Origin of the sequence: Streptomyces sp. NPDC005962 (assembly GCF_040629205.1) — a bacterium.
In the GTDB taxonomy this organism is placed as follows: Bacteria; Actinomycetota; Actinomycetes; order Streptomycetales; family Streptomycetaceae; genus Streptomyces.
This window is the reverse complement of record NZ_JBEXVE010000003.1, coordinates 461374-516889: the sequence shown is the minus strand read 5'-3', so window position 1 is coordinate 516889 and position 55516 is coordinate 461374. Positions and strand designations below refer to the sequence as shown.

Sequence of the window (55516 nt, the reverse complement as noted above, 5' to 3'; positions counted from 1 at the left end):
ACGATCCTGACGACCCCGCTGGCGTGGGCTTCCAGTGCCTGTGATCGGCGCGGTACCGGAGGGTAGGGCACCGGAGCCGCGCTGGCCTGCTCATTTAGTCCTTGGGGCAGTCGTCTCAGCGCGCGCCAGTCGTTCAGCCTGACTTACTGGCAATGGCGAACAGGCTTGTGGCCGACTCCGCTGCCGATGGCGCCGTGGATGGCGTCGCCAGGTCGTCTTCTTGGGCGGCGGTCAGGGCCTGCCGGAGCGTGAGGCATGCAGGAGGGATCTATACGCCAAGCAGGACACTGATGCCGTGCTGCCGTTGAGAAGTGCGTTCGGCAGCTACCGGGGGATGATCAAATCAGTCAGCTCTCTGGGGGTGGGGACCTTACCCCGGTGAATCACGATAACGGCGGTCAGGACCACCACAGGGAGAAGTGCGCCAAGAGCTGCCTCGGGGAGCCCGGCCAGGGAAGCCCCCGCCATGATCGCGACTACCAGGATTCCAACCACCACCATCCTGAGTCGCTCGTGGCGAACAATGGGCACAGCACCACCCATTTGCTCCTCATCGAGCAGTCGGCCAACGCCCCCCTCGGCATACCGCTCGGCGATCGTCAGCAGCATGACCGTGAGCTTTTGTAGCGCCTCGCCCGGCTGCGTGTCCTGTTCAGCCTCGGCCTCCCGTAGTGCTCCGATGACGCGTCCCGCGTGAGTCCTGAGCACCCGTTCGTGATGGGCTCGGGCCTTCCCTCGCCGTGTACGGTGAGCCTGCCAGATAACTCGCTCTACGGATCTCATCGAGACCCTGGGCAAGGTGTCGCCAGGCTCCCCGGTACTCCATTGTTTGTGCACTCGGGCACACTGCACTGCGGACTGAACCAGTACCACCACAGGCCAGGCCCGAACGTAGTCACTGGAAACGTCCGTCCGCCCCGCTCCAGCCTGGTCCTGACGTCGCTGCCCTTGGAGCCCAGTCAGCGCCGCGCCGATCCGCAGAAAGATTGGCGCTACGTACAGTGCCACCGCGACCGCCAGCACGACACACAATGCATCTACGACATGGGCGGGGCTCTCCCAGTTCTCTACCGCTCCAGGTACCGCAGCGACTTTGCCTGCTATCCATCGCGTCGCGTCGAAGGGTCCACTGTAGAACGCAGGGGCCGCGTTGGGCCTCCACCAAGCAGCGGCGTACCACATCATCGGTGCGAAGTACGCGACCACGGCCAAAGCGATAGGAATAGCAACCTGAGCCGCGTACCACCAACGCACCACCCACACGGGAGTTAGTCCGCTCCTCCCGATTGGCACCGTGCCGGTAGTTGCTGCCGGTAACACTTCCCGTGCTTCTGCCAGAAGTACTTCAGCGTGCCGCAGGGCCATTGCGCGGCGACGCCGTCTCAACTCGTCAACGGTTCGTCGCCGCACCCAGGCCCGAAGAGGCTGTGAGCGCCACAACGCGAGCCCAGCGACCAGCAAGATCAACTCGACGATCCGTCCAAGAATCAAAACCACGCAGAGCAGTCTCCTCCACCACTCTGACACTGACTCGTATCGAGAGCCTTCTCGCTTCGTCACCACGCTGTGGAACGCCGACCAGATGGCGACTTGTGGCGTGGTCAGGTCATGCACCAGCCGGAATCACAGCCCGTGTCGTGCACGTCGAACGGCAGGGTGGCGATGCCATCGCCGATGGCCCCCCGCAGAGGCTTGCCAAAGCCGGTCAGGTAGACGTGGTCCTTGCCAAGCTCGTCGCGCCGCCGGTTGAGCAAGTCCTCAAGCTGGCACGCCTTCGCGAATAGCTCGGGTTCCGCACGTCGCATCTCGTGCCACGTCTCCGGCCGATGGAAGGGACAGAACCAGCACGAGGACTTCGGCGGTACCGGCAGCCCAGCGGAGCGGATGATCCGCGCGCAGTCACTGCGACGGATGCCACGTTCCAACAACGGATACTCGATCCGCTCGTGCGGGTCGCATCGACGGGTGTTCGCCCGGTGGATCTCGTCCAGGGTGATGCCGATGCCGACTGTGGCGGGGTGCTGTGCGCTGGCGCCGCGCCTCTTGAGTTCACGGCCGATGACCTTGATTTTGAACTGGGCGGTGCATGAGCGTGTGCCGGGGGCTCCGTTGGACATCCGTATGGGGATCTTCAGAGAGCGTGAGCCTTCCCGGGTGAGGTCCTGGTAGAGGGTGCGGACCTCTCCGGTGCGCTTCATGACGTGGTCGACCACGACGAGTTCGAGGCCGTGTTCGGCTGCGAACGGCATGGCGTATTGGTGTAGGTAGCGGATGGTTCCTGGGTTCTCGGAGTCGTCACCGACGTTGGCCATGATGAAGGTGCGGTAGTTCAGCTCTCCACGGGCGGCGAGGACGAGGGCCGCCATGGACTGCCAGCCGCCGCCGAAACTGAATGACCGCAGTTCGCGGCGTAGGGGTGTGGTGCGCCGCCAGCGTCTGAGGGGGTGTTGGTTCTTTTCCTCGAACCGCGGGAGGTGAACGGTCTGTTGTACGCCTGTGTCGGCAGGTTCTTGAATGATCACGCTTGGTGCCTCTGCTTGGGGTGGCCCCGACTGGTGTGTCGGGGCCGCCGTACTGGGTCAGTGCGTCGTTGGGTCCGAGTGCGTGGTGCGCGCCAGCCGTTCGGCCCGGGTTTCGCGGGCGAGGTTGAGAAGCCCTTGCGGGTCCTCGCCCTCGTTGATGGCGACGACCAGCAGCCCGGCCAGCTCGTAGTCGGGGTCTGCGGTCAGCGCGTCCTTGAGTGCGAGGCGGGCGGTGAGGGTGTCGTCCTGCCGCCAGGCGACCCAGGCCAGGAGGGAGAGGAGGGGCACGGCCTTCTGGGTGTAGGGGGGAAGGCACCGGCGGGCGAGGAAGGACCAGAGGCGCCGGGCGTGCGGAAGGTCGTCGTCTTCTGCGAACTCGATGCCGTGGTCGCAGGCCCAGCCGTTCTGGAGCCCGTGGATGAGTCGGGCGGCCATGTCGTCGGCGAGGTCGGTGGCGCCGTCGCGGAAGGCTCGTATCGCGGTTTCGAGGAGCCAGTGGGTGACATCGAGGGCGACTTCCTGCCCGCCAGGTGTCGCGCACTGGGCTGCGTATGCTGCGGCCTCATTGTCGAGAACCCGGAGTTGGCCCGGCGCGGCTGGTTGGGCGGGGTGGAACTCCTTGACGATCTCGCCTGTGCGGCGGCCGGGTGAGTAGCCCATGCGAATGAGTTGTGCGGCGGCGCTCTTCGGGTCGTCGAGCGCCGGGAGCGGGTCGCCTTCGCAGCAGCCGTCCCATTCGCATTCGAATGCCCACCATCGGCCTGCGACGAGTCCGAGCGTCTGGGTGACACTTCCACGGAGTTGTGTGCAGGTCTCGGTGAGCGAGTTCGACACTGGGCGGAGGAGTTCGATGACCTGTTCTGCGCTCTGCCCCGGCTCTGGTTCGCGGCAGAGGTAAACGATGATTTCGCCCGCGGTGTCGTGTGCGTTCTCCTGGACATGGGTCATGAAGCGGCGGGCGAAGAGTTCGGCTTCCTCCTTCCAGTCGGCGGGGTCGTCCGGAAGGGGGCTGGCCATGGTGGGCCCGTCGATCAAGTTGGGCCCGATGTTGTGGAGGACCATGCTGTCGTCCGGGTAGTGGCCGAGCATGAACGGCAGGATCTCGGCAAGGTTGGCCAAGCTCCTGATGATGAGCTTGTTCTCGGGAACGATCACTTCAAGGGTTCCTTCTCTTTGAGGACGGCGCGCTGCTTTGGCGCTCGGCAGGCATCGGGGTTGGGGTCGTGCGCGGCCTTGGGAGCTGTGGTGACGACCCGCTTGGGCTTCTTGGTGAGTGCGGGTAGGAGCTGGTCACGCAGGACGCGGCCGACCTCTGTCGGCAGATCGTCGGTGTGACGGGTGGGGATGGTGGCGTGCCAGGTGCGGCCGGGCTGGAGCCGGGCGTCGTTGGCGGCTTGTGCTTCGGCCTGTTCGATGGCGGTGCCGTCTGGGATGGGCGGCAGGTCGGGGCCTGCGGTGATCCAGGTCTGGATGGCGAGGCCGCGGGGCTGGATGCGGAGGCCGATATGGTGGCCGTCGGGGTGGTGGTAGGTGGCGGTGCGGTCGGGGGTGTCGGTGTCCTCCTTGTGCCAGGGGGGTTCGAGGGTTGGGGTGATGTGGTCCAGGGGCGGCACGTGGATCTCGTCGCGTGGTCCGGCGAAGGTCGGGCGTCGGCGGCGTGGTGCGGGGGTGGTGCCGGGTCGGTCGAGGGTGTCGGTCACGCGGCGGTGGTCTCCGGCATGAGCTGGTCGAGGAGTGCGACGGCACGGCGGTGGGCGACGATCGTGGTGGCGGTGTCCATGTACCGGTCGCGTTGCTCGAAGGCTTCGGCGGCTTCGGCGCGGGTGTTGGCGTAGTCGTCGTCCGGGGCGAGGGAGTCGGCGCAGCCGATGAGGCAGCGTGGGCCGAGGTCCCAGATGATCGTGTTGACGGCGGCGCACCCGGCGGAGAGCGAGTCGATGTCGTTGCCGTACCAGTGGAAGTCGTGGGTGTTGAGGCCGAGGTCGCGCAGGCGTTGGGCGACGGAGCGGAACATGGTGCCGGAGCCGATGGCGGGTTCACGGATGCACATGCCGGGCTGGGCGAAGTCCTTGTCCACGGTCATGTTGGCGAGCAGGTCGGTGACGCACGCCGGCGTGTGGTATTCGCCGCGCCACTTCTTGTCGCTCTTGTGGCGAAGGCCGGTGAGCAGGGGGCTGAGGACGTCGGCTTCGGAGCGTTGCCAGGGGTCGTCGTGGCCGGTGAGGTCCATCAGGCCGGTGTTGATGGCGGCGCGGGTGACGGCGTGGACGGCGCGGAGTTGCTGCTTGTCGGGGTCGGGGTTCCAGGCCCAGTCGTGGAGGCGTATCGCGCGGTTGATCAGGTCGGGGCGTGTGATCCAGTGGCCGAGGTAGATCTCCTTGAGCAGCTGCGGGAGTTCTTCGGGCTTGAGGTTGAGCACCCAGTCCGCCAGGCCGGGGACGTTGCGCAGCAGGGAGAGCCCGGCGACGGTGCCGAGGGGGACGTCGATGCTGCTGCCGCCGAAGGACTGGTACCAGGCGTCGAGGACGTTCTCAGCGATCTTGCGGGCGTGCTCGTGCGGGTCGCGCGGGGCGGCGTAGGGGCGGGCGGTGATCTTGCCGGTGGGTCGGGCCTTGGTCTTGGGCGGGGGTTTCTTCGCCCACGAGGGCACGGGCCGTTCAGTGATCGGGGCCGCGGCGCGGGGCAAGAAGTCGTTGGACATGGCTGCGGATTCCTTTCTGCGGGCGCACATGGGGCTGCCCCGGTGCGCAGAGCGCGGCCGGGGCGGCGTGTGGGTGGCGGGTGGTGCGGGTCAGCCGAGCTGCTGGCTGTCCCGGAGGGCGGTGAGGATGCCGCGGATCTCGACGTCGTGGGCAGCGGCGGGGTAACCGGCTTGGCGTAGGCCGTTGCTGAGGAACATCAGGGCTGCCTCGTTGACGTCCATGTCGCTGATGAGCTGATCGAAGCTGGCGTCGCGCAGCTCGGCGGGGCGGTGCTCGTAGCCGGTGCGCAGGTTCTTCTCGATCTCGGCGAGGGTCGCGGTGGTCTGCTTGCCGGTGAGGCCGAGCAGGGTGGACCAGGACGTCAGGGTGGCGTCGTCAACGGGGAGTTTCACGGGCTGATGTCTTTCTGGTGGGGTCGTGCCCGGCCGCGTGGGTGCGGCCGGGCACGGGCGGCGGGGTCAGGAGGTGAGGGCGGCGGGGAAGGGGTGGTGTCGGTGGTCGGGGTGGCAGGCGGCGTACAGGTCGCCGGGGAGGCGTTCGGTGATGACGCCCCATCCGGCCCAGCGCATGACGGCGAGGTAGCCGAGGTCTCCGCCCGCGAAGCCGGTGCGGGTCTTGGCGCCGGGGTCGGGCGCGATGAACACCCAGCCGGGCAGGTCTCCGGCGTCGTCGGACACGACCTGGAAGCCGGGGCGCAGTTCGCGGACGCCGTCGGTGTGGATGGGCGGGAGTCCGGCGGCGGTGAGGATGCGCACGGCCTGCTGGACGTATGGGTGGCCGTGGCACTCGGGCACGGTGCCGACGCCGGTGTGAATGGGGGGCTCGTACGGGAGGCGGCCGACGGCGGCCTTGTAGATGTCCATCAGGAGTTGGGCGTCCTCGCGGCGGCCCGCGTGGCGCATGGCGAGGTTCGCGATGATGGCGATGGCGTGCCGGTCCTGGGTGAGCAGGCGGCGGTACTGGTCGAGGCTTATGCCGGTGGTCACCTGCACGCGGGCGAAGTTGCGGGAGGCGAAGCGGACGGCGTGGGCGACGTGGTAAGCGTCGAGTCCTATCTCGTGGGCGAGTTGGCGGACGCCGGGCGAGTAGTCGGTCATTGGGTCTCCAAGAGGTCGCTTGCGCGCATGGGTGCGCCCCCGGCGTTGGCCGGGGGCGCGGGGCACGTCTGGGGTTCGGTGCCGGTTACCGCCGTCGGCCGCATCCGGCGTGACCGCACCCACCGCAGAAGCCGCCGCTGTTGCACTCGCAGCCGCATCCGCTGTGGTTCTCGGTTTCCATTTCCGATGCCCTTTCCCTTCGGGTATTTCCCGAATTGCTTACTTATATCTTAATGGCAAATACCCCAGAAGCAAGGTGCATCCAAATTCGTGCGCATTCAATTTCCGCAATTCAATTCCCTAATTCGCGGCGGCGGGAATGAGGTCGGGCCAGCGGACCGGTTCCAGCGCGCGGCGGTGCGAGTCGGGCACCGGCACGGTCGGGTAGCCGAGCCAGTCGAGCCCCATCGCGGCGAGGATGGTGGCGTCGGCCTGGTCGTAGCGGCCCGGCCCCTCGCACGCGACGCCGTACCGCTCGACGGCCGCCGAGCGGACCCTCGGCGGGGAAATCCATATCGTGCGCGATCCGCGCCGGACGGCGGATGCCGCCCAGAGCAGCTACTTACTCGATGACAAATCGGTGCGCCATGCCCCGTTTCATGTCCGATGTACAGAAGCGGCTCAGGGCATGAGGGAACTGACCGCGCGCCCGGATGGACAGCCGCTTCGCGGTCTAACAACTATGCGTTGGCAGACAATCGACCGATCGGGCATGGTTGGTCCGTGATAACCATCGCTGACCCGTCGTGGGCCATTCAGCAGCTTGACCGTTTCATCGCCCTCACCGAACTCGTGCCACGCACCAACGGTCGGGGCGGACTGCGGCACGCTGGCTCGAACGACGACATCACAGCGCAGGCCGCCATCGTCGAGCGAATCTTCGTCCACCTCGACCCTCAATGGCGTGACCAGTTGAGGCCGAGCATCAACCCGGATCAGGCATGGAAGGGGCATTGGGCCCTCGCCATCCGGGTCAAGACTACGATCATCAATGACGCGGAGATCCGGGAAAAGCTGGGAGACAACGCACCTCAGATCAGCGCCTCCTCGCTCCACCCCTGGGCCTGGGAGGGTGCCCGCTCCCTCTGGCAGAGCGGTCATTTCCGGGAGGCCGTCACGGCAGCCGCGCGGAAGATCAACGCCGAGACGCAGAACAAACTGAACGACCGGACGCGCTCGGAGACGAAGCTCTTCCAGGACGCCTTGAGCACAAATGCGCCGACAGCTGGCCACCCCCGGCTGCGTGTCGTTCCCAATGACGGCAGTGCGACCTTCGCGAGCATGCAGCGTGGCGTCATGGCGTTCGCGGAAGGTTGCTTTGCGGCGATCCGCAACCCCAACAGCCACGTTGGCAACCTGCCGGAGCTGACGGAACACGAGGGACTTGAGCAGCTCGCCGCGTTCAGTCTCCTGGCCCGCTGGGTCGACGGGGCCAGCGTCGAGACGTAGTGATGGTGAAGCCACTGAACGACAAAGGCCGTGCTCGGGGCCGCTCACCGCTGCTCCTCGCCGGTCGCGGCGCGGTGCTTGGTGATCAGGCGCTCAGCCTCGGCCATGGCCGGTCGCTTGTGACGGTCAAGCCACTCGCCGTCATAGCTGCCGACCGGCCCCCACAGGTACCAACCGATGGCGCGATAGCCGTCCTTGGTGTTCCGGCGGCAATAGCTCAGCTCCCACCAGCCGTCGCGCCAGCGCCACAGGCGCCTCGCGTCCGCATCGCTCACCCATCCAGCGCGCTCGGCCAGGGCCTGGAGGCGTGCCACGTCGGTGCGCAGCATCGCCGCCTCAGCGGCTGCGTCCAGGTCGCGCGGGGCGGTGTGGTCGGTGCCGCTCGCGCGGTACGTGGACGAGGCGACGCGGAGACCGAGCTGCTGTACGGCGTCGTCCCGTTGGCGGGCGACGCGCCGCAGCAGTCCGGCCGCGCCGTGCAGGCCCCGCTTCTCCAACCACTTCGCGGTGGCGTCGATCTCGACTCCCACGGAGAGGTCGTTCATCTGTCGAACTCCTTCGGCCGGGTCGCCCCGGGGCATGCCGGGGCGACCCCTGGTGTGCGGTGGTTACGGGCGGGCGGCCTTGGGGGTCTTGGGGTCCTTCTGGATGCAGTTGCCGGACTCGGGCATCGCCCGGCGACCCGCAACGAGGGCTTGGAACCGGGCGCCGGGGCGGAACTTCACGAAGCGCAGCTCACCAACGTGCACGGGCTCGCCGGTCTGCGGGTTTCGCGCAGTGCGGGCAGGGCGCATCTCCGGGGTGAGGCTGCCGAAGCCGGTGACGGAGACGACTTCACCGGCGGTGACGGCGCGGACCATGGCGTCGAGCACGGTTTCCACCGCGAGCGTCGCCTGAGCGCGGTTGCCGGTCGCCTTCGCCACGACCTGGATGAGCTGAGCCTTGTTCACAGGGGGTTCCTTTCGATTCGGCTGGGCCGCAGGAGTTGAGGGGCGGGCGCGCCACACGGCGGGCATCGGGTTGAGCCCGTAGCCGGGGTCCGTGGCGTGGCCGTACGCCACGCCACGAGAGCGAGAGGCATGTTTCATAAATGCCACCTATCTAGGTTCAGGCGGGAAGGCGGACGAGGAACTTGCCGACCGCAAGAACCTGGGAGATGGGCAGGGCGACGGCGGCGTGGTCGGCAGAGATCAGCCGGGGCTCCTCGCCGGGGCCGGGCCGGGCGGGTACGACCCAGGCCGATCCCGTGCAGTCCGCGTAGCGCGCGCCGACCTCGAGAAACTGTCCGCGAAAGAGGAACAGGCGGGTGCGCAGCGACGAGGCCCATCCCTCGCCCGGCGCCGGGCCGTCCCAGCCGTGAGGGGTCTGGACGCCGAGGAAATCGGGCCCGGCGGTCACCACGGTGCCCGCGGCTCCCAGAGAGCTGAACTCGATCGCCTCGCCGTTGCCGCCGGCGGTCAGCCACAGGGAGAGGTCGGCGGAGCTGAGCTGTACAGGTCGGCCGTGCACCGTGGCGTGGTCGCGGGCATTGAGCGCGAGACGCAGCAGTTCGCGCCAGGGCAGGCCGTCGATGTGGGGCGCGGTGGGCACGGTGAGCTGGGCGTTGCCTTCGGTGAAGCGGAGTTGCTGGTGACCGCTGGTGATGACGTGCTCGACGGTGACGGCATCGGATGACTCCAGCCAGCCGCGCAGCGCGGCGGCGTCGTCGTAGGCGAGGGGCGCCGTCCACACGGCGCCCGCGACGGGAGTACGAGCGACGGCCAGCGTCCGGTCGCTGCACGCGACGACGTGGAGGTGGCCGGGGGTGCAGTCGAGGATCAGAGCATCCAGGTCGCGGGCGTCATCGTCCGCTTGAAAAAGGTGCGGGGCGGCCTGGTCGAGGATGGTCGCCAGGTCGCGGGCGTTGAGGGTGAACATGGTGTTTCTCCGCAGGAGTTGTAGGGGTGGTGTTCAGGCGTCGGGGGCAGGTTTGCGGGCCCGGCGAGCCTGTTGGGCGAGCCGTCCGGCTTCCCGGCACATGGAGCAGGCAGGCTCCCCGCGCCGGTTGTGGGCACGGGCTCCGGCTTCGGTGCCATGGGTGATCGGGCGCCGCCCGCGCTCGCGCAGTTCGGATCGCCGCGCGCCCGTGCAGGTCGCGAAGACCTGCCCGTTCCGCCAGAGCCGCCCGCCGCACACGCCGTCGAACAGGCTCATGCTCGGCATGACCAGGTCGATGCACTGCGACCGGAACGGGCAGCCCTGGCAGGTCGCGAGGAGGGAGAGGACCAGCGGCTCCGTCGGGGCGTCGGCCGCCGTCTCCTCGGCCGTGAAGCGGGCGTCCCCGGCGCAGGGGGCCTCACCGACCCACCCGTTGCCGCTCATCTGTTCCTCCCCCGGGCTAGGCAGAGGGCAGCGGCATCAGGTGCACCTGATCGCTGGTGCTGATGCTGTAGGGGTGAACGAAGCCGTTCGGCACCGGCATGAGGTGACGGTCGGCCAGCGGCGGGAGGAGGAAGACCTGCGCTACGAGGCGGGTGAGGGCGTCGTCGCACGCGCTGCTGAGCCGGGGACGTACCGCAGGTGTCTGGGTCTCGCCATCCGCCCGGTCCTCGACGACCCCGACGACGCGGCCCCCGGCCGCGCGACCGTCCACGATGATCGCGGTCGCCGCCGGGTGGTGCCCGCGTATCAGCTCGGCCGCGCGGGCCGCGCGGTCGACCGGGGGCAGCTCCAGCAGCCAGCTGCCGTCCATGCCCGTGTTGCGCCGCACGAGCGCCCACACTGGTGAAGTCGGGGGCAGGAGCGCGTACTCGATGTCCAAGGTGATGTCCGTGTCGATCTCATTGAGCGGATGACCGGACTCGGTGCCGTCCCACAGCCAAGGGCAGGCTCCGAGCGAGCTCGGCTGCTCACCGAGCACTCCGTGAACGGCCACGGCGCGGTGTTCTCCAGTCCGGTCGAAGGCGATGTAGGCGGCCTCGGGGCAGCGGAGACGGATCTTGGCCGCGAGGTGATCGATGATGCTCAGGCAGTGAGCCTGCTCGGCTCGGCGGAACGCGAGTGACAGGTTCTCTCGCTGCTGAGCCAGGATGCTCACCTGGTCGTGTGCTGCCGGTGTCATGGCAGGGATGTCCCTTCTTCTTCGGGGTCGGGGTCAGGCAAGGACGGACTTGAGGCGTTGGCCGAGCCAGCACGCGACGTTGACGCTCACGGCGTTGCCCGCCTGCTGGGTCTGCGCGGCCTTGGAGCCGACGACCTCGTACGTCTCGGGAAACCGCTGGGCCGACAGCTGCTCACGGGGCTGGAGCATGCGGAAGTAGCAGTCCTCGATGGCAGGGGCGCTGCGCACGACGGCCGCCGAGTCGCGGGTCGACAGGGTGTGCAACGGCTCGGTCGCGGTCTTCGGCGCGGCCTTGCGGTACGGGATGACCAGGGTGTTGCGGGCCCGGGTCCGAAGGTCGCGGTCGGGCACGACCAGGCCGTGGTGGCGGGCCGTGGCGATGGTGCTGAGCGGGGCGTCGATCGGCGCGGCGTCGCAGTTGTTGCGGAACTCCACGATGAACGGGTCCACGGTCACCAGCGCCTCGCTCTCGCGGGTGGTGCGAGTGCGCATCGGCTCGGCTGCCGAGGAGGCGGTGTCGTTCCACGAGCCGCCGACCGGTACCAGGAGGGCTTCGCCGAGCTTGGCCGTGCGGGTGGGCATCGGCCGGGTGTACGGGGCGAAGGCCCGGTCGGTGCCGTCCTTGCCGTGTGTGAGGGTGACGACGGACGGCTCGTAGGGGAACTTCCCGAGCCCTGCCGCGATCCTGCGCATCGTGTTGGGCACCAGCGGCCGGGCGCGGTCGCCGATGCGCTGGCCGATGTCGTCCCACATGATGACGTCGGAGGCTGGCCGGACGTACGGCTCCACCAGGGCGTGGCCACAGGCACGGTTCGGGCACCGGTAGTCGTACTGGCTCTGGTACTTGCCGACCTTCACCCGCGGGTCGCGCCAGCTCTGGCGTGCCTTCACGTTGCGCCCGCACGCGACGCAGTACGCCAGGGGGCGCGGAGCCAGATCGGGACGGCGCACTCCGGTGAGGGTGAAGACCACGTAGATCCGATCGCGCCACTGCGGGGCATAGGGGTTGGTCTCCGAGCCGATGTGCGCGGAGGACACGGAGACGATCTGAACCCGGTAGCCGAGCTTCTTCATGGCCCCCACCCACTCGGGGAACAAGATCCAGTCGGTGACGAACTCCGTGACGTTCTCCACGACGACGCAGGGAAACCGTTTCGCTTCGGCGGCGCGCAGGACGCACCAGGCCGTCACGCGGGTCATCTCAAAGGCTTCCGGCGGCAGTTCGCGCCACTGCTCCTCTTCTTCGAACAGGGCGTCCTGCACGGGATCGGGGCGCTTGCGCCCGCCAGCGGGGCTGATCTCGGTGCAGATGACGCTGGCCCACAGCAGGAGGGCCTTCGGGAGCCAGCGCATGGGGTAGTTCTGGATGTCGGCGCAGCGCGCCGCCGCGCTCGGGTGGTTGAGCGCGAAGGTGTCGATGGCGGTCTGCCAGTGGTTGATCCCGAGGATGGGGTCGAATCCGGCTTGCCGCAGGCCGGTGGGGTCTCCGCCCGCTCCGCACAGCAGGTGGATGGATCGGGACACGTACTGGTCTCCAAGAGGCAGGGCCGCCCGGCCCGGCGGGGCCGGGCGGCCGTGGTCAGGACTGGTCGGAGGCGCGTTGCGCGCGGTGGTGGCGGCTGTCTTCGATGCCGAGGGCGATGAACCCCAGCAGGCCGAGGGCGCATGCGATCAGCAGCCAGATCACCGGTCCGCACCCCCGGCGGGGCGCGGGGCGCGGCGCGGCCGGTCAGTCATCGCTGCGGGTGACGCGGACGGTCATGATGTGCCCGGCGCTCTCGAACAGTGCCAGCGGGTAGCCGTCCCGCTGGGACCGCTGCCAGACGCGGCGGTAGCCCTCGTGTTCGGTGAGCCGCTGCGACCACTCCGAGAACCGCGCGACGGCGCTGGCCACGCCCTCGATCCCAGCGGTCTGGTTGTGGCAGGCCCCGTACGGCGAGACGTGCGAGGCCGACACGATCAGCCGGTGTGCCCGGCCGGGAAGGTCCAGGCCGTCGACGCGGGCCAGCAGGGGGATGAGTCGGTTGCGGTGGTGCTCTTGGGGGCCGTTGGGAGTGGAGTCGTACAGGACGGTGTGCGTGCTCGTGTCCTGCACGTCCTGACGGATGGCGGTCCAGCCGTTCACCTCGGCGGGGTCGGCGGGCAGGTTGTGTTCCGAGCTGATGATCAGTTCCGTGCCGTCCCGGAGGTCAGCGCGGACATGGAACTCGCCTCCGGCGGTCTCGATGTCGGTGACCCAGCCCGCGTAGCGAAGCGGGGTGATGACGTGGCCGTAGCCGTGGAAGAGGCGCTGCCACAGCGGATCGGTGATGCGGTTGTGGTTGGGCAGAGCCGCGATGGTGGTGGTCATGTGCTGGTCTCCAAGAGGGTGCGCGATGGACGAGCAATAAGCTCACCCACGTTTGAAAAATGCCACCTATCTAAGTTGAAGCGAACTCAGATGGTGGGCAGTTCGCTGCGGGCGAGGATCTGCACCGACCACATCCGGCCACCCCCAGTGACGACGCAGCCGATGGTGCGTCCTTCGTGAGGCAGGACGAAGCCGCTACCGCCCTCCTCCTTGATCAGCTCGCTGACGAGTTCGCGGACGCCGTGGTCGGCGCACTCGGCCGAGCAGTACAGGCTGTCGCCGAGCCGCGGGGCGGCCAGTGTGCCGTGGATGACTTCGGCGACCACGACGTAGGCGTCGGGGGCCGGGGTGAGTGTGTCGGTCAAGGCGTTCTCCAAGAGGTTCGGCGAGTCCGGCCAGTTCCGAACTCATGCTTATATCTTAATGGCGTACCTTGAGGCGTCAATGTTGCCGACCTTGTGAACGCCCCTTCCTGTTGCGGGAGTTGGCGGCCTTCTCGCGGCCCATGCGGGCCAGGTCGCGCACTCGCTGACGGGCCATCTCCAGGGCCTGAGCGTCGGTCTTCGCAACGCGCCGTTCCTGCTCGGCGAAGAACTCCCGCAACCAGTCCTGCTGTTCACGGTGGGCGCTGTCGGCCGCCTCGCGCCGCGCCTGCTCCCGCCCGGCACGCGGGTTCGTGCCGCAACCCCGGCAGTTCCCCACCGGCTCGGCATGCTTCGGGCAGCCCGCCCGCTGCTGCACCTCGCGCCCCGCCCCCGGCGCCCCTGCGGCGTCAGCAGCGGGGGTAGGGGGGTGAGGAAGAGAAGAGGAAGAAGGAGGAAGAGAAGGGGTTTCCCCAGGGGAACCCGCCCGGTTTCCCTGGGGAAACCCACTGGGTTCCCCTGGGGCAACCCTGCTCGGAGCGGAGTCAGGGTTCCCCTGGGGCAACCCTGACTCCGAAGAGTCCTCGACGGCGGACCGCCCCTCTTCCCGTTCGGCGACGTCCTGCTGCGTGCGGGCCGCCGACGACGGCTTCCGACGCGCGGTCTTACGGGCCAGCCGGGGGTTGGTCGGAGCCCGCTGCGCCGCACGGCGGCGCTCGATCAGTTCCTCCGTCGACGGATAGGGCGGCACGCCGTGCGGGAACACCCGGTACTCGGCACGGCGGCTGACACGGCCGATCGTGACCCGCTCGACCAGGCCGAGTCCGACGAGCTGGGTCACGACGGTGATGACCTGCTTCTCCCCCACACCGGACCAGGCCATCATCCGCTCCAGCCCGGGTCGGGCGACCCTGGTCTGGTCGTCGGCCGAATCCGCGATCTTCATGAGGACCAACTTCTGTGTCGTGTTGATCACCTCCTTCGGCAGGTAGGCAGCCACCACCATCAGTTGGATGCTCACCGGCACCTCTCCGTGTTCCATCCGGTTCCCGCCGCGCCCAGGCGGGGGCGGAGCACGTCGGCCCCGCCCCCGCCAGATGGCGCGGTCAGGACTTCTTGCGTGCGGTGACGGTGATGCTCACCGCGGTCCGCCGGTCGTGGTCGAGGCGCGTGGGCACGGGGATACCCGCCTCCTTGAGCGTCACCTTCATCGCCGCCGCATCCGGCACCATCGGCACTTCCAGCCCCGCGCGGCGGTACAGCGCGGCCATCGCCTCGATGTCATCGACCTTGGTCGGGTTGCCGCCGCTCCACTTCAGGGCGTTGTCGCCGTAGACGCCGGGCTCGGAGCCGTCGAGCTGGGCGCGCAGGAACTTCTGCCGGTCCTTGAGCGGCTTGATCTGCTCGGAGACCTCCGTGTATTCGGCCAGCGCCTTGGTGCGGTCCTCGTCGTCGTGGATGAGCTGGCTCTGCGGGGAGCGTCCGGTGCCGAGCGGCCCCCAGCACGCAGTGCGGAACGGGCAGTGGTCGCAGATCACGGAGATCCCCGGCCCCTGGAAGGTACGGGGCAGTTCCTCCGGGGAGACGGCGGCGCGCACCTGCCGGACCCACCAGCGGGCACGGCGGGCACGGTCGGCGTCGTAGGCGATCTCCTGAACGTAGTCGTCGCCGTTGTCGCGGTTGATGAACCGGAAGCGGATGCGGCCGACCGGTACGGGCCCGAGGCGGGCGAGCTGCCGCTGCCCCCGAACGCTGGCGAACCCCTCCGTGCCGAGCAGGTCGGCGTACAGGTACACCTGCCGCAGCTCGGCCTCGCTCGCGCCGTACCGCAGGATGCTGTCCCACTGGTACGTGCTCTTGGTCTTCACGTCCTCGACGGTCGTCTCCTTGGCTGGGAGCGTGGGGCGCAGCCGTTTCGGGAGACGCGCGGCGGTCGTGCTGTCGAGCTGGACGGCGTCGATGTGGCCCCGGACGGTCCGGTCTTCGACACGGCGCTCGACGAGCCAGCCGTACTCTTCGCGGGCGGCGTCGAGTATCCCGTCGTGCAGCCAGGTCCCGAGGATTGCTTTCCTCTTCTCGCCGCCATCGGTCGGGGTGTGGCCGTGCAGAAGGTATCCGGCTCGGCGCGCGCACACGGTGTCGCTGGCACCGAGCTTGGTCTGCTGGGAGCGGGGACGGCGTGCGTCCGCCGCGTGAGCGGCGGGCCACAGGCTGACGGGCCGCTCAGGCGCGATGGCCATGGTGGTCACGGTGTTCTCCAAGAGGATGGGGTGCCGCCTGCTGACGGCGGGCGGCACCCGGTGTCGTCAGGGGTCAGGAGGCGGCGCGGCGCCTGCTGACGGCGGGCGGCACCCGGTGTCGTCAGGGGTCAGGAGGCGGCGCGGCGCGGCGCGGCGGTCCGCTTTCGCGGGGCGCGCTTCGCCGGGGCCTTGGCCTCGTCGGGATCGGCGGCGGTGTCCGCCTCCGGAGCCGGGGCGGCCTTCTTCGCGGCCCGCGCCCGCTTCTTCGGCGCGGACTTCGCCGCGCTCTCGTCCTGATCCCCGGTCTGGGAGTCGGGGTCGGCGGACTCGGCCTTCGCCTCGCCGCCCTTGCCCTCGCCTGCTTCGAGACCGGCGGCCTCACGAAGTCGTCGGGTCGCCTCTTTCGCCTCCCGGACGACGGCTTCAGCATCAGCCTGAGCCATCTCCTCATCCGCGTACACGCCGGACAGGTCCTGCGGCGCGGCCATACGCAGCGAACCGGCCTCGGCGCACTTGCGCAGCATGTGGGCGGGCATCTGGCGCCACAACTTCGCCACGACGTACCCGCCCTGCTTGGGGTCGTAGTACGTGGGGGCGAACTCGTCCCAGCGGGCGATCAACGGGAAGCGTGCGGCGCCGCGCAGGACGGTGACCTTGACGGCGGCTGGTGGCACCTTGGACAGCCAGACGTCGTGGGCGTTGCCCTCGGCGTCGTAGTAGACGGTGTCCTCATACGAGATGGACTCCCCGGCCTTCGCCGCCGCCCGGTGGGCGACGGTGCGGAAGCCGTCGATCCCGGTCTGGATGGTCCAGGTCTTCTCGGGCTCGTCGGGGTTGTCGGCCGCCTTCCAGTTGGTGCGGCCGATCATGTAGATCTGCCGCGCGAACGGGTCGAGCCCCGTCCTCACGCAGTAGTGGAAGAACATCGCCAGGTGCCCGCGCGGGGCGGCAGACAGGCCGGGGCTGATCAGGGCCAGTGTCGAGAGCTGCTTGTGGTCGAACTCGTCCTGGTCGGCGCGCAGGACGATGGCGCTCGGCCGGACAGCCGGACTGGCAGTCTGGGCCGTTTCGACCACCGTGCCCTCCACGGCGGCGGGTTCGGCGGATGGTTCGTCGGTCACGATCTCTCCAAGAGGTCAATCGGTCCGCAGACTGCGGACCTCGAATGCGCTCTCCCATTCGGGCTGGCGCTGGATGAGAAGCCGGACGTACCGGCTGCGGAAGTTGTTGTTGAGGCGGAACTCGTCGCCCTCGGTCGCCGTGACGTAGCGCCAGCGCAGGACCTCGAAGAGCATCCCGATGCCGACGCGGGTCGCGCCGCGCTTCAAGTAGTCGGCGGTCAGGGCTTCCAAGGCGCGGAGCACCCAGGGGTTGAGCTGGTGGAACGTCTCGAACTGGATCTGGATCGACGCCGACTGGCCGTCCGGCTGGCGCACGGTGTGGATGACCAAGCCCGGTATCTCGTCCTGGACGACTGACATACCCACCCCCTGGTGACCGGTTTCAAGAATGCAACCTATCTTGAGGGGTGATCGACAGATGATCAACCCCACCGGCGACAGGCGCGACTTCGCGCCTCAACCCAGGGTCAGACGGAGGCCTGCCCGACCCCCTCCGCGCGCGTCTCGCGGGCCTCGTTGGCCGCCTCGACCTCCCGCAGCAGACTGACGGCGAGGTGGAAGCCGGGGTTCTTGAGGACGTACCGCGAAAGGACGCTCTCCAAGACCAGCACCTCGCGGGCGGTCATGATGGCGACCTCGCCGCCATCATGTGTAGCGATGAACTGCACTGCATGCCTCCTTGGCGAATTGCGACCCCCGAAAGGGGATTACATATATTTTATTCGCAATTCGGGGCTAAGTACAGCATCTGTGCAGGTCAGGGCGTCTTTCCGGCATGGCGTCCCCGGGTTAGGACGCGGCTTCCGGGGCCGTCATATGTATCGTCGCGCAGGGCGGCGGCGACCGCCTCGTCCACGTCCCAGGGCAGGCTCCGCGCGCTCTCGCGGAGCTTCGGGACGGCGTCGAGGACGGTCTCCAGCATCCAGAGCATCGATCCGGACAGCAGCCAGTCGTGCTCCGGGAACCGCTTCGTCGCGATAGTCGTGGCGAGATTGCCCTGCGCGGGCAGGTGGAACAGCTCGATGATTTCCTGCTGACCGATGATCGGCGGCAGGTCGTCCCCCAGATCCGGCGCCCAGCCCTCGCCCTGCCCCTCGATGATCCGGGCCTTGACATCGTCATCGACTTGGCGGAACCGAGCGGTCGTTGTACCGAACCGGGCAGCGTAGCCCAACGGCCAGTACCGCACCCCGCTGACGACGATGGCGGTCGCCGGGTCGAGCACGCCACGGCTCGGGGCAAGCCACTGCGCGACCTGCTTCTGATCGACGCGGTACAGCGCGGCGAACTCCTGGTGCCCGACCAGATACGGCTTACGCCGACTCATCCCCGTCCTCCGGTGTCTGCCCTGGTTGCAGAGGGCAGCGTAGCCGTACGCGCGCCTCGCACGCGCGACGGTCGCTGCTATGGTGGCGGCGGTCTTCTCCAAGAGGCCAAACGGTCCCCGCTTCGGCGGGGACCGTGTGCATCACCGCGCGGTCTGCACAGCGGAGTGTTCGTCTCAGCCGCGGAACAGGCTGACAACGGTGAGCACCACCGCGGTGATGCTCACCAGCACGGCGACGGTCGGCAGCGGCCAACGGGTCTTCTCCAGAGCGATCACCCGCTCTTCCAGCTCGGCCAGGGCCTTGTCAGTCTGGTCGCTGCGCTGGACGAGCAGCGCCAACTGGCCGTCGATGCGGGCGAATCCGACCTCCAGTGCCTGACGCAGGTCTGCCAGGGCGAGTGCGATCTGTCCCTCGGGCATGGTTTCCTCCTCTCCTCTCACCGCGCGGCGGTCAATGCTTGGGCGTGGCTGGGTCGCGCCGAACCGTAAGCCACGACGCCGTTCCGGGCCTGCCCAGGGCGGTGCCGAGCGTGGCCTTCAGGGCGCTGAGCGCAGCAGGCATTGCGGAGATCGCGGCCGCCTGCCACGCCGACAGGGACACCATGTCCGTCGTACTGGAGGCCGCCATCAGACCCAGCAACGACTGGAGGTAGGTGGCAACGGTGCGCTCGGCGACATCGGCAAGGGCCTGCGGCATCGGGTCGTGCTCCTGGTTCGGGGAGGTGGGGGTCGGGTCGGCGGCTCCGGACTGACGCGGGACGCGGAGGTCCGCCCAAGTCTGGGAATCGGGGATGCCATCGGCGGCGGCGCCATGGTGGCCGCGCTTGATCTGGTAGGCGGCATAGGAGCGACGGTGCGCGTCGTTCCACACCTGGCCGGGCGGCGTGTCGTAGGAGTCGCATCCCTCGGCGACCAGCCGCTTCGCCATCGCCGCGATCACCGGCGAGGAGCGGCCCTCGCGGAAGAACTGCTCCCCCGGGTACGCCGCGTACTTCGTCGTCGGCTTCGGCGTCTTCGGGGTCGGCTTCGGCTTGGGGTCGGGCCTGGGCTTCCGGTCGGGGTTCGGCTTGCCGCCACCCTTGAGGTGTCGGGCGACCCGGGCGCGGAAGTCGTCCATGTCGATGCCGCCCGGGTCCGGCTTACCCGGTTGCCACTCCTTGTGGCCGATGACGGAATGCTCGTTCCAGCCGTGTGCGTGGCAGACGGCCGCCGCTGCCCGCGCCATGGCGTCGAGCTGGGCCGCCGGCCAGGGCTTGCCACCGGTACCGATGCATTCGAAACCATAGAAGTGCCGGTTGCCGTCGCTGTCGGCCTCGTTGCCGCGCGGGAGGGTGGTCTTCTCCGCGACGACCGCGAGCAACACGTCGGTGATCCCCATCCCGGCGTGATTGCATCGCCCGTAGCCGACGAGGTGCACGGTGCCGGACCGGTCGATCACGCCGTGGCACAGCGGGCCGGGAAGGTCTTGGTAGCCCGTGCGGCACAGCTGCACCATGTCCTTCTCGGAGCTGTACGGGCCCGTGTGATGGATCATGACCCCGTTCGCGGGGCCCCAGTTGCCGTGCCTGTTGCGGTTGTTAGTGCGCCATTTCCCGTGCTCGACCACGCCGAGCCCGGCTCCCTTCAGCACGGACAGGAACCTGTCCGCGCTCAGCGGTGTAGCCACGCGCTTCGTCCATCTCCCCTGCGCCGGATGGCAGTCGGCCGTGGCCGCCGCGGCGGTCCGGTCCCTCGGGAGGTTGAAGCCGGGTGGAGGGTCACCTCGCCCACATCGTACCCAGCCGGATGCCGGGGGTAGCCCGCTAGCCTTTGCTCCGCGTACCGCTTGCACCCAGAGCTTGACGGGTCCACCAAGTCCCGATCAGCGCAAGGTTCGGCGGCTCCTGGTTCCCTGTGTCACACGCTTCGCGAGTGCGCGAAGGAGACGTTCGAGGACCTCGCGATGGAGCAGCGTCGATGAGCAGAAGTGCGGGCATCGTTGGCGGATGGCCATGCGCCCCACGCAGAGATACTGATGATCACCCCTTCGGGGCGGGGCGCTCAGTCGTCGGCGATCTGCAAGGCCAGCGCGAAGTGCTCACCGTCCGTCCCTGCGAGCAGACTGTCGAACAGAGGGGTGAGCCCATTCACTGCGCCGCATTCGGCGTCGTGGTTGGTCCACCAGCTGGCCTCCGATCCGAGCAGGGACACAACCCGGTCCGCCGCGCGCTCGGCGCTCTCGACGGGCAGGTGCCGGTGGCTCGGCCAGAGCAGGTCGACGGCCGCGACCTGGGCCAGGAACGAGGCGGCCCTGTGCGTCTCCACCGGTTCCAGAGCGGCGCAGATCCCAGGGACGGACAGCGGAGCGTACCCGGACAGGAAGCGCCGCCAAGCCTCGTCCGCCGCGATCGCGACCAGCAGTGTGTGAATCCGGGCCGCCAGCTCTGGCAGATCGGCTTCCGGCTCAGTGAAGCGTCCAGCCGCCACGTACACCCGCATCGGCGTGGACAGTTCTGCCATGCCGGCTTCCAGCTCGGCCAGGACCCTCATGGACGTCACAGCGTGATTCTGCCGTAGGCCCCACCTGTTTCCAGTCACGCACCACGTGGAGTGCGTGGCGATCCTCGAACCGACAGCGAAGGGCGCTCACCGTGACGCAGCCGGATGGCCGGCAGGCTCCCAGGGACTCGCGCGCGCAGACGGTGGCGCCAGGCACTCGGTCGGTACGCTCGCAGCAATTGCAAAAATATGGCAATGTTCTCCCCAATGAAGGGCCAGCGAAGTGCGGCCCGGAAAACGGGGAGTTCAATGTTCAGGTCCAACCTCGCCCGCATGACCACAGTCGGTGCCGCCACCGCCATGATGCTGGTCGCGTCGGCGTATCCGGCCATAGCCCAACAGAGGGGCGACGTCGGGACTTTGGCGAACAAGACCGTCGCAGTCGACGGAGGGAAGATGACCTTCATCGACGACGGCGATGTCTTCGAGATCTGCGACACCCGAGCCAATGGGGAGGGTGTGTACGGCGCACTCTTCTACAACTCGTACGTCGGCATCGACGGTTGGAAGCGTGTGATGACGATTGCGGACGGCGGCGCCGGATGCGGCAAGAAGGGGTACAACGTCGGAAACGGCGGCGATTACATGATGGTCATCTGCCGGAAGGCGTATCCGGACGGCCCTATTGGGACCCTTCCTAATTGCGACGATTCTGGGTCGTTCAACGAATAAGATCCGGCAAATGCGGTCCACTCGCCGGGACACCGGTCTCCTCGGTGTACCGCCAGGCAGAGACCCCGACCGACATGAGCCTGCCGACGCGCGTACGCGCGGCCGGTCACCGTTGCCCGTCCGGCAGCACAACGGTGACCGGCGCCCGCAGGGGATCGTCAGCGTCGCTGCCGTGGCTCATCCCTAAATGGTAGGTGGCGTGCCGACCGGGTGTCCGTGGTCCTCGCGAGCGGCGAGGTAGTCGGCCCAGTCCCCGCCGTCTGGGGTGGAGATGGAAGCGACATGCCTCCGGCCCGACGGCCGGAGGCATGTGAATCACCGTGTTGCTCACATGATCGCGGGACGTGACGTCCGGCCGCCTGACCCTCGGCTCATGATGTCGGTGGTGATCGATCTGGCGAATTAGTCGCCCTCGCCGACGCTATCGGTGCGGCACGTACACCCGTCGAGGCTGATCCAGGACGCGCGGGCGCTGCCGCCGCCCTGAACGCGCAGCCGCACCGCGCCCTTCGGGTCGATGTCGAGCTGGAGGGTGTGCCGTGCCGCGTCAGAGGCGACATTGACCGTGCGCGGCGCTTCGGGCCAGTACCCCTCGGGTAGCAGTGCGATCAGGTGCTCATCGGCGACCCGGCCGCTGACCAGCCCGATGCGGCCACAGAACTCCGTCGTGTCCCAGGGGTTGGCGCGGAACTGCGGCGGCTGTTCCTCGTCCGGGATGGTGGTGTCGCCGGTCAGCGGAAGGTTCCGCCACTCCGGGTAGGGGGCGCGTCGAGCGCGTTCCAGGGTGGCGACTCGTTTCTCCAACCGTGCGAGTCGTCGGCCGAGGGTGGCGATCGTGTCCGGCATCTACTGCTCTCCTCCTTCGGCCGCCTCGTCTTCGGGCATGTTGGTGCGTTCCAGCTTCAGCGTGGCGCGCTCGGCTGTCTCGCCTTCGCCGGGCCGGACCGTCCAGCCGACGATTCGGCACCAGCCGTCGTACTGGGTGTGCGGCTCGAACAGGCGAATCCGTACGTCGTCTCCGATGCGCAGGGCGTCGATCGGGGCGGCCGGGTGGTCGATGATCTCCAGCTCGGTCAGCGAGGGCAGGATCTGGCGGGCCAGCCGTTCGCGGCGGGCTCGCTGCCTCAGCTTCGTCTCGTCCTTCTCGCTCGTCTCCAGCCGGTGTTCCAGACGCAGGCGGCCGTTGCGTACGCCGTCCACGACGACCTTGCGCTTCTTGCCCTCGCCCGCGCCGAGCCCGATGACCCACTGGGCGTAGGAGTCGGCGTCGTTGATGACGTGCGGGGTGCCGACGACGTTCGCGCCGGTGGTGAACGTCAGGTCCTCGCGGAGTCGGCCGAGGCGCGGCGCGCCGAGGGTGACGTGCCGTTCGGCGCGGCGCCCGCGCCAGGCCACCGTCTCCGACCACTCCAGGCCGTCGTCGATCTCGGCCATCTCGTCCACCATCTCGCCGAGGTTGCGCGGGTCGGTCTGCGAAGTCGTGTACGGGTCCTTCGTAGTGCCGGTCTTCGCCTTCGACTTCGTGTCGTCCACGGTCACGCCGAGGTCACCGTCCGGCTGGGCCTGGGCATAGGCCCACACGTCGCGGATCACCTGGCACGGGTCGGCTTCGATGTACGGGCCGCGACCGTCCAGGTTGCCGTGCAGGTCGAAGCGGCGGTGGAGGTAGCTGGTGAAGCCCGCGGCTTCGACGGGCAGGGTGTTGCCCTCCGGCTCGGCACGCCACAGCACTCCGCCCCAGTCGAGTCGGGCGTTCCGCTCGACCAGGAGCACCGCGTCTCCGGCGTCGAGCGTGTCACTGAGCGGTCGGCGGAACGAGGTCGGCAGGGTCGCCTTCAGCGAGCCGGGCCCGGATATCTCCGGACCGTACTCGACCTCGCTCAGTGGCAGGTTCCAGTGCAGGACGTCGCCGGTGGCGGCCCGCGCGACGATGTATCGGTAGTCGGCCATCACGCGGGCCCTTCCGTGAAGGCGACGTCGAGCGTGACGGTTGTGCCCTTGGACACGGTCAACTTGCCGTCTCCGTACTTGTCTTGCTGGTTGATCTGGACGGCCAGGCGCTGGCGGGTGCCCCGGTGTTCAGGTGGCACGGGAAGCGTGTCGGCCAGGATCACGGAGGAGCGGCGGGTGGTGGTCCCGTCGTCGTCCACGACGGTCGGCTTCGCGGCGCGCTCCCCGAGCCGGATGCGCAGCTCGGCGTACAGGGAGCCTGCCTCGGCGCGCAGGCCGGACAGGGTGACGACGACGGCGACCGTCGTCGCCCAAACCGGTACGTCGATTTCCCATGCGGCTTCCTCGGGCCATGCCGCCCATTGGCCGTGCTTGCCGGGTACTTCATCCGTCTTCGTGGGGTGTGCGGTGCGCAAGATGCGCTCGGTGCGTGGGTTCGCGATCTGCCGCAGGTCGGTGATCATCTCGGCGGTGATCGCCGCGGTGTTCCGAGGCAGGGTGATGCGGGCCAGGGCGATCCCGGTCATCCCCTCGGGCACGGTGTCCGCGTCGTGGTCCGCGTCCTTGACGACGTGGAAGTAGCCGATCTCCTCGCGCCGGGGGTCGCGGTCCCCCTCCCACTCGGGGTCCTCGATCCGCAGGACGATCAGATCGGTACGGGCGAAGGGGCCGGTCGGGTCGACATCGACCCGGGCGTCGCCGATGTTGCTCTGGGTGTAGGCCCCCTGCCACGGGCGGGCACCGTGGATGAGGGCCGAGCCGTCGCCGACGCGGACTCCGGGGCCGGGGGCCTCCAGCGGCCGGACCTTCAGGTCCTCGCTCGCCGCGACGCCCTGTCGGCCGCGGGCGAGGTCGCGGATCATCAGGCGCATCGCTCGGGCGGAGTGGTCGGCCCCGCGCACCATCATCGGGGGTTGCAGCGTCACGATTGTTCTCCGTTCACAGGGTGGTGTACGCCGACCGCCACGCCACCTCAAGGCGTGCGGTGCCGGACGGGTCGGTCGCGCTCCAGGCGATCTCGGACCGTCCGGGCGGGAGGGTGAACAGGTCGAGACGGGATGCGGGGCTGAGGTCGTTGGCGACGTTGACGGTGCCGTTGCGAAGCGCCCAGCAGGTGGCGGGTCGGGTTTCCATCTCCACCCATTCGCCTTCGCGGAGTGACAGGTCGAGTTCGAGGGTGCGGTGGGTGGCGGTGTTCCAGATCCGGGGGTCGGTGACCGGGCCGTGCACTCGCAGGCTCGGGTAGGTCGGTACGTCGCCGTGGTTGGTGACCCAGCCGGGCCGGTCGTCGGCCGGGCGATGGTTCGGGGCGGCCGGGCGGCACGCGGCAGGGCGGCCCATCGCCTCGTCAACGGTGCGGTCTGCGCCGGTGGTGGGTGCGGCCTGGTCGAGGCCGAGCGTCAGCTTCGACGGCTCGTCGTCGTACCAGCGAGGGTTGTCCAGGCCGACGAACTCGATGTCCAGGGGTATCCATCCGTGCACGGCGGTCGCTGTGCTGGAGGCCTCCATACGGCGGAGTCGTCCGTACATGCGGCGTGTTGCATGACCGGGCCACCGGCCGCGCAGGACGTGACGGCCGTCCGGACTGGTCCGGGCGTCGGGGCGGTCCACGGCCCGCTCCAGCCGGGCCAGGATCTCGGCGGCCTTCACCGGGTCGCCGGGCGTCTTGATGCCCGCCTCGAAGCGCAGGGGGCGCGGTCCGTAGAAGTCCCGGCCCGGTGAGGAGCCGTCGCTGTTCGCGTTGTCGGCGTCCTGGGGCCGGGTGGCAGGCGCCCCGAGCCCTTCGACGTTCCCGACCGGCACATAGCTGCCGGTGCCGAGGACGACGCCGCCGATTTCGTACTGCCACGGGGCCAGTTCGGGGGTCTTGTTCAGTGCTGTGGTCATCACACTCTCCCGCCCCGCTGCGCGTTGCGCAGGGTGCGCATCATTTCGGTGCCGATCTGCTCGGGGGTGGCGGCGCTGTCGGTGACGGTGACCGGCATCGAGCCGATCAGCGGCTGCTGCTCGCGCACGACCACGACTTGGACCCGGCCGCCGGCACGGCCATTGACCACCCGGGTACGGGCCCGGTCGCTGCCCGTGCGGAGGTCGAAGGAGCGCACGACGCCCGCCATGGCCGCGACGCTGCGGGCCTGCTTGAAGGAGCTGGCGAGCATCGGCGTGGAGTCGCGGCCGCGGGCACTCCGGACGCCGCCGTTGGCGTACCACTCGACCTGGCCGCCGAACCGGCCGACCACTTCCTCCACGATCGCCTTGCTGCGGTCGCGCTTGGTGGTGGCCATGGGCACGTATGCCTCCCCGCCGGTCTCCCGCTCGCCCCAGATGCGGTAGCTCCCGGCCGGTGCGATCTGGGCGACGTGGCGCTCGCGGCGCGGTCCGCCGGTGACGCCGCCGTCCGCGAAGTAGTCGACGACCGCGCCGTTGGCGTGCCGTTTGGCGGCGCGGGCCTGGTTCTCGGCCTGGCGCCTGATGGCGTCCGCGGTGCTCTTGTTCTGCTGGTTGAGCTGGTCGTAGATCGTGACGTGCCGGGTGGTGACCGTCAGGGCTTTCCCGCGGAGCGCGTTGATGCGCTGTTGGATGGAGTCGGCCGCCTTGCGGGGGCCGCCGGTCGGCAGGGTGACCCTCACGTTCTTCGAGCCGGGTACCTTCTCGATCCGGAAGCCCAGTGCCTCAAGTTGCTTGCGGGCTGCGGCCGTCGGTGCCCGGACGACGACGGACTTCGCGCCCGGTGTCGCGCGGATCTTCGTCTGCACGGCTTGCAGGCTCTTGATGGCCGCGGCGGTCGGTGCGGAGACGTTGACCCTCTTGCTGTTGGGGGTCCTGCCGAGCTTGTCGATCAGGATGTCGAGGTTCTTCTTCGCTCCCTGCGTCGGCGCGGTGATCTTGATTTGCCGGGTGCCCGGCACGGTCTTCACCGTGAAGCCGAGGTCACGGAGCTTCTTCTGTGCCCCGTCGGACAGCGAATCGACCTTGATCGTCTTGGCGTTCGGCAGGCGCTGGAACTCGGCCTGGACCGCGATCAGGTTGGCGAGGGTGCTGTCCATGCCCTTCGTCTGGAGCAGCAGCGATACCTTCGACGGGAGCAGGCCCAGGCTGTCCGCGACCCCTTGGGCCTGGTCCTTGGTCAGGCCGTAGCCGCGGGCGGCCTGGATCGCCTCGGAGCGGGCGCGGCTCATCTGCTCGCGGGCCTTTGCCAGGGCAGCCGGAAGCGTCTCTCCGTTGCGCTGGGCGAGGTCGAACGTCGCCACGGAAGCGTCTGCCGCCGCGTCCGAGAGGGTGGTGAGCTGGGTGTAGAGCTGCTGACCGTTCCGCGTTGTGGTGTTGAGGGTCTTGTCCTCGTTGACCAGCTGCTTGCCGCCGTAGCCCTGCCCGCGGTTGACGCCCTTGCTGCCCTCTTGCAGGTCGAGGACGGCCGAGTTGACCTTCGCCTCAGCGGCCTGGAGCGTGATCTGGCCGCCCGACAGCAGGTCGAGCGCGCTCTTGAGGGAGCGGGTCCGGGTGTCTGCGTCGGCGGTCTGGTCGGCCAGGCCGCCTACGGCCGTCTTCAGCCGGTCGTAGGCCGAGGTGCCGTCCCCGGCCCCCTTGGTGGCTGCGGCCAGCTCTTTCGAGTTCTTCACCGACTCGGACATCTCGCCCTTGACGCCGCCGAGCGCGTCGGCGGCGTCCTTGTACTGCTGGCCGACATCGGTGTAGTCGAGGACCGACGCCTTGCCGCCCGCCAGGTCCTTGTACTCCCGGTGCGCGTTCGCCGTGGTCATGAGCCGCTTCTGCAGCGCGTCCAGGCTCGTGCCCTGCCCGAGGTAGGCGTCCGTCAGGGTGGCCAGCGGCACACCGGCCTGCTCCATGACCTTCGTGAGCTGGCCCTGTTCGGTCTTGGTGTCGAGGAGAGATTGGGCGGCCTGCTGGCGCACGTCGGCGTCGATCTGTCCACCGGACTCGCGCAGCGCGGAGGTGAGAGTGGAGACACGCTGCTGGTGTTCGGCAGCGGCTTGCGCGGCCTTCTGCTGGCGGGCCGCGAGGAGCCCGAGGCCGACCGACACACCCGCCAAGACGACACCGAACGGTCCGCCGAGAGCGTTGGTCACGCCGCCGAGCGTCGAGCGCAGTCCCGATCCGGCCGCCCGTCCGAGGCCGTTCAGCGTGCCGGTGAAGGTGGCTCCGGCGCCGTTCGCGCTGCGGAACGCCGCCGTCATGTTGCCGAGGAACCCGATGCGTGCCTGTACGGTCGCCCACGCTGCCCCGTACCGGGACAGGGCGACGCCGGACGCGGCGGCCAGGCTCTGCTGGACCCGCATCTGCTGGTTGAACGATGTGATGCCGGAGCGGACCGGGCCGGTCATGGTGGTCGCGAGGTTGGTCAGGGTCGGCTGCGCGCGGCGCAGGAGGAGCATCGCCAGGGCAGCGGACTGGATCGGCGCAGGCAGCGCGCCGAACGCGCTGACCAGACCGCCGACAACGTGGCCGATCGGGACCAGGACGAGGGACAGTCCGGAGACCGCGTCCATGGCCGTGTTGCCGACGATGGCGATGATGTCGAGCGTCCCGGCCGCTGCGCCTCCTTCTTCCCCGAGGCCCGCGATGGCCCGGAGGAGCGGTTCGGCGCCGTCGGCGGCGTTCTGCAGGACGTCGCCCAGTGTGCTCGCGGCGTTGATCAGCAGGTTGAGGCCGGTGGCCAGGGAGTGCTCGCCGATGTCCTTGAGCGGCCCGATGAGCTGCTGGGCCTCATCGATGAGGCCACCCAGCCCGTTCTTCGTGGACTCCTTCAGGTCGGGGCCGAACAGTGTGGCGATGTCTCGGCCGTAGTCGAGGGCGGTGGTCAGGTACGGCGTGGCCCCGGACATGCCGCGGGTGAGCAGGCGGGTCACCCACTCCAGGCCGGGCGCCATGCCCTCGTACAGGGCGATGCCGGTCTGCCGGGCCTGAGTGCGCAGCTGTGTCATCGCACCGGCCAGTCCCTCGCCGCGTGAGGCGGTGATGGACGCGGCCGAGCCGGTCTGATCGACGGCCATCGACAGGGCGTCGAAGGACTCGGTGCCCTGGTGGGCGAGCGCCACCGCCCCGCTGAGCGCAGGCTTCCCGAAGGCGCGGGTCACCCCGGCCGTGAAGTCCTTCTGACTCATGGAGTGTTCGGCCTTCGACAAGCCGTCGATCACCACGCGAAGGCCCTTGAAGCGTCCCTGCGCGTCCCATGCTTCAATCCCGAGATCGCGCAGCGCGTTCTTCATGATCGGCGTCGGCGCGGCCAGGTTCGCGAAGATGCCGCGCAGGCTCGTGCCCGCCGTCTGCCCGAGGATGCCGGACTTGCCGAGCATTCCGACCGCGGCTGCGGTGTCCTGGAGGGTGACGCCGAGGGCGTTCGCGACCGGGCCCGCGTACCGCATCGAGTAGTAGATGTCGGTGATGGAGCCGGAGGCGTTGTTGGCGGTGGCGGCGAGGGTGTCGGCCGCGCGGGACGCCTGATCAGCGCCGAGGCCGTACTGATCCATGATGTCGCCCAAATACTTGGCCGACGTGGCGGCGTTGACGTCGGCCGACGCCGCGAGCTGGAGCGAGGCCCGTACGGCGTCAATCGACTGATCCGCGCGGAACCCGGCCTTGCTCAGCTCGACCATGCCCTCGGCGGCGTCCGCCGACGTGGAGGTCGGCAGCGTCAGGTCGTTGCCGAGTTCCTGGGCGACCTCGGCGGCGCGCTTCATCTGCGAAGCCGTCGCGTCGGTCACCGCGCGGAAGAGGTTCATCTGCCGCTGGTAGCGGTTGCCCTCCTCGACCATCTCGCCGGTGCCAAGGACGAGGGAGCCACCGGCGAGCATGTTGGTGGCGGACATGCCCCGCTGACCGGCCCCGGCGGTCGCCCGCTGGAGCCGGGACATCGACCGTGTGCCGTCGTCCCCGGCCGCGCGCAGCGCCGCGCGGGCGGCCCCGGCCCGAGCGGCGATCCGATTCAGCTCTCCAACAGCCGCGCGGGCGGAACGATTCAGCGCGGCGAACTGCGCGGTGACCCGAGCCCCGTTGGCATCCAGCCGGGCCAGGGAGCTGTTCGCGGCAGCGGTCCGGTCCCCCAGCGTCCGCATCTGAGCGGAGGCAGCACGGGTTCCCGCGATCAGGTCGCGGACCTCGGCGCGCATCGCGACCGTGAGGGTGAACCCGGCCACCGGTGGCGGCCTCCTTACTTACTTACGTGGTGCGGGGGTGGATCAGGGGCGCTGTTCGTGCTGGTCGCGCGGTAGGAGCTGGATCTTCACGCCGTAGCCGGACCGGTCTTGCGGGACGTGGTCGCGTTCCTGCTCGATCAGCTCGCAGCCCGGGCAGCGCAGGGTGTCGGTGACGTAGGCATGCGGGTCGCCGCCGCGTTCGCGGTCCCACTCCTCCAGCCGTGTGTGGCACTCCGGGCACACCGCCCGCTGCCACTCCGCCCAGGCCAGGGCTTTCGCCCGGTCGAGGTCGGACCAGCGGCCGTCGCCGCCGAGGAACTGCGAGTGCGGGACCTGGTACCGCTGGCACAGCTCCAGTTCGGCACGCAGGCCGGCGTCAAGGCTCAGCCTTTTCCCAGCTCGACCCGGCTCTCCTGCTGAACCTGCCAGGCCGCGTCCCACAACGAGTTCGCATCGGGTGCCGACCAGCCGTTCAGCAGCTCCTCGGCCTCCTCGCGGCTCATGCCGTCCACGGAGGCCGCAGCGACCAGCGCGGCGGGGAAGGTGTCGGCGTTGAAGATCGCCTGCTGTTCCGCCTGTTGCTCGGTGGGCGGGTGCTCGGCGAGCAGGTCCTCCAGCACCGGGCGCGGCAGTGCGCGGAAGGTCAGGAACTCTGAGGCGGCGTCCAGTGCTGACAGGGCCTGGTCGCGCGCCGAGTCGGCGTCGGCGGCCTGCCGCGCTGCCAGTTCGTCACCAGGGTTGGCCTCGGCGACGAACCGGGCGCGGCGGGCTGCCTGCTCTGCGTCGTCGTACCGCTGGCGCAGCTCAGCGTCGTCGCAGACGCGGAGCCGGTTCTGCGGCCGGGCCCGGCGGCGGAGGCGTTCCATCTTGGCCGCCCACTGCCCCTCCCCCGCGCTGGCGGTCGGGGACGGGCGCCTGGTCTGTGTGGGGCGCGACACGATCAGACCCCGTCGGCGTCGTGTTCACGGGACGCCACCTCGGCCTCGGCCTTGGCCTTGGTGGTGCCGATCACGGTGGCGTCGGCATGGTCGCCATCGCGGTGCCCGTGCCCGTGTTCGTCGTCGCAGTCCTCGTCCGGCAGCGGCCGGGGCTGCTGCGCCTGCGGCACCGGACGGTCAAGCGAGGGCTCGTCGATGATCGTGAAGTCGACCTTGAACTTGGCCGCCTCGTTACCGGTGCTGTATGTCGCGGCGCGGGTGGCGACCTGCACGGGGAAGACGTCGACCGAGCGGGAGCCGGGCAGGTCGCCCTTGCGGAGCAGGATGACGTAGCCCTTCGCCGCCTTCGGCAGCTGCTGCTCGATCTCGTCGGAGTGCCGGTCCTCGTAGAACGTCAGGCTGGAGTTCTCGGCCTTGTCGTTGCCCGGGATCGAGGAGTTGAAGCTCGACCCCATGTCGGGGGTCTCGATCGGGTCGTTCTCCAGCGCCCAGCCCTCGATGTCCGAGACGGCATCGGTCAGGCCGAAGGCGCTGGCGATCTCCCGGCGACTGGGGTACTTCGGGTCGTTGAGGTCCTTGGACCACAGGATCTTGGAGATGCCGCGCCGCAGAAACCGGGTCTGGGTCGTCTTCGTGCTCGTGGACACAGGTCCGCTCCCACTTCTGGGGCAGCGTCCCGTGCCGAGGCCCTGCCCCTTGAGGTTCAAAGGGGGTTCGCCTGGCCTGGGGCCTAGCGTCCGCGCGGGCCTCCGCGGTGAGGAACGAGAAGTTACGTCATGCCGAGGTCACGGTGATCGTGACCCGCTGCACGTACGACACGATAACGCCTGCCGCCGACACCGAAGGCTCTCCTCCGGCGTCATAGGTCAACTCCCGGTCGATGACGCGCGCTTCGGGAACGGCCAGGTCCTGGGCCCATCCGCCGTCGGTCCGTCCGACGACACCGGCGCGTACACGGTCGGCCAGCCACTCGACCTGATCGGCCCGTTCTCCGACCGAGGTGATCTGGTAGGCCCAGGCCGCATCGGCGTGCCAGTCCCACAGGGGCGGGCCTGCGAACTCGGCGGGCAGCGAGTCGAGGATCATGTACGGGACGGGCGCGGTATCCCAGCCGGACTTCTGCTGAACACGTGGGTGTTCTCCGACTCCACACGGTCGGCCGGTGGTGTGCTCCAGGAGAGCGGCCAGCGCACGGGTCACCGGCAAGCGGGCGGTCACGGAAGCACTCCGTCCGCCAGGGCCTGGAGGAACGCTGCTTCGGTCTGCCGGAACGCGGGCTCGACGTGCGGGAACGGCGGCTGCCGGTAGTGCCTTCCGATCGAGTCCACGCCGACGAAGCCGTACTCCAGCCGTCGCGCCTGCGGGGCGTCGGTGAACACCTCGCCGGTGACCTCGCCGCCCCCGGTGCGCATCCGCACGTCCCAGGAGGCGCGGTACTGCCCGGTGATCGCGTTCGGCCCCGGCCTGCCGCTCGCGTTTCGCTGAATCCTGACGCGCAGCAGCATGGCGTGGTGCCGCGTGATCGTGCGCGTACGGGCGCGGGTGGCCGGACCCATCCGGGCGAGCGCGGCGGCCAGGGCGATCGGGTCGCGGAACGCCGTCGCGTCCGGGTGGGCGTTGGGGTGCGGGTTCACGGTGGCCATCAGTCGATCACCTGGACCCGGACGATGCGCACCACGCTGTAGGTGCCGACCGCTTCGTCGGAGACGCGGAACCTGCGGCCGACGAGCTGCGGGTCTCGGGGGCCTCCGGGGCGGACTGATCCGGCTACGCGGATCACGTCGTCGCGCCGCAGCACGGGGGCCTCGACCGGCAGCACGGCCTGGTAGTCGGTGGTGGGCGGTTCGACGGCGACCGACCCGCCGACCGGCTGGGTGATGGCCGGGCGGCCGAGCGGCATCACCGCCCCGAGCCCGTCCCAGACCAGTTCCTCATCCGGTGCGGGCGGCACCAGCCTGCCGGTGGTCTCATCCAGCACGTCGTCCGTACGGCCCGCGCTGTCCCGCCACGCCTCCAGCTTGTCGTCGAGGATGCGGTCGACGACCCGGCGTGCGCCTTCCACGTCAAGCGCCACGAGCCCACTCTCCGAGCTGGGTGAGCATCGCTTCGGTCAGCGAGTGCGGGTCGACGCCGAGGTCGAGCCGGGCGAGCGCGGCGCGCTCCAGCTCCTGCGGGTTGATGGCAGCCAGGAATACAGCCGCAGCCGGACCGGGGTCCGGCATATCGGCGACGGAGACGCGGGCCATGCCCTCGAACTGTGTGTCGCCGCTTTCCGTCAGGTGTAGGACGACGTGGGGCGGCTCGCCCGGGAGACGGCTGATCGTGTACGCGCCGACAGCGCGGAAGTCCACCGGTTCACCGTCGATCTCAATGGTGGTCTGCGGGCCCCGCGCGGCAATCCGAACCTGCCGCAACGGGTCGTTGTGGTTCATCCAATCGACGGTAGGACCGCTGTCGGACAACACCCCACGTCACCTTGCCGACGACGGCCGGATCGATGTGGCGTGTCCAAGTGAAAACCTGCGACGCACTCGCCTGATGCGGAACACTGCCCCAAAGCAGCATCGAACCTGGCTATTCATTCCCAAGCAGTCGTAGGGGAAGCACCATGTGGCACACCACCGAGTTCGGCTCGTCTCATGAGGGCAAGCCCGCAGCGGTCCTGGCTGACGGCAGCGAGCCCAAGCCGGTGTACTTCGATGTCGGCAGCTCTGGTTCCGTTCCGGCCGTAAGCGAATGGTGGGTGTACGACGGCAGGCTGCACGCACCGAAGGCAGCGCATCTACGCGGCTCGTGTGCGTGCGGCTGGCGTGGCGAGAGCCTGTATCCGATCGACTGGGACCAGGTGGAAGACGCCCGGTTCGACATCGAGGTCTCGGGCCCTCAGAGCGACTGGGAGCAGCACGTCGAGGAGGTTCGGGCGCGGTCGGTGCCGCTGCCGACGGCGCTGGAGACGCTGCTGACCCAGGTGGACGAGCAGTTGACCGCCCTGTCGGTCGAGGCGCCGTTGGCCGCGCTGAGAGGAGTGGCGGTCCTGGAGCGCATCACCAAGCGCATCGGGCGCGAGGCGGCATACGACGCGAAGGCCGACGAGCTGTCCTGGGATGCGATCGGGCAGGCGCTGGGGCTCGACGAGAAGACCGCCCGCTCCCGCCTGCTCCACTACAGCCTCAGAAGCTGATTCCAGCCGGGCCAGGGCATCCGACCACGGGCCACCCGCTGCTCGGCCGAGCTGTTCGACGCAACGCTCAGCCGTCCCTGGTCCGCACGAACACGGGACAGGGACGGCTGGGAAGTGCCGTGCAGGCGCGTCGGCCCCTGACCGGAGGGCGGAGGTCAGCTCCCGTCAGAGTCGTTCACGATCTTGCTGCGCTTGCTGCTCCGAGGGCCGGGACGACGCATCTTGGTCCCCGCCTCAACGAGCCGACGGTAGGTGTGCACTTCAGAGAAGCCAGCCTCCTCAGCCAGCTCACTGATCGAGGCCCCAGCCTCGTACCGGTCCTTGAGCTTTGCTACGAGCGCCTCGCGCTCTGCCCTGCGCTCTGCGGACTGTGCCTGACTCCGTTGGTCGCCCCCGCGACCGCGCATCGCGGCCCCGCCTTCTACCAGGAGTCTGTTCATGAACCCGTAGGACCGCCCGGCTTCCTCGGCCAGGTCACGTATCGAAGCTCCAGCTTCGTACTTCGTCTTGAAGCGCACGGCCCACCTTGCCCGCTCCGCTCCAGCCAGTCGCCGCACGGTCACCGCCACGCAATGCGTGCAGTGTTCGTCGCAACGCACCACTGCGTGTCCCCAGCGGACATAGTGTTCTTGCGTCCCGAAGTCGACAGAACACCGTAGATAGCATTTTTGAAATTGATCAACAGATTCCTCTCATGCGATTGGGCCTTTTGCAAACCGCGCGGGATTCACGGTGGGCAGTGGGGTTGCGGGATGCGTCATCCCGCAGGTGGGGATGAAACCCGGCTCGGCTATCCGACCCCCAGGTCTACTGCGTCAGTTGGGCAATGCACTGACGTACTCGCTCGGCGTCGTGCGGGTTGATGTGGTCGTACCGTTCCAGGGCGGCCGTGTAGTACTGGCTGGCGTGGGCGGAGTGGCCCTGTTCCTGGGCGGTGTGTCCGAGCATTTCCAGTGTCCGGGCAATCCAGCGTGGGGAGTCGGTCTCCTCGAACTCCGTCCTCGCCTGGGTCAGCAGGCGCACTGCTTCGAGGTAGTCGCCGAGGAGTGCGTGTGCTCGGCCCAGCCATGCCAGGGCGCGGGCGGCGTCGAAGGGGTCGCAGTCGGCCAGGACCGAGCGCGCGGTGATGAAGTGGTCCATGGCTTCGGGGATCGTCCGGGCGTCCAGGCGGATGCAGCCGAGGATGATCTCGGCGAGTGCCGCGCCGCGCCGGTCACCCTGATCCAGCCGCATCTCCCGGACCCGGAGCAGCAGCGGCTCCGCTTCATCGGCGTGGCCGACCGCGTGGTGGGTGACGCCCAGCTCGAAGAGGGCTTGAGCCTGCATCCGTTGGTCGTCGGCGGCGTCGGCCAGGCCCAGGACTTGGATGAAGCAGTCGATGGCCTCCCGGTGCCGACCGCTGGAGCGCAGGGCGATACCCCGGGTGTTGCGCACGACGCGCTCGGCTTCCCGGGCACCGCACCTGCTCGCGGCCCGGATGGCCATCGCGTGTGCCTCGTCCCACAGTGCGTAGTGGTGATGGCTGCGCCACCAGGGCCACATGGCGTGCACCAGTTGCCAGACCATCGCATCGATCCCGGCTGCTTCGGCGTGACGCACGCCCTGCATGAGGTTGTGGTGCTGGGCGTCGAGCCAGGCCGTGGCGCCGGCGTCGTCGGTGAACGGGATCTGCTCGGTGAGGTAGACGTAGTCGCGCTCCAGGCGGCAGTGGCTGGGGGTCAGCCGCCGCTCGGCGTCGGTGGCGCAGACGAGGTACCAGTCCAGCAGGCGCCGCACTGCTTCTGGTCGGCCTTCGTCTTCGTGAGCGCGGGCGTGGTCTCGTACGGCATCGTGGAATCGGTAGACCGGGCCGGTCCGGCCCGGAAGGTGGCCGCGCTCTTCGAGCTGGTGGGCCGCTGCCAGGGTCTCCAGCAGCGTCACAGCCTGCTGGCTCGGGAGTACGCAGGCTGCGGCGATCATGTCGGGGTCGAGGTCGAGAGCAGGCAGCGAGGCGGACAGCCGGTACACGCGGGCAGCGGACGGTGGCAGTGCCTTGTAGGCACTGTCCAACGCGCGTGCCACGGCTTGGTGGTGGCGTCCGGATGTCGCCGGGTCGCCTGACCAGGAGTCCATGTCGTCGTTCCTTCCGTTGCTGTGGATGGTGGCCAGGTGTGTGGCGGTGACGGTGACTGCCAGGGGGATGCCGCCGGTTCGGTCCGCCAGCCGCCGTACTTCCCTACGGGGGAGTCGTTCGCTGCCGGGAAAGCGGGTCAGCAGGTGTTCTGTGGAGTCCGGGTCCAGCGGCGGCATGTGACAGAAGACCGCGCCGTCACATAGGAGCCCGGCCAGCTGATCCCGGCTGGTGACGACCACGACGTGTCCGGCACCCCCGGGAAGGAGCGTCTGGACCTGGTGCGCTGTGGCGGCGTCGTCCAGAAGAACGGCGAGCGGTGGGTGCTGGGCGGTGATGGATCTCCACCACGCGGCCAGCTCCTCGGCATCGCCGCACAACTCCCCCGGCCACAGGGCGCGCAGCAAACGCCCCAACGTCTCCACTGCGGTGGCCGGACCATCGGGTGCGAGCCCGCGCAGGTTGACCTGGAGCTGTCCACCGGGAAACTCGGCGCCCAGCTCGTGCAGCAGCCGCTCGGCGAAGGCAGTCTTTCCCACGCCCGCGATGCCGCTGATCGCGGCGATGCGTGCACCGGTTCGGGGCTCGTCAGCAAGCGATGCTGCCAGATGACGCAGTTCAGTCTCCCGGTCGGTGAAGGTGGCGGAGACCGGTCGAAGCTGGCGTGGGACCGGCAATCGAAGCGGAGGGCTGGTGTGGAAGGTGACGCTGTGGATATCGCGGGCCTGGATGCTGGTGCCGACGGTCGCGGGGCCGCTGAGCGTGTTCGCCGACGACGCGTGGTCGCCTGGTCTGGGCGGGGTGTGAGGCACGAAGTGCATCTCCTGAGTGGGAGAACGGGATGAGAACGCAAGCCCGGGACGCGGATGGGGTCCCGGGGGTGGCCGGGCCCGGCCACCGTCTCGTGCGTGACCAACGGAGACGGCAGCCGGGGCGCATGCCGCGGGGGACGGCAGTCGCGCTCTCCTTCTCCCCAGGGGAAGGAGACCCGGCGGAGGTCGTCCCCGGCCTGTGGCGCAGCACGCTGGGGACGACCGGTTGAGCCCGCTCGGTGCGTCGGGGAAGTGCCTCCGGTGCACCGAGCGGTTGTCTAGGTGGCCGAGGCCCGTAGAACGAGGCAGGCCAGTGGGCCGCGCAGGTCGTAGCGGACAACGCTCGCCCACCCGTGACCGACGGCCGATATCTCCTGGTCGGTCATGCCTTCGCCCTCCGCAGTGCGTCCGCGATACGACGTGCGCAGCGGACGCTGATGCTGGCCAGCTCCACGGCAGGGTCTCCATTCCCGTCGCCGTGCCGGGTACAGGCGGGGTGGTATTCGATGTGGTGGTACTGGCCGGTGGTCACCTCGAAGGCTGAGGCGAGCCGTTCGGAGATGCGTTGCCCTTCGTTCCAGTCGTCCACGTCGCCCACGCTGTCCCCCTGCGGGGCACCCATCAAGCTGGCCAGACGGTCCGCGGTCTCCACGGTGATGGTGCCGAGGCGGAATTGACCGCCCGAGACGTTGAGGTCCGGGACGTCCAGAGTGTGCTTGGTGAAGGCGGTCCGCAGCTTGGTCTCGGTCTTGTAGAGAGGGCGGTTGCCTTCGTGGATCAGCTCGGCGAGGTGCAAGACGGTCAGGTGGTCGGCGAGACCGAGCTGGACGTGCGCGGTGCCCCTGACGATCTCGACCATCCCCGATTGAATGGTCACACCGGCGATTCGAAGCTCCTTTTCCAACTGGCTCTTGGCCTCGACAGCCTCCTTCCAATACCTCTCGGCGCCGCGATCCGGATCGGGGGCAATCTCGGCCGGTGCTGTCTGATCGTTCGGGAGGGGCATGCGGTGCTCCAAGTAGGTGTTCGTCGGTTCGTGCTGGGTGCGACCGGCCGATCGTCACGGCGGCGCGTTTCCCGGGATGAGCGGCCCTGGCTAGCCTCTTCGGTGCGTTCCCGGGTTTGTCGTGGTCGTTTCGACGACGGGGAGCACGGAGACAAGGTGCGCGGTCCATTTCCAGCGGGCGTTGGGGGTGCGCACCTCGAACGCGTACGGTCTTCCGCTACGCAGGTCGTGGACCGCGGTACCTGCGCGTTCGTGGTTGCCGAGCCAGGCCCAGGCGACCGCGAAGGGCTCAGCCTCCAGATGGGGTGTGACCTCTCGGACCGCCTGCCGCATCCAGGTGATGGCGTGACCGGGGAAGGCCGTCGTGCGGTCCTCCGCCACGCCTCGACCGGCCGATGGGCCGAGGTAATCGGCGTGGCACCAATAAGCGCGAGGCAACTGGGTCACGCCGACCGCCTCCTCGGCAGCGGCGGCACATCCCCGTCCATGCCGCCCCGAGTTCCGTACGGAACGACGTGCAGGTGGGCGCTCGCGGGCAGGTAGACCGGCCTGGCAGCGAACTCGTAGCAGGTGCGTCCCTCATCAACGAGGTGCACGTACATCGCTCCCTCCGAGAGGCAAGCGATGGCCTCGTCCATCGCCCACCGGTCCTTCAACCACGCAAAGGCCGCCCGCTGGGCAGAGATCTGATGCATGTACCAGGCCACCCACCGCACTCGTATGCGAAGCCGTGCAACAGCTCGCGCGGGTGTATCAGCGGGCGCCCCACCGAATTGGAACCCCTGTAGGGATTGCTCGATCTCGGCGTGGAAGGCGGTGACCTCGACCCAGTAGCCCCCGGCACGGGGCCGGGGGCGCCGGTGTCGGCTGTGCATCTCGCTCACTCGGTGGGCTCCCCCGAAGCCGTGCTGATCTCGATCTCGAACCACACGTCCTTGCCTTCAGCGGTGAGCTTGACGCCCCAAGAGGTGGCCAGCTCCCTCAGGAGAACCAACCCCCGCCCGCTCTCAGCGGCCCAGTCCGGAGTACGAACAACCGGCAGATCGGTGCTGGTGTCACTGACCGTTACACGCACGCCAGCAGGCTGACGTTGGAGCGTGAGGACGCACGTAGCGGACTCCGTGTGCTTGTCCACATTGGACAGCAGCTCGTGAACACCCAGCGTCGCGGCTTCCACTAGCTGACCGACGCCCCAATAACGCAGGTGCGCTCTGACGATCAGACGTAAGACCTTGAGGTCCTGCGGGTGAGCAGTCAGCTCCTGCCTGTACTCCCTGATTCCTGCCTCTGCCATGACGGTCATGGCTCCTCCATCGCACCGACGTGATTCCCCAGTGGACCGGCCTGCGCCGGACCGTTCGATATGCGCATTCGGAACGGCGAGGGGAGATCAAGATTTCCGTCACGCAGCAGCGTTCGCCATGTCGCAGCAAGTGCCACCTCACACACCATCGGGTGACTCGGGTACCACCGACATGTCATCTGAGCCCCACTTGCGCTCAAGATCCCTATGCCTGGTTCAGGTTGGGCAATAGTGGGCTGTGGGGCTAGCAAGCCGCTTCGGCCCTGCCCGTGAACACGTCGGCTGGAAAGGAAGCGTCGGCCATGGACGCGCGGACACTGCTCCAAGTGCTGGTTCGTGAGCGGGGCTGGACTTTTGACATGTTCAGACGGGCCTATGAGAAGGCCGCCCGAGAGGTCGCAGCAGCAGCCGGTGAGCCCCCGTCGACCGCGACGGTGGAGGAACAAACGTTCCGTCGATGGACCTCCGGCCGCGTCAAGGGACTCCCGAACCAACCAGCCCCGCAGGTCCTGGAGCACATGCTCGGGTACCCCGCGCGGCAGCTCTTGGCCCCGCCGACCGATCTACCTCCGGCTCCGGTCGGAGGCCACGTACTTACGCTCAACGAAAGTGAACTTGCAATGACTGCTCGGGACGCAGCCGCACACGCCGGTGACGCCGCCTCCCTCAGCGTTCCAGACATGACGCTCGACCAGCTCGACGACGACGTCGTGGCCCTGGCCCGCGACTACAACAGCACCTCGCCGATCGAGGTATACCGTCGTGCCAAGGAACTCCTGGGCGTTGCCCAGTCCCTGCTGGAACGGACCCAAGTCCCCCGCCAGCGAACCCGCGGGTACCTCGCCGCAGGCCAGTCCGCAGCTCTCCTCTCAGCGATCGCCTTCGACCTCGGCTCACTGCCCACAGCCGTATCGCTGTCGCGCACCGCGGCGCTCTACGGCCAAGTCATCGAGCACGGGCCCCTCCAGGCATACGCTCACGGTGCGCTCGCGTTCCTGGCGTACTGGGACGGTCGCCCATCTGAAGCCGTTCGGCTCGTACACACTGCGCAGCGGTTCGGGGGACTCGGTGACACCGCCCGCACCCGCCTGTCCGTGATCGAGGGCCGCGCGTACGGGCACCTGGGGAACCCGGCCGCAGCAGAACGTGCTGTGCGAAACGCCCTCGAACAGCAGACCGGGGCCCGAGACGAGCTCCACGACGACATCGGCGGTGAATTCGGGTTCCCGGACGACCGCGTTGCCATGAGCAACGCCACGACCTATCTGCTGCTGCGCAACTCTGAGGGGGCAGAAGCAGCCGCACACAGCGCCCTGCACCTCTTGGGCAATAGGCCCGAAGACCAGCGTCCCCTACTCATCGCGACCCAAGCGTCGGTGGATCTCGCCCGCGCCCGGCTCCTGCGCGGTGAACTCGACGGGGCCTGCGAGGCTCTGGGCCCCGTCTTCGAAGTGCCCACGGTATGGCGCGGCGCGGGGACGCTGGAGCGTCTGGCCGCTGTGCGCTCTGGCCTCTGCCATCCCAACTTCGTTGGTGCAGCGCAGGCCAGCGCCCTCGGCGAGCGGATCGAGGAGTACAGCGCGGCGGCAACAGCGAATAGGCTCGGCGCTACCGCACCGCTGGCCCTCGAGAGCTGACGCTTAGGCTCCTAGCCTCTCCAGGATCTCTGTCTCCTTCACCATCGAGATGCCGTGTTCAGCCCAACGCGGGTGCTCAACCGGTGTACCACCGCCTTGCATCCACTCCCACGTGGCGGAAACCGTGTCCGTCAATGGACGACACCGCAAGCCAGCGGCGCGCGCTCCAGAGGAGTCGATGTTCCACACGCCAGCATGCGTGCGCCAGAGCGGCATCTCGGTCCACTGCTGGACCCCGTGCTCGGCCAGAAGGCCGTCTGGCGCCCATACAAGGCGCCCTGCGCCCCCCGTCACTTCCAGGCAAGCCGTGAGGAATCCCCCCATCGTTTCGCGGCCCACGGGTGCCGTCACGTTGAACGCGCCGCCGCCCGTTGCGACGGCCCGGTCCAGCGCGAACGCCGCTACGTCTCTGACGTCCACGGGCTGAATCGACTTGTTCGGCTCGCCTGGGGCGAGGATCGCCCCGCCCTTCTCTGTCCTCCGCAGCCACCATGGGAGACGCCCAACATACTCACCCGGCCCCAAGATCACCCCCGGTCGGAGGATCGACACGCGCTCTGCGCCGAAAGCTGCCAGAGACGCACGCTCAGCCCCCGCCTTCTGCCGCCCGTAGTACCAGTCAGGACCGTCCCAGTTCGCAGGCAGCCGCCCGTAGTCAGCGTCGGCGTCAGCAGGCCCGTCGAGCACCTCGGACGACTCCGTCAACGGCTCGTTCGGCCATCCCCGGTACGCATTGACCGTGGAGATGTACACGTACTTACCGACTACGGACTCCAGCGCCTTAGCTCCGGCCAGCACGTTCCTAGGCGCCAGCTCGGAGGCTGAGGTATCGATCACGGCATCCCACGGCCCGTGCCGGGCGAGTGCCGACAGATCTTCTGGGACCGTGCGGTCTCCGTGAATCTCCCGCGTCCCTTGCGGCGCCGTGCCCGACCTCCCTCTGTTGAACGCCGACACTGACCACCCCCGATCAAGTGCCGCCTGAGCAACAGCTCGCCCCAAGAACCATGTACCACCAAGCACGAGAATCTTCATGAGGCTGATCCTGCCCGTTGCGACTACGGCCGCGCCACTGGTGCCCGCCCGCCGCTACCGGTAGCGGCGGGCGGGCAGCAGCCACGTCACCTCCACCGCAGCTTCCCTCGCCCCCGCGCCCTGCTGGAGTGGCGCGTCCCTGTTCGCCCTCGTGGCCGCCACGCACCCGCGCCTCGTCGGCATCGGCCCGCCGCCAGGGTCAAGAAGTTCAAAGGCAACAGCTCGTCTGAACGGCTACGCGCCGCCGATACGTTTGGCGAAGGAACGGACGTCCGGGAGTACGCGGTCGTGCCGAAGCAGGCCCGTGGCGAGCGTGCGGACGGAGCCGCGCCGCACTTCCTGGGGAGCGGCCTCCTCGGCGGAGAGCAGCGCGCGGTAGCAGTGCTCTGGTTTGCCCCACTGATCGAATGCGCGGGCCACGCGGGCAAGCTCGGGACGCAAACGCCGTCGTACAGTCCGTCAGCCCCGTGCTGTCTCCTCAACAACCCAGGCCAGGTACGCCTCCGACCCACCGGTCACGGGCAGCGTGATCCACTGGGGGACGTCGTACGGGTGCTGCTCGTGCAGCCACGCCTCCAGCGCCGGGAGGCGGTCTGTCGTAGTCATGTACGAGATCCGCCACTCCTGTGCCGTCTCGACCTTGCTCTTCCACCAGTAGAAGGCGGTGATCGGCGCATCGATGTGAACGCCCGCTGCTAGCTTGCTCTCAACCGCACCCCGGGCAAGCGCCTGCGCCTGATCCGCGTCGTCGCTGGTTGTCTGCGCGATCACAATATCGTTGGCCATGCAACTACCTCTTCAGCTCGGGTACCGCGACCCTACCCGCAGCCTGCGGCAGTATCAGAAGTGGGCAGCCACCCCCTTGAGCTGCGGCGCAGCTCATGCCGCCTGCGAGTCGACCTGGTCTGGAACTTGTCCACCCGCTACTCCCTCCGCGCGGTGCGGCCCGCCACCGGGCTGTTCCCGGTGGCGGGCCGCCTTCCGATGGTCACGATGGCGCGGACGCCGCACGGCCCCCGCTCCGCCTCGAAGTGCAGGGGCACGGTGGGGCATGCGCCTCGCGAGCTATTCGTCGAGGTAGAGCAGCGCGGTGATCGTCTTCTTGCACACGTCGCAGTGCATCGGCGCCTCGATGCTCGCCAGGTCGCACTCGATGGAGGTGATGCGGTCCACCACTCCCGTCTCGGCCTCGCCGCGCCAGGCTTCATGCCAGCGTTCGGTGTTCTCCCGGAGCCGTAGGACGTAGCCGCGGGTCATCTCGTAGAACGCCCGGACGCCGTGCTCCTTCATGTAGCCCCAGTTGAACTCCAGGCTCTTGAGCACCACGGGGAACGGGTGCAGTGCCTGGGTGCGGCCCCAGGTCTCCAGCACGTCCGCGACGTCCAGCCGTCCAGCCCGCTCGTCCAGGACCGTCCACATGCCCGAGGCGTCGTAGTCACCCAACACCTGGTCGAGAATCCCAGCGCAGCGGCGCAGGTTCGCCTTCTTCGCCTGGAAGACCCGGGTGACCTCGGTGCGCGCCTCAGCCGTCGGCTCCTTGCGAACCTTGCCGATCGCCCGAGTTAACTCCGTGCTGAGTGCCGCCTCATCGCACAGTGAGTCTCCGAAGCTGAGCCAGGGGTCCGGGAACCCCCGCTCAGCCGTGATCTGGAAGATCCGATCGCCTTGCGTACCCATCCGCTACTCCTCGAAGGCCGGCAGCGGAATGGGTCCGCTGCGCGTCAACTGGATGGTGCGCACCGCCGCGCGAGTTCTGCGGCGGCCTGATCGAGCGGGACCTGGACCTGCTCACCGCTGTCCATGTCCCGCAGCGTGACCGAGTCGGCATCACGCTCCGCCTGGCCATAGATCACGCAGAAGCGGGCCCCCTGATCGCTGGCCCACTTCATCTGCTTGGCGAACTTCCCACTGGACCCCAGGTAAACACCCGTTCGAACTCCGGCTCGGCGGATTTCAGCCGCCATCCGGAAGCTGTCCGCAGACAGGTCCTCGCCCATGACCGTGACGGCCACATCGATCTGCGAGTAACCGCCCTCCTCGCCCTGCTCCAGCAGCGGCAAGATGCGCTCAATGCCCAGCGAGCCGCCACAAGCCGGGGAATCCTTCCCGCCGAGCCGCGCGATGAGACCGTCGTATCGGCCGCCGGACGCGATCGACCCTGGCATGCCCGGCGCGGTGACCTCGAAGATGACTCCCGTGTAGTAGTCGAGGCCGCGCACGAGGTTTGGCGTGAAGCCGATCCGCTCGGCGGGGATGGAGTCCTTGGTCAGCTCCAGCAGCCGGTCCACCTCAGCCAGGCCCGCCTGACCGACCTCGCTGGACTTCAGCTCACCCCTGATCCGCTCCACCGCATCCGGCGACGTCAGGTCATCCACCAAGCCCTGCGCCACCTCGGACGATAGGCCGCGCCCCGTGACCAGCTCCTCGACGACAGCCTCCGGGGACAGCTTGTCAAGCTTGTCGAGCGTGATCAGTACTCCGGACCCCAGGTCTGCGGGGACGCTGTATGCCTCCAGCAGACCGAACAGAACATGCCGGGAGTTCAGCAGGAACCGGAACTCCGGCACGCCGAGCGCATCCAGAGCGTCGTGAAGGGCCAGAACGACTTCGGCGTCGGACAACGGAGAAGAGGAGCCCACGATGTCCAGGTCGCACTGCACGAACTCGCGGAAGCGCCCCTTGCCCGGCCGGTCCGCCCGCCACACCGGATCGATGGCGTACCGCTTGTAAGGGGAGGGCAGCTGGCTGCCGTAGGCCGCCACCGCGCGAGCCAGGGGCACCGTGAGGTCATAGCGGAGAGCGAGATCAGCCTCGCCGGTCGCCTCATGCTCGCCACGCCGGAGGATCTTGAAGATCAGCTTGTCGCCCTCGTCGCCGTACTTGCCGGTGAGAACGTCCAGCCGCTCGAACGCCGGGGTCTGGAGGGGCTGAAAGCCGTATCGGCCGAACACTTCCCGGATTGTTGCGAACGCGCGTTCCCGCCTCTCATGCTCGGCGGCAAGGAAATCGCGGGTGCCAGACGCGGGCTCAAACTGTTTCAACGAGGCCATGCCGTCATAGTCCCGGAAGCCGGGCGCCACAGGCAAAGCGCCTCGACAGTGTGCCGACGATCAAGCCAAACAGGCGGACACCTACCCCACCCGAAAGGACCACCACACCACGAAGATCCGCACAGCTACCGGTACCGACGCCCAGCCCGACTCCTACCGCACGCTGATCCAACAGGGCCACCGCAGCCACGCCCTCTTCGCCCCACCGCCGCCCGCTTCCCCTGAGGAGTCTCGGTCGGCCCGGCCCGACCGACGAAATGTGGCTCGCGGGGTGACATAACGTCGGTCACGGAGTCAGCGGGTCGGGCGGTCGGCTCGCGTCTGTGGTCTAACCCGAGGGGCCTCGCCGGCCTCGGGTGAGCCGAGGCCGGCGGATCGGTAGCTCGGCGACTACTGCATGCACACGCCATTGCAGGGCTTCGTGTACAAGGTGCCGCAGCCGCTCGAGCTCGGGTTGCAGTTGACCGGGCCGCAGTAGAGGGTGCCGCACCATGAGTCGCTCATGTTGCACCCGCAGTTCGGCCTGCGCACCGTGAGGCCGTCGTCCGGGCCGAGGCGGGTGAGGATGGCGGCGGCCTCGTCGAAGCCGAACACGCGGCGCGCCTGCTCCGCGAGAGCGTCCAGCTCGGCGCTGTGCCGATCGGGTTCGGCGAAGACCTTGGGAGTCAGCTCCCTCAGCCGCGTCATGACCCGCTCCTGAGCGGACGACAGCTTCGGATGGCCCGTGCGGTACGCAGCGAAGTGGTCCAGCCAGGCCCGTGACCGCTCTCCGGGCGTCAGCACCTCGAAGATCGCTTTGCGGTACGGGACCGGGTGCCGGACGATCTCGTCGTAGGTACGTGGGAGTGTGCTCATGTTCTCCCGTACCCAGGCGGCGGCCCTTGCGGGCTCTGATGCCTTGGCGAACGCGGGTGTCTGGCCGACCGCCGTCAGGCTGACCGCGGCGGCCGTGCCGCCGACGAGGTGGAGGAACCTCTTGCGGCTGACCGAGCCTCCGCTCTGGGGGGCCTTGTCCGGGCCGCGGGTGGCCTCCTCGCGCAGCTCGCCAAGTGCCTGCAGAACACGGATAGTTGACCGCACTCCGAGACGTCGCGCCAGCGCCAGGGACAGGGTAGGCCCGGTCCACTCACGCACGCCGTTGCCCCGGACGCGCAGCAACGTCGGCTTCCAAGCGGGTTCGGACCCCGAACTCAGTCGACGCCACTCCTGCACCTGGGGGTGTGCCAGCGGCAGTACCTCGAACTTGTCGTCGCTTGCTCTCGCCACGGCGGCCGACACCGCGGAGCACGTGTCGCAGGATTCGTCGAAAGCGAGGACCCAGCGTTCTGCCGGGGTGTGTTGCGGGTGGCTCACGGAACCTCCAGCTGGCTGCGGGATGGTGGAGCGGACCGGGTGATGGGGCGAGGGCCCCGAACTCCCCTCGCAGCCGTCGTACCCGCGATAGAGAATGGCAGGCGGCTGTCTGTCCGGCAACGGGCAGGGACTGTCCGGGACAGGATTGGCCTGTCCCGGACAGCGCCGGAACACGTGACCTCAGATAATGCCTGCGCGTTGTCTGATACTCCTCAGCACGCGAGGACGTCGGCGCGTCACGCACTCCACGGAGCCCGCGACCTACCAGACGCAGCACTACCGATAGCGCCGCATCGGCGCCAGCGAGGTCGTCATAAGCGCATCGGCCTTCTCCTCGTTCACGGGGTCGTCGGGAGCCGGAGCTTTCCGCGCGCCTTCGATCTGCCGCTCGATACCACGCAGATTCTCTTGGAGGTCCATGGTCACCACCCCGTCGACGGTGACCTTCAACGGGTCGCCGAGCAGCTTCGCTCGCCGCTCACCCAGGACCTCAAGGGCGACCGCGCGCACCGACCGCAGCCGAAAGTACCGGCGCTCCAAGTCGGCCGGGTCGGTATCCGGTCCGAGCTGCGCCAGCAGCCACGACCTCTGGAACTCGTCCACCCGCTACTCCCTCCGCACGGCGCGGCCCGCCACCGGGCTGTTCCCGGTAGCGGTCCGCCTTCCGATGGTCACGACGACGCGGACGCCGAACGGCCCCCGCTCCGCCGAGGCGGGGACTTCTTCGCCGCGCCCGCGCCGACCGCCTCCTCGTGGCCGTCGTCCTTGCTTCCGGACGGCTCCACTTTCCCCACCGACACCGGACCGGGCTCCTCGTCGCAGTCGCCCGGGGGCACCTCCCACGCATCCGGGTTGGTGATCAGCACCGCCAGCTCCGGTTCCGGGCAGTCGCCCGGCCAAAGGACCAAGTCCTCCCTGGTCGTCGGGTCCTGTACGTACACCGCGGCCTTCAGCCGCCCGCGGCCCGCCATCACAGGACCTTCGCCACGATGTGCGCGTCCGGGGTGTGCATGACCGGCATGCCGACGGCGGCCCCCTTGGTCCAGATCTGCACCGGGTCGTCCTGGACGCCTCGGGTGATGATCAGGCCGGGGGCGTCCTCCCGGATGATCTCCGGGTTCGTCCCGCGCGACAGCGCCAGGGCCTCCGCGGTCGCCCCGCACATGGTCTGCGCCCACTTCTCCCGCTCCGGCGGCACCAGCACCCACAGGTCCTCGGGCAGCACCTTGCGGGGCTTGCCGTCCACCCGCACCTGGGCCTTGTAGAAAGTGATGGGCGGCAGGCTGTAGTTGCCACGCACCACGTTGATCTGCTGCGGGGTAAGCGTGGCCGTCGGCGTGGTCGACGGGTTCACGCTGCCGTAGTAGGCCGCCCTGTAAGCGTTGTTCGCCGCCAGGTGGCTGAACGCCTTCCGGGAGGAGACCACCATCTCCGGCTCCGGGGCACCGATGTCGTCCAGGTGCTGAATCCACCGCAGCTCATCCGCGATCGGATCGGATGCCGGGTCCGACCACGGTATCCGGGCAACCGGCATGTTCGCGGCGGGGACGTTCCAGTCCGCCTCCAGCGTCAGCCCGTTCTCCTGCTCCAGGCTGAACCGGCCGTCCGCGAGCACGTCACCGGCGGCCAGCTCCAGCCGGGACCGGATGGCCTCGACGTGCCGTTCCACGTCGTCGTACAGCAGCTCGATCAGCCGGTCCTGATCCGAGCCGTGCGACGCCTCCAGCAGGATCTGCTCCTGCTCGGAGACGACGAGCTTCTGTCCCAGCGCGGGCAGCGCACCCTCGCGGGAGGTCTGCCACGCCTCACGGGTCGCGAACGGCACGCTCGCGTTGAAGGCCCGGTACTTGGCGACGTTGACGTACCGACCGGAGTCCTTCGTACGCCACTTCACCTCACGCATCTCCACGGTCGGGAAGATCGTCTGGGTGAGGAGGAAGTCCTTCGGGGACGGGATCGCCCTGGCGAACGCCGTCAGGTCCATGACCGAGACGTCCTTGAGCAGGTCCTGAATCGTCACAGCTCAGCCCCGCTCACACGTAGCGGATCTGCGCGGCACGCGGGTGCCACACGAGCTGGGACACGTCGATGCCGCCCGGCACCTTCGACGCCTTCACCGCCCCGTGCCAGAGCAGCGCGGCCGGAACACGGGTCTGGCCCGGAGCGAACGGGGCCTCGGCGATCACGAAACCGCGCAGGATCTGACGCCCGCAGTGCGCCTCGGGGTCGTACGGGCCGTACAGGCCGGACTCCGCGACCCTGCCGACCGGCACGCCCGACAGCACCCGGCCGTACGGCTCGCACCCATCGCCGCACACATAGTGCGTGCCCTCGCAGAACAGGTTCAGGTCGAGGGTGATCGTGTCGACGGAGTCGGTGCCGTGCAGGGACGCCAGCCACTCGCGGTTGGCGGTCGTGTACTCGGACGTCGAGACGGGCTGAATGGTCATGTGCGTATCTCCATGGACGCTGCGGTCACAAATCCGCACACCGCCCACGGAGGCGATGCCGTCCACGAAGTTCAAGGGGCGTGGTCCCCAGGATCTGGGCCCGGAACTACCGGGCGGCGGAGTCGCTGAACTCCGGAATCAGGCCGCGACGCTTGGCCATCTCCAGCCCGGCCGAACCGGGCTTGGACACCGGCGCCGTACGAGTCGGGCCGCGCCCGGCCGGTGCACCCGCAGGAGCCGACGGCACCAGAGTGCGGACCTCACCGAACAGCTCCGGTCGGCGCGCCCGCAGAGCCTCGGCCGCCGACTGGATCTGCGCCTCGTCCACATCCTCATCGTCCACGGCCAGCAGACGCTCCGCGTCCACCAGGTCATCGCCCTCCGCGCCGAGCGCCACCAGCGCGGCCCGGCGCAGCGCCACCCGCTCTCGCTCGGCGGCCTGCTCCTCCCGGCGCGCGGCCTGCAACTCCCTCTCGGCCGCCACCTGTTCCCTACGCTCCACCTCGGACAACGCGGCCTGTTCCGCCTCACGCTGGGTGGACACGAACTCGGTCAGCGACTTCGGGGAGTCGAAGCCGAGCTGGGACAACAGCCGCTTGATCGCAGCCCGCTCCCCCTGCGCCTTCTCCCGGGTGAGCATCTTGCCCAGCCGGTCCTGGGTGAACGTGACCTGCTGCTCCTGGCCGGTCTCGGCGGCCACGTCATCGAGCTGGTCGTTCGTCTCGTCCTCCGAAGAGGCCCCGAGAATCGGGTAGATAGGCCGCCCGTCACGGCGAAAGCCCACGGGACGGCGAGGCGGCAGGGGCCGGAGCATGCATCTCCTCCAGAGCGCGCCCCCGCGCCGGTGATCAGTGTAGCCATCTTGTCGGCACCAGACGGATTCCGGTTTGCCGTGGTCGAATTCCCGAACAGGCCACCCACCGGGTGCACTACGCGTAATCTGTCCTCGTGCCACGGCATATGTGCCCTCCGCCACCCACGTTCCCGGACGCCGGGTCCGGGGCGATACAGAGGAGGTCGCCGATGCGACGGCATTTAGGGAAGCTGGTCGACAAGCTGGGACGACGCGAACTGGCCCTCATCGTGGTCAGTGCGATGGTTTCAGCGATTGCTTCAGCGATGGCGACCCTGCTGGGGGACTCGCTCTTCTAGCTGGCGACCGTGGCGATGTTAGCGCCACGGTCGCCAGCCGCTGAAGGCCACTCCCCAGGGAGCCCTGCTCTGCATGCGGAGCAGGGCTCCACTGCGTGCGCCGAGCACGGCTTACTGATGCCCTAGTCAACGTGGTCGGGCTGACGGTACACCCCATTTCCGCAGTGCAGAAATGTTTTGCATATGCCGAAGGGTAGACGATCCCAGAGACACCTCGCAGGCTTTAAAGCGTTTGGCATATGCCCCGTCAGGTCCGTTTCTGCACCCCCGCAGGAACGGGGATGGACCCGGCATCGAACTCTTCCGAGCACTCCGCGCAGCGAAGGACGCCCTCCGCGATCACGACGACCACGAGTGACAGCTCCACCGCTCAGACCCAGATCTCAGAACCCCCGCCCCGCCACTCGATCACGGCCGGGTCCTCCAACCTCACCTCATCCGGTTCCAGCCCCGCACGCCGGAGAAATTCGCGCAGATCAGAGAGGCCATACGCGATCCCGAGGATCTGTCCATCGGCAGTGACTCGGCGCCCACTCGTCAGCGACGGCCGGTGCACGACGATCCGAGCAGCCATACCTCTACGCTGCTCCCGCAGAGCGGACGGCGCACCTCGGCGGGCAAGCAAAACCACGCTGCTCCAGCACAGACAGCGGACCAGCAGCAACAGAATGGAGCGAATCACCCACTGACTGTTGCTGCGGCTTCGAGTTCGCGCGGCCCCTTCTCCAGCTCGGCCTGGTCCCCTTCCTCCTCAGCCTCACCATCGGGTCCGCGACGAGCTGCGGCCTCCGCCATCCGCACTGCGGCCTCCTGGTCCGCCTTCGCCCGAATCCGCTCCACCTCCTGCGAGGCGGCCTTGATCGGATATCCGGCCTCCACGAGCATCGCCACCGCCGTCTCCAACGACAGCACGCCCGCCCCGTACGCCGTGACGACCTCCTCCAGCACCGCACCGCGGTCCGTCGGCGTGTGTGGCGCCCACGCGAGTCGCGATGGCAGCGTCTCCCCGGCCGTCCAGCCCTCCGCCTGCCCGGCCTGGTACAGCCTCTGCACCATCTTGAACAGCAACCGGTACTTGTGCTCCCGCGCCAGCCGCATCATCCCGATCAGTGCGTCTAGCGGCCCCAGCGCCAGCTTCAGCGCGTACCCCGACGGCACCTCCGTCGCGTCCAGCGTGCCCAGCCCGGCCGCCGTCACCCGCGAGTTCGCCGCGATCCGCTCCAGCAGGTGATCTACCCGCGCCCGCAACTCGGCCAACTGCGGCGACGTATCCAGCGCGTCCATCCGGCCCGTCTCGCCGAGCTGCCACACCGCACCGGCCTTCACTTCCAGTTCCTGCGGCTTGCCCGTCGCCCGGTCCACCGGCAGCCGCGCACCCGCAAGCCCGATGATCGGCGTACCCGTCGTTGCCGATGCCGCCGAGCTGTCCGAGTCCGTGGCCGCGAGCTCGTCGAGCGCCTGCAGAACCCGCGCGAGCACAGACCGCCCCCAGTGCTCTCCGCCGTCGGGGATCGTGTTCGCGATGTGCACCACCGGCACGAAGTCGATCATCAGATCCAGCCGGTCCAGCTCCGTACCGTCCGGCCCCACCCGGAAGCTCGCCTTGCCCTCCGGCAGCCGGTCCAGCGTCTCGCCGTTCTTCAGGTCCTCCAGCAGCCACTCCGCGTCCGTGAGGTAGCACGTCACGGTGGACGTCCGGCCCGGCTCCCACGGGTACTGCCGCCCACCAGCCACGGCACCGTCAACACCGACCTCGCCGTCCTCGGATATCGGCCCCAGCTCGTACGTCACCCGACGCACCCTGGCCTTCAGCCCCGCGTCGTCGTCCGCTGGCAGCTCCCACGCCAGATGCACCCGGCTCGGGAAGTCCTCGTCCTCGTCGCCCCACTGCGGGAAGAAGAACCCGGGGTCATAGACGCGCAGCGTCGGCCGCTGCTTCTCCGGGTTCCACGCCAGCACCATCACGCTGTCCCCGAGCAGCACCGCGGCCCGCTCGGCCTGCTGGACCCGGAAGGTCAGCAGTTCCTTGTCCGCCCACTTCCGCAACCGGTCCTGCACCGCGGCGGCCTCCGCCGCGCCTGGCGTCGGCGTCTCCTCGCCGTCGTGCTCCGCCCCCTCGACCGCGACCTTCTGCTCCGAACCGAGGAGGTAGCCGAGCGCGGTGTCCACGAGCTTGGCCGCATCGCCCAGCTCGCGCCGCTCCAACGCGCTCTCGTCGCCACCGGCCGCCGCGAGCTGCCCGGCCTGGTTGTTGTCGTACGACGCCAGCACCTTGTACGCGGCCAAACGCCGCAGCTCGTGCGGCGGCACCCACGTCTTGGCCAGCTCCGGAAACGCGCGGCTGCCCGGACGCCCGGCCTCCGCCATCACCGGCTTGTAGTTCAGCCACGACCACGCATCGATCACGAGTTGGCGCAGGCCCACGTCCACTCCAGGAAAGCTCAGCCCCTACGCCACCGCACAGCGTAGCTCCGAGCTGAGAGGGCGCGCTGTGGGCGGACAACCATCCGCCCACAGCGGAGCAGTTCACGAGTTCATCAACGAGATGAGGAGATACGCCATATGCCCGCAGCACAGCCGTACGCCGGGCTAGCCGCGCTAGTTGTCCGGGACGAAATCCGGACAGGGCCGTGACCAGGCCGGACAGCGGCGGGCTGTCCGGGACAGCTGCTCGCCATTGCCCTGGCACGGCAGATCTCCGCAAGCTCTGTGGCACGCGGTCGACAGGGGGCCGACACGCGTCGGGGGAGGTCGGGATTATGCCTGTGCGGTCTGTTCGGCTTGTTCAGGGTGTCCGGCTCACGAGCCTGGCCCTGGTCCCCGCCCTCTCCTTCACCTCATGCGCCTACCGGACCAGTGCAGTGGGCACCTCGCGCGGGCCGGATGTGAGAGCGGCTCGGGGCGTGGGCCCGAAGGGCGCACTCGGCCGGAATCGCAGACATCGGCCTTCACCCGGGCTGAACACTAGCCTCCACGCCAGCGGAATAGTGCAGAGCATGTCCAGGATGGCCCCGTTTTGCAGGTTCCCCGCCCACACCCACACCGGTGGCGGCTGGACGTGTGGAGCCGTCGTCACTGGCGTCAACCAGTGGATGCAACACCAACAACTCTGACTCTAAGGAGACCGCATGCGGCGCAATATCAAGCGAGCATCCACGGTAGTTGGCGTACTGACGGCTGCTGTCGCCATGCTGGGACAGGGCGTCGCGCAGGCCGCCCCCATCACCCGCTCGACCATCTGCGCCACGTTCAACGGTGACTACACCTACTGGAACGACGGCGACGGCTGGTACGGCTTCACCCTGACCGGCAGCATCACACGATACTGCCCGGGGACCTCGGAACACAGGATCTGGGTGATTGGCGAAAAGAACAGCGGCGACGGCTGGTACTACGAGTACGAGAGCCACAGCATCAGTAAGGGCGAGAAGGTGAAACTCGTCGGGTTCCACGAATCCAGCGGTGTCAAGAACATCCGCATCACGATCGACTGAGAAGCCTTCCGCTTACCGCTCAACCGGCTTGATCACTCGAACAGGGTTCCTGGTCGGGTGATCAAGCCGGTGATGCAGACAAGAAGGCAGGGCCTCTTGGCAGCTCGGGGGTACGATCCCGTCCGAGTACCGGAAGCCTTGTTGTTGTGCGCGCCCGAGCCCACTGGTTTCAACTCCTCGGCCACCTCACTGCCACATGCGTGCCGATTGCTACCTTCGCCCACTCAGCCGCTGGTCATCCCCGCCACGGGGAGGCGGCATCGTCGGGTCGAGGAACAGATCCCACAACGCCCACACCGCCGAGTCCAGCAGGTCCGGCGAGTCCTCCGTCTCCCCCTGGCCGACGAACGTGGTCATCTGCTCCTCCAGCTCCGCGTACCTCCGGGCCGAGCCGACGTGGTGCACTCGGGCCTGCTCGTACAGCTGCGCCGCCGGAGCCGCCCGCGCCCGCTTCCCGCGAGTCGCATGAACGATTCTCCAGTTCACCGTGGGGTCCACCTGCTCCAGCAGCGCGGGCAGGTAGTCCCCACCGTTGTTCGCCTCGATGACCACGCAGTCCGCCCGGTGCTCGTGATACAGCCTCGCGGCCCGCTTCATCGCCTGCGTCGGCGTGTACCGGTCCTGCTCGGCGTGCAGCAGATACCCGCGCGGCCGGTCGTCGCCGAACATCGTCTCCACCGGCCAGCCGCGCCCGGCGACGGTGAAGGCGGTCATGTCCGCGTTCTCGTGGCTCTTGGTCGCCGGGTCCACCGCCACGACCAGCCGCTGAAGATCGGGCAGATGCTCCGGCCTCGGGCGGAACCCGTCGACCTCCAGCATCCAGCCCTGCCACAGCGCGCCCTCCACATCCTCAAGCAGCTCGCCCGACAGCTCCTGCCGCCCCAGCCTGGTGCCGGCGTACTCCTCCTCCAGCTCCTCCCGGGCCGCAGCCGACAGGTTCGCGTCGTTCTCCCGCATGTGCCCGCGGGTCAACACCACCCGCGGCCGGGCCCCTCCCTCCCGGTGCTGCTTCTCCTGCGCCCGGCCACGCTCAACCAGCCGCTTGACGTGCGGGAGCGGCTTCGGCGTCGTGGAGATGACGACCTGCGGAGTGTCCGCCTCACGCAGGCAGAACCACAGCATGTCGTAGACCTCCTGCGCGGTGTGCCGCGACCAGGCCGCGTACTCGTCGCACCACGCCTTGTCGAACGCCCACCCACGCAGGTTGTCCGGCGTCTCCGCACCAAACCCGCGGATCAGCGTGCCGTTCTTCAGCTTCAGCGTCGTCTCGCCCAAGCTGGAGTTGTACTTCGCCACCTCCTCCGGCGGGATCACCGTCAAAAGCCCCGACTTCGGGGACTCGAAGCAGATGTCCCGCACCAGCGTCGCGTTCTTCGCCACCACCGCGATCTGCTGCCCCGGCGGCTGCGCCCACTCCCACACAGCCTCCGCCGCCGTCCGCGACTTCCCCCAGCCACGGCCGGTGAGCAGCATCCACACCGTCCACAGCCACAGCGGCCGACGCTGCGCCGCACGGGCATGGTGATGCAGCCACCCCGTATGGGGCAGCCCGTCACAGTCCGGGACCTCACACGCCCACCTCCGCGCCGACAACTCATCGGCCCGGAACAGTGCCGCGGCCTCGGCCCTCAGCTGCTCCTCGCTCATCACCGACGGGTCCGCGAACCCCTCGACCATGCGGCGCTTGACCCGGCCACGGCTCACGACGCGCCCTCCGACAACCGGCGCTCCAGCTCCCGGCGCAACTGATCCATCCGCGCCCGCCGCTCCTCGTCCGACAGCGAAGCCACGTCCGCGCCCTGGTCCCGGTCCTCGACCGCCCCGACCGCCGGTGTCTCACCCACAGCCCGCCGCTCGATCTCCGCCGCGACCTGGACGTACCGCAGCAGCTCAGACGGCGACAGCTCCCGCGGGTCGAGCACCTGGAGCCGGGCCACTGCCTTGCTCTGTACCGCCTGCGCCAACTTCGCGTGCCTGCGCGCCAGATCACGCCGCGCCTGCGCCTGCTCCGCGAGGAACAACCGGTCCTGCTCACGGTCATACGCCACCGCCCGCATCACCCACGCGAACTGCCGCGACCACCGGCCCACCAGCGCACGCGATTTATCCAACTCCCGTGCCACCTTCGTGACACTCCGAGCCGGGCCCAGATCGCGGTACACGGCGAACGCCTCGAACGCCTGGACCGACTCCCCACCCTGCCGCTCCCAGGACTCCACGGTGCCCTCGGCCACCGCTCACCTCCTGGCCCTCGGCCCTCTAGTTCTCCGGTGCTGCCAGGACTTCCAGCGCCCGCCACGGTTCATCGGCAGACACGGTGCCGTCCTGCACCATCCGGTCGATCGCCGCCCGGACAACGGCCGCTGTCTCCACCGGCACGTCTCGCACGCCGAACACCGTCTCCAACGGC

The 55516-nt window shown here is 68.7% G+C and carries 62 protein-coding genes and 2 pseudogenes (1 of these 64 cut by a window edge); 6 read left to right on the top strand and 58 right to left on the bottom strand.

Features of this window, described 5'->3' with window-relative positions; translation table 11 throughout:
• Positions 1-324: 324 nt before the first annotated feature.
• The 7 genes from ABZ370_RS08595 to ABZ370_RS08565 all read right to left on the bottom strand — a co-directional run bounded on the left by ABZ370_RS08595 (position 325) and on the right by ABZ370_RS08565 (position 6321).
• Positions 325-609, bottom strand: a complete 285-nt coding sequence (locus ABZ370_RS08595) for a hypothetical protein (protein WP_358618287.1) — start codon at positions 607-609, stop codon at positions 325-327.
• A gap of 992 nt (positions 610-1601) precedes the next feature.
• Positions 1602-2522: a phosphoadenosine phosphosulfate reductase gene (locus ABZ370_RS08590; protein ID WP_358618285.1), complete on the bottom strand. Its 921-nt coding sequence runs from the start codon at positions 2520-2522 to the stop codon at positions 1602-1604.
• A 57-nt stretch (positions 2523-2579) separates the two neighbouring features.
• On the bottom strand, positions 2580-3677 hold the full coding sequence (locus ABZ370_RS08585; RefSeq protein WP_358618283.1) for a DUF4192 domain-containing protein: 1098 nt from the start codon (positions 3675-3677) through the stop codon (positions 2580-2582).
• Positions 3674-4222 carry a hypothetical protein gene (locus ABZ370_RS08580; RefSeq protein ID WP_358618282.1) on the bottom strand — a complete coding sequence of 183 codons (549 nt, stop codon included), beginning with the start codon at positions 4220-4222 and terminating at the stop codon, positions 3674-3676. Before ABZ370_RS08580 ends, ABZ370_RS08585 begins: the two co-directional genes overlap by 4 nt.
• Positions 4219-5223, bottom strand: coding sequence for an N-6 DNA methylase (locus tag ABZ370_RS08575; protein WP_358618281.1), 1005 nt, complete (start codon positions 5221-5223; stop codon positions 4219-4221). Before ABZ370_RS08575 ends, ABZ370_RS08580 begins: the two co-directional genes overlap by 4 nt.
• A gap of 90 nt (positions 5224-5313) precedes the next feature.
• Positions 5314-5616 carry a hypothetical protein gene (locus ABZ370_RS08570; RefSeq protein WP_358618280.1) on the bottom strand — a complete coding sequence of 101 codons (303 nt, stop codon included), beginning with the start codon at positions 5614-5616 and terminating at the stop codon, positions 5314-5316.
• Between the two features lie 66 nt (positions 5617-5682).
• On the bottom strand, positions 5683-6321 hold the full coding sequence (locus ABZ370_RS08565) for a hypothetical protein (RefSeq protein WP_358618279.1): 639 nt from the start codon (positions 6319-6321) through the stop codon (positions 5683-5685).
• Positions 6322-7044: 723 nt separating this feature from the next.
• Here ABZ370_RS08565 and ABZ370_RS08560 point away from each other — a divergent pair.
• Positions 7045-7770 (top strand): TIGR02391 family protein, encoded by a 726-nt coding sequence (locus tag ABZ370_RS08560; protein ID WP_358618278.1) that lies wholly within the window; start codon positions 7045-7047, stop codon positions 7768-7770.
• Between the two features lie 44 nt (positions 7771-7814).
• Here ABZ370_RS08560 and ABZ370_RS08555 read toward each other — a convergent pair whose 3' ends face one another.
• The 17 genes and pseudogenes from ABZ370_RS08555 to ABZ370_RS08475 all read right to left on the bottom strand — a co-directional run bounded on the left by ABZ370_RS08555 (position 7815) and on the right by ABZ370_RS08475 (position 20799).
• On the bottom strand, positions 7815-8315 hold the full coding sequence (locus tag ABZ370_RS08555; protein ID WP_358618276.1) for a hypothetical protein: 501 nt from the start codon (positions 8313-8315) through the stop codon (positions 7815-7817).
• 63 nt (positions 8316-8378) lie between these two features.
• Positions 8379-8720, bottom strand: a complete 342-nt coding sequence (locus tag ABZ370_RS08550) for an HU family DNA-binding protein (RefSeq protein ID WP_358618275.1) — start codon at positions 8718-8720, stop codon at positions 8379-8381.
• Positions 8721-8877: 157 nt separating this feature from the next.
• Positions 8878-9687 carry a hypothetical protein gene (locus tag ABZ370_RS08545; protein WP_358618273.1) on the bottom strand — a complete coding sequence of 270 codons (810 nt, stop codon included), beginning with the start codon at positions 9685-9687 and terminating at the stop codon, positions 8878-8880.
• A gap of 33 nt (positions 9688-9720) precedes the next feature.
• Complete coding sequence (locus ABZ370_RS08540; protein WP_358618271.1) at positions 9721-10131, bottom strand: hypothetical protein; 411 nt, start codon at positions 10129-10131, stop codon at positions 9721-9723.
• Positions 10132-10147: 16 nt separating this feature from the next.
• Positions 10148-10870 carry a hypothetical protein gene (locus ABZ370_RS08535; protein ID WP_358618270.1) on the bottom strand — a complete coding sequence of 241 codons (723 nt, stop codon included), beginning with the start codon at positions 10868-10870 and terminating at the stop codon, positions 10148-10150.
• Positions 10871-10903: 33 nt separating this feature from the next.
• Entirely contained in the window at positions 10904-12394 is a 1491-nt protein-coding gene (locus ABZ370_RS08530) for a DNA cytosine methyltransferase (protein WP_358618268.1), read from the bottom strand.
• Positions 12395-12599: 205 nt separating this feature from the next.
• Complete coding sequence (locus ABZ370_RS08525; RefSeq protein ID WP_358618266.1) at positions 12600-13220, bottom strand: hypothetical protein; 621 nt, start codon at positions 13218-13220, stop codon at positions 12600-12602.
• A gap of 86 nt (positions 13221-13306) precedes the next feature.
• Positions 13307-13585 (bottom strand): hypothetical protein, encoded by a 279-nt coding sequence (locus ABZ370_RS08520; RefSeq protein ID WP_358618264.1) that lies wholly within the window; start codon positions 13583-13585, stop codon positions 13307-13309.
• Between the two features lie 76 nt (positions 13586-13661).
• Positions 13662-14603 carry a helix-turn-helix domain-containing protein gene (locus ABZ370_RS08515; RefSeq protein WP_358618262.1) on the bottom strand — a complete coding sequence of 314 codons (942 nt, stop codon included), beginning with the start codon at positions 14601-14603 and terminating at the stop codon, positions 13662-13664.
• Positions 14604-14688: 85 nt separating this feature from the next.
• Complete coding sequence (locus tag ABZ370_RS08510; RefSeq protein ID WP_358618260.1) at positions 14689-15822, bottom strand: PD-(D/E)XK nuclease family protein; 1134 nt, start codon at positions 15820-15822, stop codon at positions 14689-14691.
• A 128-nt stretch (positions 15823-15950) separates the two neighbouring features.
• Entirely contained in the window at positions 15951-16943 is a 993-nt protein-coding gene (locus tag ABZ370_RS08505) for a recombinase RecT (RefSeq protein WP_358618259.1), read from the bottom strand.
• A 15-nt stretch (positions 16944-16958) separates the two neighbouring features.
• On the bottom strand, positions 16959-17303 hold the full coding sequence (locus ABZ370_RS08500) for a hypothetical protein (protein WP_358618258.1): 345 nt from the start codon (positions 17301-17303) through the stop codon (positions 16959-16961).
• A gap of 107 nt (positions 17304-17410) precedes the next feature.
• On the bottom strand, positions 17411-17611 hold the full coding sequence (locus ABZ370_RS08495) for a hypothetical protein (RefSeq protein WP_358618256.1): 201 nt from the start codon (positions 17609-17611) through the stop codon (positions 17411-17413).
• An 89-nt stretch (positions 17612-17700) separates the two neighbouring features.
• Positions 17701-18270, bottom strand: a complete 570-nt coding sequence (locus ABZ370_RS08490) for a hypothetical protein (protein WP_358618254.1) — start codon at positions 18268-18270, stop codon at positions 17701-17703.
• 174 nt (positions 18271-18444) lie between these two features.
• Positions 18445-18690, bottom strand: a complete 246-nt coding sequence (locus ABZ370_RS08485; protein ID WP_358618253.1) for a hypothetical protein — start codon at positions 18688-18690, stop codon at positions 18445-18447.
• 334 nt (positions 18691-19024) lie between these two features.
• Positions 19025-19936 (bottom strand): annotated as a pseudogene (locus tag ABZ370_RS08480) (peptidoglycan-binding protein); the annotation flags it as partial.
• Positions 19937-20310: 374 nt separating this feature from the next.
• Positions 20311-20799: a hypothetical protein gene (locus ABZ370_RS08475; RefSeq protein ID WP_358618364.1), complete on the bottom strand. Its 489-nt coding sequence runs from the start codon at positions 20797-20799 to the stop codon at positions 20311-20313.
• Positions 20800-21081: 282 nt separating this feature from the next.
• Between ABZ370_RS08475 and ABZ370_RS08470 the strand changes: the two genes are divergently transcribed.
• Positions 21082-21480: a hypothetical protein gene (locus ABZ370_RS08470; protein WP_358618251.1), complete on the top strand. Its 399-nt coding sequence runs from the start codon at positions 21082-21084 to the stop codon at positions 21478-21480.
• A gap of 402 nt (positions 21481-21882) precedes the next feature.
• Here ABZ370_RS08470 and ABZ370_RS08465 read toward each other — a convergent pair whose 3' ends face one another.
• From ABZ370_RS08465 to ABZ370_RS08410, 12 genes are all read right to left on the bottom strand, one after another.
• On the bottom strand, positions 21883-22326 hold the full coding sequence (locus tag ABZ370_RS08465) for a hypothetical protein (protein ID WP_358618250.1): 444 nt from the start codon (positions 22324-22326) through the stop codon (positions 21883-21885).
• Entirely contained in the window at positions 22327-23430 is a 1104-nt protein-coding gene (locus ABZ370_RS08460; RefSeq protein WP_358618248.1) for a hypothetical protein, read from the bottom strand.
• Positions 23430-24356 (bottom strand): hypothetical protein, encoded by a 927-nt coding sequence (locus ABZ370_RS08455; RefSeq protein ID WP_358618246.1) that lies wholly within the window; start codon positions 24354-24356, stop codon positions 23430-23432. The genes ABZ370_RS08460 and ABZ370_RS08455 overlap by 1 nt, the downstream gene beginning before the upstream one ends.
• Positions 24357-24369: 13 nt before the next feature.
• Positions 24370-25317 (bottom strand): hypothetical protein, encoded by a 948-nt coding sequence (locus tag ABZ370_RS08450; RefSeq protein ID WP_358618245.1) that lies wholly within the window; start codon positions 25315-25317, stop codon positions 24370-24372.
• Complete coding sequence (locus ABZ370_RS08445) at positions 25317-29585, bottom strand: phage tail tape measure protein (RefSeq protein WP_358618244.1); 4269 nt, start codon at positions 29583-29585, stop codon at positions 25317-25319. Before ABZ370_RS08445 ends, ABZ370_RS08450 begins: the two co-directional genes overlap by 1 nt.
• Before the next feature lie 42 nt (positions 29586-29627).
• Positions 29628-30026 carry a hypothetical protein gene (locus ABZ370_RS08440; protein ID WP_358618241.1) on the bottom strand — a complete coding sequence of 133 codons (399 nt, stop codon included), beginning with the start codon at positions 30024-30026 and terminating at the stop codon, positions 29628-29630.
• Positions 29969-30523, bottom strand: a complete 555-nt coding sequence (locus ABZ370_RS08435; protein WP_358618239.1) for a hypothetical protein — start codon at positions 30521-30523, stop codon at positions 29969-29971. Before ABZ370_RS08435 ends, ABZ370_RS08440 begins: the two co-directional genes overlap by 58 nt.
• Positions 30524-30525: 2 nt before the next feature.
• The gene (locus tag ABZ370_RS08430; protein ID WP_358618236.1) at positions 30526-31170 is read right to left on the bottom strand and encodes a hypothetical protein; all 645 of its coding nucleotides are present in this window, start codon (positions 31168-31170) and stop codon (positions 30526-30528) included.
• A gap of 127 nt (positions 31171-31297) precedes the next feature.
• Positions 31298-31741: a hypothetical protein gene (locus tag ABZ370_RS08425; protein ID WP_358618233.1), complete on the bottom strand. Its 444-nt coding sequence runs from the start codon at positions 31739-31741 to the stop codon at positions 31298-31300.
• Entirely contained in the window at positions 31738-32166 is a 429-nt protein-coding gene (locus tag ABZ370_RS08420) for an HK97 gp10 family phage protein (RefSeq protein WP_358618230.1), read from the bottom strand. The genes ABZ370_RS08425 and ABZ370_RS08420 overlap by 4 nt, the downstream gene beginning before the upstream one ends.
• Positions 32166-32597, bottom strand: coding sequence for a DUF6093 family protein (locus ABZ370_RS08415; RefSeq protein WP_358618227.1), 432 nt, complete (start codon positions 32595-32597; stop codon positions 32166-32168). Before ABZ370_RS08415 ends, ABZ370_RS08420 begins: the two co-directional genes overlap by 1 nt.
• On the bottom strand, positions 32587-32955 hold the full coding sequence (locus ABZ370_RS08410; RefSeq protein ID WP_358618224.1) for a hypothetical protein: 369 nt from the start codon (positions 32953-32955) through the stop codon (positions 32587-32589). The genes ABZ370_RS08415 and ABZ370_RS08410 overlap by 11 nt, the downstream gene beginning before the upstream one ends.
• A gap of 176 nt (positions 32956-33131) precedes the next feature.
• Between ABZ370_RS08410 and ABZ370_RS08405 the strand changes: the two genes are divergently transcribed.
• On the top strand, positions 33132-33704 hold the full coding sequence (locus ABZ370_RS08405) for a hypothetical protein (protein WP_358618221.1): 573 nt from the start codon (positions 33132-33134) through the stop codon (positions 33702-33704).
• Positions 33705-33859: 155 nt separating this feature from the next.
• Here the strand turns inward: ABZ370_RS08405 and ABZ370_RS08400 are convergent, their stop codons facing one another.
• From ABZ370_RS08400 to ABZ370_RS08370, 7 genes and pseudogenes are all read right to left on the bottom strand, one after another.
• On the bottom strand, positions 33860-34111 hold the full coding sequence (locus ABZ370_RS08400; RefSeq protein ID WP_358618362.1) for a helix-turn-helix domain-containing protein: 252 nt from the start codon (positions 34109-34111) through the stop codon (positions 33860-33862).
• A pseudogene (locus ABZ370_RS08395) lies at positions 34094-34273 on the bottom strand (helix-turn-helix domain-containing protein); the annotation flags it as partial. The pseudogene ABZ370_RS08395 and the gene ABZ370_RS08400, both read right to left, overlap by 18 nt.
• Before the next feature lie 238 nt (positions 34274-34511).
• A complete protein-coding gene (locus tag ABZ370_RS08390; protein WP_358618218.1) occupies positions 34512-36353 on the bottom strand; it encodes a tetratricopeptide repeat protein in 1842 nt (613 codons plus the stop codon).
• Positions 36354-37008: 655 nt separating this feature from the next.
• Positions 37009-37632, bottom strand: a complete 624-nt coding sequence (locus ABZ370_RS08385) for a hypothetical protein (RefSeq protein WP_358618215.1) — start codon at positions 37630-37632, stop codon at positions 37009-37011.
• Between the two features lie 90 nt (positions 37633-37722).
• Positions 37723-38079, bottom strand: coding sequence for a hypothetical protein (locus ABZ370_RS08380; protein ID WP_358618212.1), 357 nt, complete (start codon positions 38077-38079; stop codon positions 37723-37725).
• A complete protein-coding gene (locus ABZ370_RS08375; RefSeq protein ID WP_358618209.1) occupies positions 38076-38228 on the bottom strand; it encodes a hypothetical protein in 153 nt (50 codons plus the stop codon). The genes ABZ370_RS08380 and ABZ370_RS08375 overlap by 4 nt, the downstream gene beginning before the upstream one ends.
• A gap of 284 nt (positions 38229-38512) precedes the next feature.
• On the bottom strand, positions 38513-38935 hold the full coding sequence (locus tag ABZ370_RS08370; RefSeq protein ID WP_358618206.1) for an ATP-binding protein: 423 nt from the start codon (positions 38933-38935) through the stop codon (positions 38513-38515).
• Between the two features lie 680 nt (positions 38936-39615).
• On the opposite strand from ABZ370_RS08370, the gene ABZ370_RS08365 reads away from it, so the two are divergent.
• Positions 39616-40572 carry a hypothetical protein gene (locus ABZ370_RS08365; protein ID WP_358618203.1) on the top strand — a complete coding sequence of 319 codons (957 nt, stop codon included), beginning with the start codon at positions 39616-39618 and terminating at the stop codon, positions 40570-40572.
• Positions 40573-40575: 3 nt separating this feature from the next.
• On the opposite strand, the gene ABZ370_RS08360 is transcribed toward ABZ370_RS08365, so the two are convergent.
• From ABZ370_RS08360 to ABZ370_RS08310, 11 genes are all read right to left on the bottom strand, one after another.
• Positions 40576-41607: an NAD-dependent epimerase/dehydratase family protein gene (locus ABZ370_RS08360; RefSeq protein ID WP_358618200.1), complete on the bottom strand. Its 1032-nt coding sequence runs from the start codon at positions 41605-41607 to the stop codon at positions 40576-40578.
• Positions 41608-41841: 234 nt separating this feature from the next.
• On the bottom strand, positions 41842-42027 hold the full coding sequence (locus ABZ370_RS08355; RefSeq protein ID WP_358618197.1) for a hypothetical protein: 186 nt from the start codon (positions 42025-42027) through the stop codon (positions 41842-41844).
• Positions 42028-42066: 39 nt separating this feature from the next.
• Positions 42067-42393: a divalent-cation tolerance protein CutA gene (gene cutA, locus ABZ370_RS08350; protein WP_358618195.1), complete on the bottom strand. Its 327-nt coding sequence runs from the start codon at positions 42391-42393 to the stop codon at positions 42067-42069.
• Positions 42394-42672: 279 nt separating this feature from the next.
• Entirely contained in the window at positions 42673-43284 is a 612-nt protein-coding gene (locus ABZ370_RS08345) for a hypothetical protein (protein ID WP_358618193.1), read from the bottom strand.
• Between the two features lie 44 nt (positions 43285-43328).
• Positions 43329-44657 carry a histidine--tRNA ligase gene (gene hisS / locus ABZ370_RS08340; protein WP_358618190.1) on the bottom strand — a complete coding sequence of 443 codons (1329 nt, stop codon included), beginning with the start codon at positions 44655-44657 and terminating at the stop codon, positions 43329-43331.
• A 390-nt stretch (positions 44658-45047) separates the two neighbouring features.
• Positions 45048-45923, bottom strand: a complete 876-nt coding sequence (locus ABZ370_RS08335) for a bacteriocin fulvocin C-related protein (RefSeq protein ID WP_358618187.1) — start codon at positions 45921-45923, stop codon at positions 45048-45050.
• Positions 45924-46286: 363 nt separating this feature from the next.
• A complete protein-coding gene (locus tag ABZ370_RS08330; RefSeq protein ID WP_358618184.1) occupies positions 46287-46613 on the bottom strand; it encodes a hypothetical protein in 327 nt (108 codons plus the stop codon).
• A gap of 68 nt (positions 46614-46681) precedes the next feature.
• A complete protein-coding gene (locus ABZ370_RS08325; protein WP_358618182.1) occupies positions 46682-46981 on the bottom strand; it encodes a hypothetical protein in 300 nt (99 codons plus the stop codon).
• Positions 46981-48030, bottom strand: a complete 1050-nt coding sequence (locus ABZ370_RS08320; protein WP_358618179.1) for a major capsid protein — start codon at positions 48028-48030, stop codon at positions 46981-46983. The genes ABZ370_RS08325 and ABZ370_RS08320 overlap by 1 nt, the downstream gene beginning before the upstream one ends.
• Before the next feature lie 13 nt (positions 48031-48043).
• Positions 48044-48460, bottom strand: coding sequence for a head decoration protein (locus ABZ370_RS08315; protein ID WP_358618176.1), 417 nt, complete (start codon positions 48458-48460; stop codon positions 48044-48046).
• A gap of 106 nt (positions 48461-48566) precedes the next feature.
• Complete coding sequence (locus tag ABZ370_RS08310) at positions 48567-49160, bottom strand: hypothetical protein (RefSeq protein ID WP_358618174.1); 594 nt, start codon at positions 49158-49160, stop codon at positions 48567-48569.
• 323 nt (positions 49161-49483) lie between these two features.
• Between ABZ370_RS08310 and ABZ370_RS08305 the strand changes: the two genes are divergently transcribed.
• A complete protein-coding gene (locus ABZ370_RS08305; RefSeq protein ID WP_358618172.1) occupies positions 49484-49612 on the top strand; it encodes a hypothetical protein in 129 nt (42 codons plus the stop codon).
• A gap of 678 nt (positions 49613-50290) precedes the next feature.
• On the opposite strand, the gene ABZ370_RS08300 is transcribed toward ABZ370_RS08305, so the two are convergent.
• Positions 50291-52042 carry a hypothetical protein gene (locus tag ABZ370_RS08300; protein ID WP_358618170.1) on the bottom strand — a complete coding sequence of 584 codons (1752 nt, stop codon included), beginning with the start codon at positions 52040-52042 and terminating at the stop codon, positions 50291-50293.
• Between the two features lie 698 nt (positions 52043-52740).
• Here ABZ370_RS08300 and ABZ370_RS08295 point away from each other — a divergent pair.
• Complete coding sequence (locus ABZ370_RS08295) at positions 52741-53106, top strand: hypothetical protein (RefSeq protein WP_358618168.1); 366 nt, start codon at positions 52741-52743, stop codon at positions 53104-53106.
• A gap of 210 nt (positions 53107-53316) precedes the next feature.
• On the opposite strand, the gene ABZ370_RS08290 is transcribed toward ABZ370_RS08295, so the two are convergent.
• The 3 genes in view from ABZ370_RS08290 to ABZ370_RS08280 are tightly spaced (at most 25 nt apart) and all read right to left on the bottom strand, a layout consistent with a single transcriptional unit that may run on beyond the window.
• A complete protein-coding gene (locus ABZ370_RS08290) occupies positions 53317-54810 on the bottom strand; it encodes a terminase family protein (RefSeq protein WP_358618166.1) in 1494 nt (497 codons plus the stop codon).
• On the bottom strand, positions 54807-55340 hold the full coding sequence (locus tag ABZ370_RS08285; RefSeq protein WP_358618164.1) for a hypothetical protein: 534 nt from the start codon (positions 55338-55340) through the stop codon (positions 54807-54809). The genes ABZ370_RS08290 and ABZ370_RS08285 overlap by 4 nt, the downstream gene beginning before the upstream one ends.
• A 25-nt stretch (positions 55341-55365) precedes the next feature.
• Positions 55366-55516, bottom strand: partial view of a ParB N-terminal domain-containing protein gene (locus ABZ370_RS08280; RefSeq protein WP_358618162.1) — the 3' portion only. It continues 755 nt past the right edge of the window; the window shows 151 of its 906 coding nt (coding positions 756-906); its start codon lies beyond the right edge, outside the window — the gene reads right to left on this strand; the stop codon is at positions 55366-55368.

Excerpts from the sequence above, each read along its gene's own strand:
- ABZ370_RS08595 (WP_358618287.1), bottom strand. The coding sequence starts at position 609 with ATGCTGCTGACGATCGCCGAGCGGTATGCCGAGGGGGGCGTTGGCCGA.
- ABZ370_RS08575 (WP_358618281.1), bottom strand. The coding sequence starts at position 5,223 with ATGTCCAACGACTTCTTGCCCCGCGCCGCGGCCCCGATCACTGAACGG.
- ABZ370_RS08565 (WP_358618279.1), bottom strand. The coding sequence starts at position 6,321 with ATGACCGACTACTCGCCCGGCGTCCGCCAACTCGCCCACGAGATAGGA.
- ABZ370_RS08555 (WP_358618276.1), bottom strand. The coding sequence starts at position 8,315 with ATGAACGACCTCTCCGTGGGAGTCGAGATCGACGCCACCGCGAAGTGG.
- ABZ370_RS08545 (WP_358618273.1), bottom strand. The coding sequence starts at position 9,687 with ATGTTCACCCTCAACGCCCGCGACCTGGCGACCATCCTCGACCAGGCC.
- ABZ370_RS08540 (WP_358618271.1), bottom strand. The coding sequence starts at position 10,131 with ATGAGCGGCAACGGGTGGGTCGGTGAGGCCCCCTGCGCCGGGGACGCC.
- ABZ370_RS08535 (WP_358618270.1), bottom strand. The coding sequence starts at position 10,870 with ATGACACCGGCAGCACACGACCAGGTGAGCATCCTGGCTCAGCAGCGA.
- ABZ370_RS08525 (WP_358618266.1), bottom strand. The coding sequence starts at position 13,220 with ATGACCACCACCATCGCGGCTCTGCCCAACCACAACCGCATCACCGAT.
- ABZ370_RS08510 (WP_358618260.1), bottom strand. The coding sequence starts at position 15,822 with ATGGCCATCGCGCCTGAGCGGCCCGTCAGCCTGTGGCCCGCCGCTCAC.
- ABZ370_RS08500 (WP_358618258.1), bottom strand. The coding sequence starts at position 17,303 with ATGTCAGTCGTCCAGGACGAGATACCGGGCTTGGTCATCCACACCGTG.
- ABZ370_RS08490 (WP_358618254.1), bottom strand. The coding sequence starts at position 18,270 with ATGAGTCGGCGTAAGCCGTATCTGGTCGGGCACCAGGAGTTCGCCGCG.
- ABZ370_RS08485 (WP_358618253.1), bottom strand. The coding sequence starts at position 18,690 with ATGCCCGAGGGACAGATCGCACTCGCCCTGGCAGACCTGCGTCAGGCA.
- ABZ370_RS08475 (WP_358618364.1), bottom strand. The coding sequence starts at position 20,799 with ATGAGGGTCCTGGCCGAGCTGGAAGCCGGCATGGCAGAACTGTCCACG.
- ABZ370_RS08470 (WP_358618251.1), top strand. The coding sequence starts at position 21,082 with ATGACCACAGTCGGTGCCGCCACCGCCATGATGCTGGTCGCGTCGGCG.
- ABZ370_RS08465 (WP_358618250.1), bottom strand. The coding sequence starts at position 22,326 with ATGCCGGACACGATCGCCACCCTCGGCCGACGACTCGCACGGTTGGAG.
- ABZ370_RS08460 (WP_358618248.1), bottom strand. The coding sequence starts at position 23,430 with ATGGCCGACTACCGATACATCGTCGCGCGGGCCGCCACCGGCGACGTC.
- ABZ370_RS08450 (WP_358618245.1), bottom strand. The coding sequence starts at position 25,317 with ATGACCACAGCACTGAACAAGACCCCCGAACTGGCCCCGTGGCAGTAC.
- ABZ370_RS08420 (WP_358618230.1), bottom strand. The coding sequence starts at position 32,166 with ATGGCCACCGTGAACCCGCACCCCAACGCCCACCCGGACGCGACGGCG.
- ABZ370_RS08410 (WP_358618224.1), bottom strand. The coding sequence starts at position 32,955 with ATGAACCACAACGACCCGTTGCGGCAGGTTCGGATTGCCGCGCGGGGC.
- ABZ370_RS08405 (WP_358618221.1), top strand. The coding sequence starts at position 33,132 with ATGTGGCACACCACCGAGTTCGGCTCGTCTCATGAGGGCAAGCCCGCA.
- ABZ370_RS08400 (WP_358618362.1), bottom strand. The coding sequence starts at position 34,111 with ATGCGCGGTCGCGGGGGCGACCAACGGAGTCAGGCACAGTCCGCAGAG.
- ABZ370_RS08385 (WP_358618215.1), bottom strand. The coding sequence starts at position 37,632 with ATGCCCCTCCCGAACGATCAGACAGCACCGGCCGAGATTGCCCCCGAT.
- ABZ370_RS08370 (WP_358618206.1), bottom strand. The coding sequence starts at position 38,935 with ATGACCGTCATGGCAGAGGCAGGAATCAGGGAGTACAGGCAGGAGCTG.
- ABZ370_RS08365 (WP_358618203.1), top strand. The coding sequence starts at position 39,616 with ATGACGCTCGACCAGCTCGACGACGACGTCGTGGCCCTGGCCCGCGAC.
- ABZ370_RS08360 (WP_358618200.1), bottom strand. The coding sequence starts at position 41,607 with ATGAAGATTCTCGTGCTTGGTGGTACATGGTTCTTGGGGCGAGCTGTT.
- cutA (WP_358618195.1), bottom strand. The coding sequence starts at position 42,393 with ATGGCCAACGATATTGTGATCGCGCAGACAACCAGCGACGACGCGGAT.
- ABZ370_RS08345 (WP_358618193.1), bottom strand. The coding sequence starts at position 43,284 with ATGGGTACGCAAGGCGATCGGATCTTCCAGATCACGGCTGAGCGGGGG.
- hisS (WP_358618190.1), bottom strand. The coding sequence starts at position 44,657 with ATGGCCTCGTTGAAACAGTTTGAGCCCGCGTCTGGCACCCGCGATTTC.
- ABZ370_RS08325 (WP_358618182.1), bottom strand. The coding sequence starts at position 46,981 with ATGGCGGGCCGCGGGCGGCTGAAGGCCGCGGTGTACGTACAGGACCCG.
- ABZ370_RS08315 (WP_358618176.1), bottom strand. The coding sequence starts at position 48,460 with ATGACCATTCAGCCCGTCTCGACGTCCGAGTACACGACCGCCAACCGC.
- ABZ370_RS08305 (WP_358618172.1), top strand. The coding sequence starts at position 49,484 with ATGCGACGGCATTTAGGGAAGCTGGTCGACAAGCTGGGACGACGCGAA.
- ABZ370_RS08295 (WP_358618168.1), top strand. The coding sequence starts at position 52,741 with ATGCGGCGCAATATCAAGCGAGCATCCACGGTAGTTGGCGTACTGACG.